The sequence below is a fragment of the Sphaerisporangium dianthi genome (assembly GCF_042654065.1).
In the GTDB taxonomy this organism is placed as follows: domain Bacteria; phylum Actinomycetota; class Actinomycetes; order Streptosporangiales; family Streptosporangiaceae; genus Sphaerisporangium; species Sphaerisporangium dianthi.
On sequence record NZ_JBHSFP010000015.1, the window covers coordinates 1 to 55,419 of the forward strand.

General features: G+C 72.4%; 52 protein-coding genes and 6 tRNA genes (1 of these 58 only partly in view). 23 read left to right on the forward strand and 35 right to left on the reverse strand.

The annotated features are described in order from the left end of the window. Nucleotides 1-391: 391 nt before the first annotated feature. The 4 genes from ACFO60_RS21350 to ACFO60_RS21365 all read left to right on the forward strand — a co-directional run bounded on the left by ACFO60_RS21350 (nt 392) and on the right by ACFO60_RS21365 (nt 2,665). Entirely contained in the window at nt 392-520 is a 129-nt protein-coding gene (locus ACFO60_RS21350) for a hypothetical protein (protein WP_380842698.1), read from the forward strand. 17 nt (nt 521-537) lie between these two features. Then, nucleotides 538-822: a hypothetical protein gene (locus ACFO60_RS21355; RefSeq protein ID WP_380842699.1), complete on the forward strand. Its 285-nt coding sequence runs from the start codon at nt 538-540 to the stop codon at nt 820-822. A gap of 282 nt (nt 823-1,104) precedes the next feature. Further along, nucleotides 1,105-1,638: an SRPBCC family protein gene (locus tag ACFO60_RS21360; RefSeq protein ID WP_380842701.1), complete on the forward strand. Its 534-nt coding sequence runs from the start codon at nt 1,105-1,107 to the stop codon at nt 1,636-1,638. A 118-nt stretch (nt 1,639-1,756) separates the two neighbouring features. Next, entirely contained in the window at nt 1,757-2,665 is a 909-nt protein-coding gene (locus ACFO60_RS21365; RefSeq protein ID WP_380842703.1) for a neutral zinc metallopeptidase, read from the forward strand. Here ACFO60_RS21365 and ACFO60_RS21370 read toward each other — a convergent pair. The 8 genes from ACFO60_RS21370 to ACFO60_RS21405 form a co-directional block, all read right to left on the reverse strand. Then, on the reverse strand, nt 2,658-4,286 hold the full coding sequence (locus ACFO60_RS21370) for a bis-aminopropyl spermidine synthase family protein (protein ID WP_380842705.1): 1,629 nt from the start codon (nt 4,284-4,286) through the stop codon (nt 2,658-2,660). The two genes, ACFO60_RS21365 and ACFO60_RS21370, sit on opposite strands and share 8 nt — an antisense overlap. A 47-nt stretch (nt 4,287-4,333) precedes the next feature. Then, complete coding sequence (locus ACFO60_RS21375) at nt 4,334-5,227, reverse strand: helix-turn-helix transcriptional regulator (protein ID WP_380842707.1); 894 nt, start codon at nt 5,225-5,227, stop codon at nt 4,334-4,336. A gap of 308 nt (nt 5,228-5,535) precedes the next feature. Then, the gene (locus ACFO60_RS21380; RefSeq protein WP_380842709.1) at nt 5,536-7,380 is read right to left on the reverse strand and encodes a S9 family peptidase; all 1,845 of its coding nucleotides are present in this window, start codon (nt 7,378-7,380) and stop codon (nt 5,536-5,538) included. A 12-nt stretch (nt 7,381-7,392) separates the two neighbouring features. Continuing rightward, nucleotides 7,393-8,847, reverse strand: coding sequence for an NAD(P)/FAD-dependent oxidoreductase (locus tag ACFO60_RS21385; protein WP_380842711.1), 1,455 nt, complete (start codon nt 8,845-8,847; stop codon nt 7,393-7,395). A gap of 61 nt (nt 8,848-8,908) precedes the next feature. Beyond that, a complete protein-coding gene (locus ACFO60_RS21390) occupies nt 8,909-9,187 on the reverse strand; it encodes a PqqD family protein (protein WP_380842713.1) in 279 nt (92 codons plus the stop codon). A 12-nt stretch (nt 9,188-9,199) separates the two neighbouring features. Next, nucleotides 9,200-10,660: a StsB family radical SAM/SPASM domain sactipeptide maturase gene (stsB, locus tag ACFO60_RS21395; protein ID WP_380842715.1), complete on the reverse strand. Its 1,461-nt coding sequence runs from the start codon at nt 10,658-10,660 to the stop codon at nt 9,200-9,202. A gap of 114 nt (nt 10,661-10,774) precedes the next feature. Then, nucleotides 10,775-11,044 (reverse strand): StsA-related sactipeptide RiPP, encoded by a 270-nt coding sequence (locus ACFO60_RS21400; protein WP_380842717.1) that lies wholly within the window; start codon nt 11,042-11,044, stop codon nt 10,775-10,777. A gap of 127 nt (nt 11,045-11,171) precedes the next feature. Further along, nucleotides 11,172-11,453 (reverse strand): LuxR C-terminal-related transcriptional regulator, encoded by a 282-nt coding sequence (locus ACFO60_RS21405; protein ID WP_380842719.1) that lies wholly within the window; start codon nt 11,451-11,453, stop codon nt 11,172-11,174. A 246-nt stretch (nt 11,454-11,699) separates the two neighbouring features. On the opposite strand from ACFO60_RS21405, the gene ACFO60_RS21410 reads away from it, so the two are divergent. The 5 genes from ACFO60_RS21410 to ACFO60_RS21430 all read left to right on the forward strand — a co-directional run bounded on the left by ACFO60_RS21410 (nt 11,700) and on the right by ACFO60_RS21430 (nt 16,475). Further along, nucleotides 11,700-11,972: a StsA-related sactipeptide RiPP gene (locus tag ACFO60_RS21410; RefSeq protein ID WP_380842721.1), complete on the forward strand. Its 273-nt coding sequence runs from the start codon at nt 11,700-11,702 to the stop codon at nt 11,970-11,972. A 262-nt stretch (nt 11,973-12,234) separates the two neighbouring features. Next, complete coding sequence (locus ACFO60_RS21415; protein ID WP_380842723.1) at nt 12,235-13,110, forward strand: ABC transporter ATP-binding protein; 876 nt, start codon at nt 12,235-12,237, stop codon at nt 13,108-13,110. Between the two features lies 1 nt (nt 13,111). Then, nucleotides 13,112-13,924, forward strand: a complete 813-nt coding sequence (locus tag ACFO60_RS21420) for an ABC transporter permease (protein WP_380842725.1) — start codon at nt 13,112-13,114, stop codon at nt 13,922-13,924. Nucleotides 13,925-13,977: 53 nt separating this feature from the next. Further along, nucleotides 13,978-15,153, forward strand: a complete 1,176-nt coding sequence (locus ACFO60_RS21425; protein ID WP_380842727.1) for a YcaO-like family protein — start codon at nt 13,978-13,980, stop codon at nt 15,151-15,153. Continuing rightward, entirely contained in the window at nt 15,153-16,475 is a 1,323-nt protein-coding gene (locus ACFO60_RS21430) for a TfuA-like protein (RefSeq protein WP_380842729.1), read from the forward strand. The genes ACFO60_RS21425 and ACFO60_RS21430 overlap by 1 nt, the downstream gene beginning before the upstream one ends. 129 nt (nt 16,476-16,604) lie before the next feature. Here the strand turns inward: ACFO60_RS21430 and ACFO60_RS21435 are convergent, their stop codons facing one another. From ACFO60_RS21435 to ACFO60_RS21480, 10 genes are all read right to left on the reverse strand, one after another. Then, nucleotides 16,605-17,834 carry a class II 3-deoxy-7-phosphoheptulonate synthase gene (locus ACFO60_RS21435; protein ID WP_380842731.1) on the reverse strand — a complete coding sequence of 410 codons (1,230 nt, stop codon included), beginning with the start codon at nt 17,832-17,834 and terminating at the stop codon, nt 16,605-16,607. A gap of 95 nt (nt 17,835-17,929) precedes the next feature. Continuing rightward, on the reverse strand, nt 17,930-18,274 hold the full coding sequence (locus tag ACFO60_RS21440; protein ID WP_380842733.1) for a hypothetical protein: 345 nt from the start codon (nt 18,272-18,274) through the stop codon (nt 17,930-17,932). A gap of 48 nt (nt 18,275-18,322) precedes the next feature. Next, a complete protein-coding gene (locus tag ACFO60_RS21445; protein ID WP_380842735.1) occupies nt 18,323-18,583 on the reverse strand; it encodes a hypothetical protein in 261 nt (86 codons plus the stop codon). Next, the gene (locus ACFO60_RS21450; protein WP_380842737.1) at nt 18,580-18,942 is read right to left on the reverse strand and encodes a 4-hydroxyphenylacetate 3-hydroxylase N-terminal domain-containing protein; all 363 of its coding nucleotides are present in this window, start codon (nt 18,940-18,942) and stop codon (nt 18,580-18,582) included. The genes ACFO60_RS21445 and ACFO60_RS21450 overlap by 4 nt, the downstream gene beginning before the upstream one ends. Before the next feature lie 189 nt (nt 18,943-19,131). Then, the gene (locus ACFO60_RS21455; protein WP_380842739.1) at nt 19,132-19,677 is read right to left on the reverse strand and encodes an FAD-dependent monooxygenase; all 546 of its coding nucleotides are present in this window, start codon (nt 19,675-19,677) and stop codon (nt 19,132-19,134) included. Nucleotides 19,678-19,886: 209 nt separating this feature from the next. Further along, on the reverse strand, nt 19,887-20,234 hold the full coding sequence (locus ACFO60_RS21460) for a Rossmann-fold NAD(P)-binding domain-containing protein (protein WP_380842741.1): 348 nt from the start codon (nt 20,232-20,234) through the stop codon (nt 19,887-19,889). 201 nt (nt 20,235-20,435) lie between these two features. Next, nucleotides 20,436-20,507, reverse strand: a tRNA-Val gene (locus ACFO60_RS21465). 23 nt (nt 20,508-20,530) lie between these two features. Next, nucleotides 20,531-20,601: transfer RNA gene (locus tag ACFO60_RS21470), tRNA-Cys, on the reverse strand. A 30-nt stretch (nt 20,602-20,631) separates the two neighbouring features. Beyond that, nucleotides 20,632-20,704: transfer RNA gene (locus ACFO60_RS21475), tRNA-Gly, on the reverse strand. A 68-nt stretch (nt 20,705-20,772) separates the two neighbouring features. Then, nucleotides 20,773-21,429, reverse strand: a complete 657-nt coding sequence (locus tag ACFO60_RS21480; protein WP_380842743.1) for an ACT domain-containing protein — start codon at nt 21,427-21,429, stop codon at nt 20,773-20,775. 132 nt (nt 21,430-21,561) lie between these two features. On the opposite strand from ACFO60_RS21480, the gene dusB reads away from it, so the two are divergent. Further along, the gene (gene dusB, locus ACFO60_RS21485) at nt 21,562-22,674 is read left to right on the forward strand and encodes a tRNA dihydrouridine synthase DusB (protein ID WP_380842745.1); all 1,113 of its coding nucleotides are present in this window, start codon (nt 21,562-21,564) and stop codon (nt 22,672-22,674) included. 50 nt (nt 22,675-22,724) lie between these two features. Here dusB and ACFO60_RS21490 read toward each other — a convergent pair whose 3' ends face one another. Beyond that, nucleotides 22,725-25,217, reverse strand: coding sequence for a DEAD/DEAH box helicase (locus ACFO60_RS21490; RefSeq protein ID WP_380843000.1), 2,493 nt, complete (start codon nt 25,215-25,217; stop codon nt 22,725-22,727). 133 nt (nt 25,218-25,350) lie between these two features. Between ACFO60_RS21490 and ACFO60_RS21495 the strand changes: the two genes are divergently transcribed. Further along, the gene (locus ACFO60_RS21495) at nt 25,351-26,058 is read left to right on the forward strand and encodes a hypothetical protein (protein WP_380842747.1); all 708 of its coding nucleotides are present in this window, start codon (nt 25,351-25,353) and stop codon (nt 26,056-26,058) included. Between the two features lie 44 nt (nt 26,059-26,102). Further along, nucleotides 26,103-26,810, forward strand: coding sequence for an HD domain-containing protein (locus ACFO60_RS21500; RefSeq protein ID WP_380842749.1), 708 nt, complete (start codon nt 26,103-26,105; stop codon nt 26,808-26,810). On the opposite strand, the gene ACFO60_RS21505 is transcribed toward ACFO60_RS21500, so the two are convergent. The 3 genes from ACFO60_RS21505 to ACFO60_RS21515 all read right to left on the reverse strand — a co-directional run bounded on the left by ACFO60_RS21505 (nt 26,767) and on the right by ACFO60_RS21515 (nt 28,516). Next, nucleotides 26,767-27,036: a DUF4031 domain-containing protein gene (locus ACFO60_RS21505; RefSeq protein WP_380842751.1), complete on the reverse strand. Its 270-nt coding sequence runs from the start codon at nt 27,034-27,036 to the stop codon at nt 26,767-26,769. The genes ACFO60_RS21500 and ACFO60_RS21505 overlap by 44 nt on opposite strands. Nucleotides 27,037-27,173: 137 nt before the next feature. Further along, nucleotides 27,174-27,896, reverse strand: a complete 723-nt coding sequence (locus ACFO60_RS21510) for a rhomboid family intramembrane serine protease (protein ID WP_380842753.1) — start codon at nt 27,894-27,896, stop codon at nt 27,174-27,176. Nucleotides 27,897-28,108: 212 nt separating this feature from the next. After that, nucleotides 28,109-28,516, reverse strand: coding sequence for a nitroreductase family deazaflavin-dependent oxidoreductase (locus ACFO60_RS21515; RefSeq protein WP_380842755.1), 408 nt, complete (start codon nt 28,514-28,516; stop codon nt 28,109-28,111). A 151-nt stretch (nt 28,517-28,667) separates the two neighbouring features. Here ACFO60_RS21515 and ACFO60_RS21520 point away from each other — a divergent pair, with 151 nt between their 5' ends. The 5 genes from ACFO60_RS21520 to ACFO60_RS21540 all read left to right on the forward strand — a co-directional run bounded on the left by ACFO60_RS21520 (nt 28,668) and on the right by ACFO60_RS21540 (nt 34,334). Continuing rightward, nucleotides 28,668-30,194 (forward strand): SDR family oxidoreductase, encoded by a 1,527-nt coding sequence (locus ACFO60_RS21520; protein WP_380842757.1) that lies wholly within the window; start codon nt 28,668-28,670, stop codon nt 30,192-30,194. Nucleotides 30,195-30,277: 83 nt separating this feature from the next. After that, a complete protein-coding gene (locus tag ACFO60_RS21525; RefSeq protein WP_380842759.1) occupies nt 30,278-31,663 on the forward strand; it encodes a GH12 family glycosyl hydrolase domain-containing protein in 1,386 nt (461 codons plus the stop codon). A 390-nt stretch (nt 31,664-32,053) separates the two neighbouring features. Beyond that, nucleotides 32,054-33,115 (forward strand): hypothetical protein, encoded by a 1,062-nt coding sequence (locus tag ACFO60_RS21530; RefSeq protein ID WP_380842761.1) that lies wholly within the window; start codon nt 32,054-32,056, stop codon nt 33,113-33,115. A gap of 180 nt (nt 33,116-33,295) precedes the next feature. Continuing rightward, on the forward strand, nt 33,296-34,009 hold the full coding sequence (locus ACFO60_RS21535) for a hypothetical protein (protein ID WP_380842765.1): 714 nt from the start codon (nt 33,296-33,298) through the stop codon (nt 34,007-34,009). A gap of 157 nt (nt 34,010-34,166) precedes the next feature. Then, nucleotides 34,167-34,334 (forward strand): hypothetical protein, encoded by a 168-nt coding sequence (locus ACFO60_RS21540; protein WP_380842767.1) that lies wholly within the window; start codon nt 34,167-34,169, stop codon nt 34,332-34,334. A 25-nt stretch (nt 34,335-34,359) separates the two neighbouring features. Here ACFO60_RS21540 and ACFO60_RS21545 read toward each other — a convergent pair whose 3' ends face one another. Next, complete coding sequence (locus tag ACFO60_RS21545; RefSeq protein WP_380842769.1) at nt 34,360-35,262, reverse strand: MurR/RpiR family transcriptional regulator; 903 nt, start codon at nt 35,260-35,262, stop codon at nt 34,360-34,362. 85 nt (nt 35,263-35,347) lie between these two features. Beyond that, nucleotides 35,348-36,844, reverse strand: a complete 1,497-nt coding sequence (locus ACFO60_RS21550; RefSeq protein WP_380842771.1) for a glycoside hydrolase family 3 protein — start codon at nt 36,842-36,844, stop codon at nt 35,348-35,350. 294 nt (nt 36,845-37,138) lie between these two features. Here ACFO60_RS21550 and ACFO60_RS21555 point away from each other — a divergent pair, with 294 nt between their 5' ends. Continuing rightward, nucleotides 37,139-38,854, forward strand: a complete 1,716-nt coding sequence (locus tag ACFO60_RS21555) for a glycoside hydrolase family 10-like protein (protein ID WP_380842773.1) — start codon at nt 37,139-37,141, stop codon at nt 38,852-38,854. Between the two features lie 61 nt (nt 38,855-38,915). On the opposite strand, the gene ACFO60_RS21560 is transcribed toward ACFO60_RS21555, so the two are convergent. Beyond that, on the reverse strand, nt 38,916-39,665 hold the full coding sequence (locus ACFO60_RS21560) for an MBL fold metallo-hydrolase (protein WP_380842775.1): 750 nt from the start codon (nt 39,663-39,665) through the stop codon (nt 38,916-38,918). A gap of 69 nt (nt 39,666-39,734) precedes the next feature. Continuing rightward, nucleotides 39,735-40,763, reverse strand: coding sequence for an N-acetylglucosamine kinase (locus ACFO60_RS21565; protein ID WP_380842777.1), 1,029 nt, complete (start codon nt 40,761-40,763; stop codon nt 39,735-39,737). A gap of 139 nt (nt 40,764-40,902) precedes the next feature. Between ACFO60_RS21565 and ACFO60_RS21570 the strand changes: the two genes are divergently transcribed. Next, on the forward strand, nt 40,903-41,538 hold the full coding sequence (locus tag ACFO60_RS21570) for a hypothetical protein (RefSeq protein ID WP_380842779.1): 636 nt from the start codon (nt 40,903-40,905) through the stop codon (nt 41,536-41,538). A gap of 85 nt (nt 41,539-41,623) precedes the next feature. Here ACFO60_RS21570 and ACFO60_RS21575 read toward each other — a convergent pair whose 3' ends face one another. Further along, on the reverse strand, nt 41,624-42,184 hold the full coding sequence (locus ACFO60_RS21575) for a hypothetical protein (RefSeq protein ID WP_380842781.1): 561 nt from the start codon (nt 42,182-42,184) through the stop codon (nt 41,624-41,626). Nucleotides 42,185-42,352: 168 nt separating this feature from the next. Here ACFO60_RS21575 and ACFO60_RS21580 point away from each other — a divergent pair, with 168 nt between their 5' ends. Both ACFO60_RS21580 and ACFO60_RS21585 read left to right on the forward strand, forming a co-directional pair. After that, the gene (locus ACFO60_RS21580) at nt 42,353-44,011 is read left to right on the forward strand and encodes an NAD(P)/FAD-dependent oxidoreductase (RefSeq protein WP_380842782.1); all 1,659 of its coding nucleotides are present in this window, start codon (nt 42,353-42,355) and stop codon (nt 44,009-44,011) included. Continuing rightward, entirely contained in the window at nt 44,008-45,471 is a 1,464-nt protein-coding gene (locus tag ACFO60_RS21585) for an ATP-binding protein (RefSeq protein WP_380842784.1), read from the forward strand. Before ACFO60_RS21580 ends, ACFO60_RS21585 begins: the two co-directional genes overlap by 4 nt. Before the next feature lie 228 nt (nt 45,472-45,699). On the opposite strand, the gene ACFO60_RS21590 is transcribed toward ACFO60_RS21585, so the two are convergent. The 8 genes from ACFO60_RS21590 to ACFO60_RS21625 all read right to left on the reverse strand — a co-directional run bounded on the left by ACFO60_RS21590 (nt 45,700) and on the right by ACFO60_RS21625 (nt 53,327). Further along, nucleotides 45,700-46,200 carry a hypothetical protein gene (locus tag ACFO60_RS21590; RefSeq protein WP_380842786.1) on the reverse strand — a complete coding sequence of 167 codons (501 nt, stop codon included), beginning with the start codon at nt 46,198-46,200 and terminating at the stop codon, nt 45,700-45,702. Nucleotides 46,201-46,231: 31 nt separating this feature from the next. Beyond that, a complete protein-coding gene (locus tag ACFO60_RS21595) occupies nt 46,232-46,927 on the reverse strand; it encodes a neutral zinc metallopeptidase (protein ID WP_380842788.1) in 696 nt (231 codons plus the stop codon). A 123-nt stretch (nt 46,928-47,050) separates the two neighbouring features. Beyond that, a complete protein-coding gene (locus ACFO60_RS21600) occupies nt 47,051-48,031 on the reverse strand; it encodes a threo-3-hydroxy-L-aspartate ammonia-lyase (RefSeq protein ID WP_380842790.1) in 981 nt (326 codons plus the stop codon). Between the two features lie 130 nt (nt 48,032-48,161). Beyond that, the gene (locus ACFO60_RS21605; RefSeq protein WP_380842792.1) at nt 48,162-52,487 is read right to left on the reverse strand and encodes a trypsin-like peptidase domain-containing protein; all 4,326 of its coding nucleotides are present in this window, start codon (nt 52,485-52,487) and stop codon (nt 48,162-48,164) included. Between the two features lie 9 nt (nt 52,488-52,496). Further along, nucleotides 52,497-52,832 (reverse strand): trypco2 family protein, encoded by a 336-nt coding sequence (locus ACFO60_RS21610; RefSeq protein WP_380842794.1) that lies wholly within the window; start codon nt 52,830-52,832, stop codon nt 52,497-52,499. A 225-nt stretch (nt 52,833-53,057) separates the two neighbouring features. Then, nucleotides 53,058-53,132 (reverse strand) — tRNA-Val (locus ACFO60_RS21615). Nucleotides 53,133-53,151: 19 nt separating this feature from the next. Continuing rightward, nucleotides 53,152-53,222, reverse strand: a tRNA-Cys gene (locus ACFO60_RS21620). A gap of 32 nt (nt 53,223-53,254) precedes the next feature. After that, a tRNA-Gly gene (locus ACFO60_RS21625) sits at nt 53,255-53,327 on the reverse strand. Between the two features lie 262 nt (nt 53,328-53,589). On the opposite strand from ACFO60_RS21625, the gene ACFO60_RS21630 reads away from it, so the two are divergent. Next, entirely contained in the window at nt 53,590-54,324 is a 735-nt protein-coding gene (locus tag ACFO60_RS21630; RefSeq protein ID WP_380842796.1) for an ArsR/SmtB family transcription factor, read from the forward strand. Nucleotides 54,325-54,328: 4 nt separating this feature from the next. Then, on the forward strand, nt 54,329-55,419 hold the 5' portion of the coding sequence (gene hutH / locus ACFO60_RS21635; protein WP_380842798.1) for a histidine ammonia-lyase. It continues 457 nt past the right edge of the window; only the first 1,091 of its 1,548 coding nucleotides appear in the window; the start codon lies at nt 54,329-54,331; the stop codon falls past the right edge of the window.

A 55,419-nucleotide genomic window follows, 5' to 3' on the forward strand; every position in this document is an offset into this window, starting at 1 on the left:
GTTGTACCGGTTCATCCGGGGTCAGCACGACACGGTGGTGGTGGGTCACCACATCTTCGCCGACAAGGCCGATCCCAAGAAGGTGGAGCAGGCATGGCAGGACTGGCTGGCCAAGCTCTTCGCCTGAGCCGGCCGGCCTCCGCGAGGCGCGTGCGCGACGACGACCGCGCGCACGGGGACGGCGGCACGTGACCGGGCCACGCCCGCCGCGACGCCGCCGTCCCGACGCCTCCCGGGACGGCGCCGCGGGGAGCCGTGGGCGACGGGCGGGGCGCCACGCCGATTACGGCCGCCTCGCCGGCCGCGCGCCGATTCGCCGGCCGCGGGCCGCTTGAATCCCCCGATCATTTGCACGCGGACGAAATGCGCGCCCTCGGAAATGGATAAGGAAATGCAAACACCGGCATTCCCGGCGAAACTCTCCATCGCGATCGTCACGGCCGTCCCCTCGGGTACCATCGGCGGTACCATCGGCATAGGCCGCTGCATCACGACGATCCCGGGCATCACCTGGGACTGAACGAGGGACGGGTGACGATGCTGGTCGAGCTGACGATGTACAGCACCGCCACGTCGCAGCCATCGGCCAATTCCCCCATCGACGGCATCCGGATATTGGCCCTGCTTCCCGACAAATGGCGTAAAGACCTTCGGCAGGCGAACGGCGAGATCGTCATCCGGGTCGACACCGCCGACGACACCACCAGCGACCAGATCCAGGCGACGGTCGCCGAGGTCCTGAGCGACCCGGCCATCAGCCACTGGGAGCTTCGCGCCTGCCACACCCTCGCGACCGGCCCTTCGGCCGATGACCCCTCCTGATCGAGCGGACGCCTGAGGCGGCTCCCTCATGATGCCGGGGCAGTTCCCTCATGATCGAGGACGCCGCCGTGGCTCCGACTCCCGGGTGTCAGGCGCTCGCACGTGCCCCGGCGGCCGGCGGCTTACGGGGAGGCGCATCGGGTGGCGTGGCCGGGCCGGTGCGGCGGGCCACCCCAGTGGCACCCCTGCTCACCCTTATTCGCCGGGTCCCCCTCGGCCTCGTGGCCCCTCGCGGCGGATAGTTGCGGGAGAGGGCCCATCGCGAAGGTGGGCGCCGGGCGGATGCCATGGGAACTTGCGGAGGTCGGCATGGAGGACTACGGCGTCACCGGTGCGCGGGTGGACCTGGAACTCACGGTGGACGCGCCGCCCGAGCATCTCTGGGAGAGGATCACGGAGGTCTCGCGCATCGGGGACTTCAGCCCCGAGTGCGAGCACGGGGCGTGGGTCGACCCCGACCACGCCGAGGTCCGCGAGGGCACCCGCTTCCAGGGGCGCAACCGCCGCCAGGACCGCGTCTGGACGGTGACCTGCGTGGTGACCGAGGTCGAGGCGCCGCGCTCGTTCGGGTGGCTCGTGCTCGACCCCGAGGGCGACCCCGAGCGCCCTTCGTCGCGCTGGCACTACGAGCTGGTGCCCGGCGACGAGCCCGGCCAGACGGTGGTACGGCACAGCTTCGTCCACGGTCCCGGCCGCAGCGGCCTGCGCGAGATGATCCAGAGCAACCCCCAGATCGCCTCGCTGATCATGGACGTCCGCCTCGCCGAGCTGCGCGATCACATGATCGAGACCCTGGACGCGATGGCCCGCGACTGACGGGACGGCCGGCCGGGCCCCGCTCCGGCGGGCCTCGCCCGTTACTCGGTCCGCTATTTCGCTATACCGGTTATGTTGACCGCCATTTCGTAATAAACGGTGCATACACTTTGCGATCATGCGCCGTCTCCTCCCGCTGCTGGTCGCATGCGCTTTCCTGACAGCCGACGCCGCTGAGGCGGCACTGCCCATCTGCTCGCCCGGACAGACGCCGGCTCCGCCCCTGGCGGCCGGGCGATCCGCCGCTCCGGCGGCGCCCTCGCCGCCGGCCACCGCCACGCCGGCCCCCTCGCGCCTCGCGCGGGCGGAGCGGGAGCCGAAGAGGATCCCGCCCCCGCAGGGCCGCGCGGCCGCGGTGAAGAACCCGTTGTACGCCCTCCGTAAGGCCCAGGCGAAATGCCGGGTCCCGGCGATCAAGGCGGGCGACTGGGCGTCCACCAAGAAGTACATGCGGGCCGTCGCCGCCTGCATGGACCGCGTCTGGACGCGCCAGTTCGCGCAGGCGAGGCTCTACTACACGCTGCCGCCGCGCCGGTTCGTCCGGCACCGGGTCCGCGACCGCGACTGCGGGATGATGCCGGCCAAGGGGGCGGCGGGCACCTATTGCGACGAGACCAGGATCTTCTATGTGATCGTCGAGCGGTACGAGATGCACCCGTCGTCCGCCGCGTACCTGGCCGAGGTGATCGCGCACGAGTACGGCCACCACGTGCAGAACATGGCCTACATCTCCGACTACGCGGGCGAGGCCTACGACGAGGCCCGCTCCGCCGCGAAGGAGGACCTGGTGAGCAGGCGCGTGGAGCTGCAGGCCGAGTGCCTCGCGGGCGTGTCGATCGGGGCCATGGGCCGGTCGATGCCCGCCTGGGCGCAGTTCCGGTACGGCTACCTCGGCACGCTCCCCGGACAGTGGGTCCGCGACCACGGCCGCCTGGGGACGCAGCTGCGATGGCTGGAGAAGGGCTACCGCTCCAGGCGCGCCGGCGCCTGCGACACCTGGTCACCGCCCCGCCGCGAGGTCACCTGAGCGAACCGGGGGCGGCGAGCGAGGCGCCCACCGCCACGCGGAGGTCGCGGAGGCGGTGGGCGGGCAGCTCCAGGACGGTGACCTCGCCGGCCCACGGGGCGACCTCGTCGATGACGGCCCTCGCCTGCTTCTTGGTCAGCTCGGGCCGCGCGCGGATCAGCCCTTCGCGCCAGGTGTTGGCGAGCTTGCCGTGCGCGTTGTCCAGGATCGCGCGCAGGAGGCGTCCCGCCTCGTCCTCGGGCGGGTCCAGCCGCTCGGCGGAAAGGACGTCTCCCTGCGCGGTCAGCCGGTAGACGGGAGAGAGCTGCTCGGCCGTCTGGGCGATGTCGCCCAGAGGCTCGGCCGTCGAGACCCGCACGTGGCCGGCGCGCGTCGCCAGCAGCAGGCGGGGGAGCGCGGCCTCAAGGCCCGCGGGCACCGCGATGGCGGCGCGGCGCGGCGCGGCGGCGTACGGCTTGGCGAGCCAGGTGGACAGGCGGGCCCGCGGCGTCCTGGGCGAGAGGTCCTTCGGCCAGTCGCCGACCAGGACCTCCGGTTCGAAGCCGTCGCCGGCGGCGGACGCACCGGCGGGCGCACCGGCGGGCGGGCGCGCCTCGACCGACTGCGGCCCCTTGGTGTAGATGCCGGTGACGTAGCGGTCGGCCCGGGCGGCGACGGCTGGCCGGGTCTTGGTGGTGGGACGGAGGATGTAGAGATCGGCGGCCGAGCCGATCGCCTCCGCGCCGAAGTAACGGTTGAAATCTGGATAGATGGCCTCGTAGCAGAGGTTCAGGTCGTGCAGGGAGTTCTGCACCTTGAGTGCCAGCATCGGGGTCCGCTCGCCCGCCCCGTAGGCGAGCAGCACCCGTCCCTGGTCGGGGTCGCGCAGCCCTTCGACCGCCCTGGCGACGAACAGCCCCACGCCCTCGGGGGTGTAGGGAGGATCGGTGATCGCGAGGTCGGCCCGGTCGCGGGCCGCGGGCGGCAGGCCGAGGCGCAGATCCGCCCACAGGGTGCGCACCGTGAAGCCCAGCCGCTCGGCCTGCTCGTCGATGTAGGCCAGGATGCGCTCGTCGACGTCCACCACCGTGACGTCGGTCTCGGGGTGGATCATCTTGACCGCCAGGGAGGTCAGGTCGTGGTCGCCCACGCAGAGCAGCCGCGCCTCCCGCAGCCAGAACCTCGTCCCGAGCAGCAGCGCTCTGCGCACCACGGTCTGCGGCGTGGCGGCCACGTGGTCCAGCACGTGCCGTCCGCGCGGCGCCCGCGCGATCAGCTTCTCCATCTGCTCGACCACATCGGAGTGGCGGGGGAGCAGGTGCCCCACGGGGTCGGCCGGCCCGGGAGCCGGCGCTTCCCCCAAGGAGGACGCGGGGCCGCCGTCCGTCCGGGCCGCGTCGTCGCCGAGCACGTCGCGGCAGAGCGCGATCTGCTCCGGCGCGAGCCGGAACCTCTCGCCCGACCGCTCAGGCGAGGCCTCCCGCAGGAGCGCCTCGATGCCGCGCCGGGAGGTGGCGGTGGCCCGGACCAGGTCGGCGAGCGTCCACCACTCACCGCCGCACAGCAGCCCGAGCGCCGTGCGGTACCGCCTGGCGTCCACCCCCGCGCCGGCGAGCAACCCGGCCACGCCTTCTCGCTCCACGCCAGGACTCTATCGGCCCCTGCGCCGCGGCCGGTCCGCCGGGCGGGCTACCTGGTCCCGCGCTTCTCGTGCTCGTGCGGGGTGGCGCCGGAGGTGGCCCAGCTGGAGAGCAGCCGCAGCTTCTCCTCGGAGGGGGAGCCGGCCGGGGCGGTGTAGACGGTGAGGTAGATGTCGTGGTCGGCCGGCGGGTGCAGGGTCTCGTAGTGCAGCGTCACCATGCCGACCGCGCTGTGGTGGAAGCGCTTGAGGCCGTAGGTGTGCTGGAAGACGGCGTAGTCGCTCCAGTAGCGGGCGAACAGCTCGGAGCGGGCGCGCAGCCCGTCGACCAGAGCCGCGAGGGCGGGGTCGCCGGCGTCGCGACCGGCGGTGAAGTGCAGGACGGACACCATCTGCCGGGCGATGTCCTCCCAGTCGACGTAGACCTCGCGCGCCCTGGGGTTGAGGAACATCCATCGCGCCAGGTTGCGCTCGGCCACGGGCATGGCGCTGAAGTCGTCGAACAGGATCCTGCTCATCCTGTTGCCGCCCAGCACTTCGAGGCGCGGGCCGTACAACATGGCCGGCATCGGGTCGAGCGTCTGGATCAGGGCGTGCAGCGCCGGCCTGGCCCGCACCAGCGGCGTGGGGACCGAACCGGGCGTCTGGCCGCCCGGGCGTTTCGGGGCGGCGGCCCTCACCAGGTCGAACAGGTGGCGCCGCTCGAGATCGTGCAGTTGGAGAGCGTCCGCCACCGCCGTGAGGACCTGATCGGAGACGTTGCGGGCCCGTCCCTGCTCCAGGCGGGTGTAGTAGTCGACGCTCACCCCGGCCAGGGACGCGAGCTCCTCCCGGCGCAGCCCGGCGACCCGGCGTCCGTCATGCCAGGGCAGGCCGACGTCAGCGGGTGTCAGGCGCGCGCGGCGCGACTGCAGGAAATGTCGCAGCTCGCTCTGTTCGGGCATGTCTTCAGTATCGGCCGGTACCGGCCGCCCGCCCGTTCAGGGCCTGCCGGAACCCTGGATCGAGCGGGATCCGGCAGCCCCTGTCGCCGGGAACGCGCCGTCTGCCGGAGGGAAGGACGCCACGGCCGCCCGCCCCGCCGACCGGTCCTTTCCTTCTCCTTTGGATCGGACGCGATACGCGCGCATCGTTATCCCCAAATCGGCCGCCAAGCGTCGGGGTTGAGGACATTTATCGTCATCGTTGGCGCGCCGTCGTCATCCGCCGGTCATCGGGGAGCCGCGCGGCGCGGCGCCGGGAAGCTCCGGCTCTACCCCAGATGCCGGCTCAGGAAGCGCTCGACGGCGGCGTAGTAGGACTCGCGGTTCTCCGGCCTGGCGAGGCCGTGACCCTCGTCCTCGAAGAGGAGATATTCGTACGGCAGGCCCTTGGCCTCCAGCGCGGCGACGATCTGCTCGGCCTCCTTGCGCGTCACGCGCACATCATTGGCCCCCTGGGCCACCAGGACCGGGATGACGATGTCGTCGACCCGCGAGAGCGGAGAACGCTCCCACAGCATCTCCCGCTCGGTCCGGGGATCGCCCACGTTGGCGTGCATGAAGGCCATCAGCGGCCGCAGGTAGGCGGGCCCTCCCTCGAGGAGCGTCAGCAGGTTCGACGGGCCGCAGAGGTCGACCGCGCACGCGAACACCTTGGGGGTGAAGGCCGCGCCCGCCAGCGCGGCGTACCCGCCGTAGGAGCACCCCATGATCGCGACCCGGGAGGCGTCGACGGCGCCGCCCGACACGAGATGGCCGACCGCGTCGAGCAGGTCGGTGTGCATCGCCCTTCCCCACTGCTTGGCGCCCAGGTTCTGGAAGTCCTTGCCGTACCCCACCGAGCCGCGGAAGTTGACCTGGACGCAGGCGTAGCCGCGGTTGGCCAGCCACTGGGCCTCCTCGTCGAAGCCCCAGGAGTCGCGCGCCCACGGCCCGCCGTGCACGTTCACCACGGCGGGAAGCCCCCGGCGGCCGGCGCCGGGCGGCCAGGTCACGTAGCCGTGCACCTCGACGCCGTCGCGGGCGGTGAACACGAAGGGCTCCATGCCGGCGAGCCGGTGGCGCGCGAGCTCCGGCTGGTGGTCGAACAGGAAGTGAAGGCCGCCGCCGGCCCGGTCGTAGAGGTAGAACCCGACCGGCCGGTCGGCCGCCACCACCGTGATCGTCCAGCGCCGGTCGGCGCGCTCCGACCGGTCGATGGAGATCTCGCCGTCGACGCCGAGTCGCGCGAGCTCGCCCTGGATCCGCGCGACCTGCGCGGCGTAGCCGTCGTCGAGGAAGACCCGCTCGTCGCGGTCCTTGCCGAGCACGACGGCCTGCGGCACGCGCGTCCCGGGGTCCATCTCGACCCGTTTGACGTCGTAGACCGGGTCCTCGGCGAGCAGCGTCCGCCGCCCGGTCGAGGCGTCGACCGCGAACAGGCGGGTGGCGTTCGCCCCGATCGACGACAGCAGGTAGAACGTCGCGCCGTCGCGGGAGAAGCCGGCGATGTGGGTGCCCATGGCGTCCTCGCGGGGCACGTCGAGCCACGGCGCCGCCTCGTCCGCGCCGAGGCCGGCCAGGTGGACGGCGCAACTCCCGTCGGGTCTCATCGCGGTCCCGCCGCGGATCCGCAGGTCGGTGTCGATCTCCCAGGTCATGTAGCCGGGGTTCGTGGCGACCTTGGTGAGCTCGCCGGTCGGAAGGTCCAGCCGGTACACGTCGTGCAGCTCGCGCCGGTCCTTGTTCAGCCCTATGAGCATGGTGTCCGGATGCCACCGGTTGTGCGCCAGGACCCGTGCCTGGACCCCGTCGAACGGCGTGACGCACCGCTCGCGCCCGGTGTCGAGATCGACCAGGTACAGCCGCCAGCTCTCGTCCCCGTCCTCGTCGCGCAGGTGGTACAGCGTGCGGTCGTCGTGGCAGAAGCCGAACGCCCGGATGCCGCGCCCGCGGTCGTGCGTCACGACCTTGGCCTCCTGCGGCGCGTCCACCGGGCCGACCCACACGTTCATCACGCCCTCGTCGGGCGCGAGGAAGCGCAGCCGGGTGCCGTCGGGGGAGATCCCCGGCGCCATGTACGCCGGGTTGCCGAACAGGACGGCACGGGGGATCAGCGGAACGGCTTCAGTGATCATGACGTTCTCCCACTACACGGGGCTCACGTGGTCGTCGAGTGCCGGCGGGCCGGCGGGCGCGGGGCATCCCGGATCCGCCGGCGCGGAGGCGAAGCGGGAGAGCCACCATCCGGCCAGTCCGGGGTACTGCGTGATCGCCTGCTCGGCGGTGAGCAGGGGGCGCGGCCTTCCGGGCCGCACGCGGGACGGCGAACAGGCGCCCGCGTCGGTGGTGGAGATCAACGTGTGGGCGCGGAAGAGCTCGGCGGCGAGGCCGGGGTCGCCCAGCGCCACCCGGGCCAGGTGGCTCCGGACCCGGCGCTCGAACGCGGTCGCCTCCGGCCGCCGGATCTTCGCGCCGTGCGCGTGCCCCGCGTCCTGCCCGGTCGCCATCCGCCAGGACATCTCCGCCTCGGCCGCCATGGCGGCCTGCAGCCCGGAGGAGACCGGCGGCTCGATCCCGCGCCGCGCCAGTTCCTGCTCAAGCCTGAGCGCGCTCAGCGCGGCGACCGACATCCCGTGCGAGTGGACGGGGTTCACCGCGACGGCCGCGTCGCCGATCGCGACGAACCCCTCGGGAAGGAGGGCGCGCTCGAAGAACCGCCTCCTGTTCGCGGTGTCGCGATACGGGCGGATGCGGCCGGCGGGCCTGGCCGCCGCCATGAGCCGCGCCACGATCGGGCTGCGCAGCGAGCACGCGAAGTCCTGGAAGCCGCGCTCGTCGGTGGGCGGCTCGCCGCCGCGCGTCCCGGTCAGCGTCACCACCCACCGGCCGTCCTCGATCGGGTACAGCGTCGCCCCGCGGTCGGGCCGCCCGGCCTCGGAGCGCGGATGCAGGATGATCGCCGGAATGCCCGCGGCGAGCCCGGCCGGCGCCTGGTAGAGCCGCGTGGCGTAGGCCAGGCCCGAGGCGACCGTGACCTCCTCGACGTGCGGAGCGCCGAGATCGGCCAGCCACCGTGCCGCCTTGGACCTGCGCCCCGTCGCGTCGACGACGAGGTCCGCCCGGATCGTCTCGGCCGGAGCGCCCTCGCGCCTGACCGAGACCCCGGTGACCCGGGCCGCGTCGCCCACCAGGCCGAGGGCCTGGGTGCCCTCCCTGACCGAGACGGCGCCGCCGCCGAGCGCCCGCCGCCGCACCACCTCGTCCAGGAGCCCCCGGCTGCACGAGATGAGGTAGGCCTCGGTGTCATGCCGCCGGTACCACCCCTCCGAGGTGAGGATCAGCGCGCCGCCGGGCAGGCCCCGCCGGTGGGCGCCGCGCGCGAACAGTTCCTCCAGGGTCCCGGGAAGCAACGTGCGCAGAGCCCTCGCCCCGCCGGTGACGAGCACGTGGGTGTGGTGCGACTGGGGCAGCCCCCGCCGGGTGCCGGGGCCGCGGGGGTAACGGTCGTTCTCGATCAGCACGACGTCGTCCGCGTGCCTCGCGAGCACGGCGGCCGCCAGCACTCCCGCGAAGCCGCCGCCGAGGACCACCACCGTGGTCATGGAAGCGCGGCCGGCGTCATCGGCCGGACAGGAGCGCGCGACGACGCCGCGCCCGGACGCCTCACGACAGGCGCTCTTCGATCATGCCGTCGTCGATCAGGGTGCCGATGAACTCGTGCACGTCCACCAGGATGCGTCTGAGGACCGCCGTGTTGTCGCCGGCGAACTCGCGTGACAGCTTCGAGGCGACCGGCTCGCGGTCGCCGTCGCTCGCGACGAGCATCCAGATCCTGGAGCCCGTCTCGTTCAGGGTACGGAAATCCCCGGTCTCGGTGTGGTACAGCGAGACGCCTTCCGCGGTCTCCTGCCACACCACGGCGTCACTGATCTGGAGCGACACGCTCCGCCTCCTTCACACCGGTGTTATGGAAAGCAGTTCGCCGACCTTGACGGCCCTGGGCGAGGCGGGCGCCTGGCCCTTCCAGTCGTCGAAGACCGGGTGGACGTCGTCGCTGGCGACCAGACGGGGGACCGACATCGCAAGGTCGTTCCTGGCGAGGTCCGCGCGGCTGACGCCGGCCTCCTGCCAGAACTGCGTGACGACGCCGTGCCGCAGGATCCTGCACAGATGGCGGCTGTTACGCCTCAGGTCCCCCGACTCGGCCATGTGGGCGGCGCGGCATCCCCCGCCACAGGACGACTTGATGTAGCACCTCTGGCAGTCGGCGTGGTACTCGCCGTCGAACACCGTGCTGTTCCGCATTCCGCCGAGGACCGGGCTGGCGAAGATCTCCGACAGCGGTTGCCGTCGTATGTTGCCCGCGAAGTGCTGCCGTCCTGTGACGAGTTTGCACGGGTATATGTCGCCCAGCGAGTTGATGTAGATCTCGTTCCCGCCCATCCCGCAGTTGCCCTTCACGGAGCACGGCGTCACGGCCCTGGGCCCGTCCGGCCTCAGCTTGCCGGCGACCGGCGAGGTCCAGGCGATCTGCTGGATCCGCAGGTGGTCCTCCCAGCCGAAGTCGTAGTCGTCGGTCTCTCCCCGGCCCAGCTTGTTGTGGTACATCAGCCGGATGTTCTCGACCTCGAGCCCTTCGAGGAAGGTCGCGAACGACTCCAGTTCCCCGACGTTGTCGGAGGTGACGATGTGGTTGATCCTCGGCACCACGCCGGCGTCGTTGAGCAGTCGCAGGGCGCGGTGGGTCCTTTCGAAGGACCCGGCGCCGCGGGTGCGGTCGTGCGCCTCGGCCGTGCCGCCGTCGACGCTCACCGTGACGGCGCCGAAGAGCTCGGCGAACCGTCTGGCCAGCGCGGGCGTCCTGATCATCGTGGCGTTGGTGATGATGTTCGACTGCAGGCCGCTGCCGTTGGCGTGCTCGACGATCCGGAACAGGTCTTTGCGCAGCATCGGCTCGCCGCCGGTGAAGACGATGAGCCGGGCGCCGAAGCCGGCGATCTGCGAGACCAGGTCGAGCGACTCGGCGGTGTCGAGCTCACCCGGCAGGCATTTCTCGGAGGAGGCGTAGCAGTAGGGGCAGCGCAGGTTGCAGCCGTCGGTGATGGCGTAGTACGCGATGCGGAGCGGTGGTTCCTTCGTCTTGATCTCCGGGCGGATCCCGTTGTAGTAGACGACCGAGTTGAGGATCAGCTTGGCGAGTGTCCGCTCGGTCTCGTTGGTCTCCTCGAGGTGCGCGGGCTCTCCGCTCGCCTGGGGACGGGCCAGGGCTCGCAGGACACCGAATTCACGCGAGTCGAGGACACACCGGCCGCCCACTTTCGGGTTGACCACCAGATAGTCCTCATCATGGATGAAGTAGGTCAAATCTTCCGGTACGTCGAACAACGAGCGGTTTCGGGTCAGCTTCCCGGGCATCCGGTCTCCCTTTTCGCGCCTCAGCCGTAGGTGCGGCCCCGAGCCCTTTTCCGGAGGCATCCCGATGGCTCCGGGAGCCGGGTCGCCGGGGGCCGCACCCATGGGCTGTTCGGACTAGTTCTGTCCCGACCCCGACCAGGCGCCGCACGCGCACAGCATCGCGGTCTCGAAGCCGTGCTGCGCGGCCTCCGGCTTGTTCCACTGCCCGCCGCTCAGGGAGTGCGCCAGCACCTCGGGCAGCATCGCGGGAATCCGGCTCTTCAGCGAAATGAGCAGATCGGTCTCCTCTTTCGTCAAGGTGGCGAACGCCCCCTCGACTTCTTCGGGGATCGGGCCGCCCAGAATTCCGGCCTCACGCAGCGCTTGCCTCGGATCGAAGGCCATGCCTCCACCTCTCTTCTGCTGGGATGCCTTGCTGGTCGAGTATGGGCTGGCGATACACGGATGGCACAACCCCACAAACGTGGGCATATCCCTCGTAAAGGGAGAATGCCACCTCGAATTCCATGAGCTAAGGCAGGATCGCCTTGCTTCTCGCGTCGAGTTCTCCGGCGTCGGAGGCGCATGGCGGCCAGATCCCGACGTGCAGGAGCTCATGGACATAGGAATACGCCACGAGCTGGCTGCGGTTGCTGCAGGAGAACCTTTCGAGCAGCTTGCTGATCCGCTCGGCCACGGTGTATCTGCTGAGGCGCATCTCGCGCGCGATTCTTGTCGTCGTGTACCCGCTGGCCAGCATGACGATCAGCAGCCTGTCGCGATCATTCGTCGGGCCATCGGAAACAAGGTTCATGAGAAGTCCCGGGTCGAATCGCCTGGCCGGAGCCGCCCCTGATGGAGCGCTTCTGCGTGCCGACGCTAGAAGAGCGCGCTTAACCATCGGTATGGCGTAACCATGCGGCCGGTTGATGCCCAGGTCCGGGCCGCCGGCATGAGGTGCCACACTCCGGCATGCCCACGTTTGTGGGGTTGTGCCGCCCACATCTCGCCAGGACATACTCGACCAGCGACGCGTTCCCGCCAAAAGAGAGGTGGAGGTATGGCCTTCGATCCGAGGCGAGCACTGCGCGAGGCCGGAATTGCGAGTGACCCCATCCCCGAGGAAGTCGAGAGGGCGCTCGCCTCCTTGACAAAAGAGGAGACCGATCTGCTCATTTCGCTCAAGAGCCGGATTCCCGCGATCGTGCCCGAGGTGCTGGCGCACTCCGTGGACGGCGGATGGAGCAAGCCGGAGGCCGCGCAGCACGGCTACGACGCCGCGATGCTGTGCGCGTGCGGCGCCTGGTCGGGGTCCGGATCCGATTCGAACTGACCCCGGGCGGCCCGCGGGCGGCTCCGCGGCCCCGGCCTCACGGGCGGCGGCGTGCCGGCCGGACCAGGCCCGGGGCCGCACCCGGGGCCGCCGGCGCGGGCGCGAAGGGGGGAACGGATGCCGGAGGAGCACCGGGCGATGAGCACGATCGCTGGACCGGATGGCCGCAGCGCAGGGCGAAGTGAAGGGTGGGGCTGTGTCGGGCGATGTAGTGACAGCCGATCGGCTGACCAAACGCTATCGGCGTAGCGACAGGCCGGCCGTGGACGGCGTCTCGTTCGAGATCGCGCGGGGGGAGACCATCGGGCTCCTCGGACCCAACGGCGCAGGGAAGACGACGCTGATCAAGATGATCTGCGGGGTCACCACCCCCACCTCCGGCGAGGTCAGGGTCTTCGACGCCGACCCGGTGCGTCAGCCGGTCGCCGCCAAGAGCGGCATCGGGGCGATGCACCAGACCGGCCCGTTCGACATGATGCTGCCGGCGCTCGACAACCTGCGGATCGCCGCGCGGTTCCGGGGGCTGAGCTGGCGCGAGGTGCGGCCGTGGGCGCTGGAGGTCGCGGCGTTCCTCGGTCTGGCCGACGCCCTGCCACAGCTGTGCTTCCAGCTCTCGGGCGGGCAGCGGCAGCGGTTGCAGCTGGTACGGGCCCTGATCACCATTCCGCGGCTGCTGATCCTCGACGAGCCCTCCGCGGGCCTGGACGTGGCCGGGCGGCACCAGGTCGAGCGATTCGTGACCTGGCTGCGTGAGGAGCATGGAGTGACCGTGCTGTGGACCAGCCACCACATCGAGGAACTGGAGCGCAACAGCCAGCGGGTCATGGTCATCGACCATGGCCGGGTGCTGCGCTTCGCCAAACCGCGCGAGCTCGTCGAGGAGTTCGGCAGCACCCATCTGCTGGTCACCGTGGAGGACGCCGAGGCGAGCCGGGTCGTCGCCGCCTGGGCGGAGGCGGCCGGGTTCACCGCCACGGCAGAGGACTTCGAGGTGCGCGTCCAGGGCGCGCGAGCGCGGGACGTGCTGCCGGAACTGTCCAGGCACTGCCAGGACTCCGGCGTCGCGATCTCCGGAGTCTCGACCGCCTCGGACTCGCTGGAGAAGGTCTTCCTCCGGATGACCGAGAGCGACGGGTGACATGGCCGCCAGACTGACGTTCACCAACGCCCCTCCCGCAGGGACCGCGACGGCGGCCGACCTGTTCGCCGTGCTGTACCGCGAGTACGCGCTGCTCGCCCGCAACCGGGTGAACCTCGTCCTCAGCCTGACGCCGATGCTGGTGTACCTGCTGCTGGTGAACACCTCGCTGAACAACCTCGTCGGGACCATCGACTACAAGGGCGCCGAGCTCCGGTTCGCGGTCTTCCTGCTCCCGACGGTGCTGGCGATGTCGGTCGTCAGCGCGGCGGGGACATCGGGCATGGCGCTGTTCCAGGAGGAACTGAGCGGGGTGTCGACGCAGCTGTGGTCCTACCCGATGCGCCGGTCACGGTTCCTGCTCGGCAAGATGCTGGCCGGGGTGTCGCTGGTGCTGGGGCAGAGCCTGCTCGCCCTCGGGGTGGCGGTGCTCATCTTCGAGTTCCCCTTCGACCCGCAAGGCTGGCTCGGCCTGCTGGCGGCGCTCACGCTCGCCTCCGTGGCCTTCAACGGGCTGTACCTGGCGGCGGCGATCACGATCACCGACTTCCAGACCTTCATGGTGCTGACGAACGTGTCGCTTCTCGTCCTCGTCTTCAGCGCCCCGTCGCTCTACACGGTCGCCGACATGCCCGTGGTGCTGCAGTGGGTGTCGGTGGTCAACCCGCTGACGTACGCGATCAACGGGATGCGGGACGCCGCGATCTTCGGCTTCGCCGGCGCGTGGCCGAACCTGCTCGTGCTGGCCGTCGTCGCGGCCGTCACCTACGGCGTGGCCGGCCGCGCCCTGCTCAACCGAGCCCGCAACATGTGACCGCGCGACGAACGCGGCCGTCGCCGAGTCGGCCGCCAACGTGGATGGGTGCCATGACGATACAGACCGATGAGTCCTCCCTTTCGTGGGTCCTCTCGCACTCTGACGAGTCCAAGGTCCGGTTGCCGGGCACCGACCGGGCGCAGGACCCGGCGGCGACGCTGGCGATGGCCCTGCGCGCGGCGCCGAAGGTCGGGATCACCAGGATCGCCGACATCACGCGCCTCGACACCATCGGAATCCCGACGTTCCAGGCGATCCGCCCGACCGCCACGACGCTCGCCGTGTCCCAGGGCAAAGGGATCACTCCTCAGCTCGCGAAGCTGTCGGCGACGATGGAGGCGATCGAGCTCTGGCACGCGGAGCAACCCATGCCGCCGGTCATGACGGCGGCCCCCCGCGATCTCGGCGGGCGGCTGGACTACGACGTCCGCGAGCTCGCGCCATCGGTGCCGAGCGTGCTGCACGACGGGCTGCCGCTGGACTGGGTCGCGGCCAGGTCACTGGTCGACGGCGCCGAGACGCTCGTCCCCCGCGATGTGGTGGCGCTCTCGCTCGTGCGCAGGGCCGGGTGGAACCCGCCGGTGTTCTTCGAGTCGACCAACGGCCTGGCCAGCGGGAACACGCTGGTGGAGAGCATCTTGCACGCGCTGTACGAGGTGGTCGAGAGGGACGCCATGACAGCGGCGTACACCGGCGGCGGCGAGATGGGCGTCCGCGTCGACCCGCGGACGATGGGATCGCCGGTGGCCGACGAGCTGTGCGAGATGATGGAGCGCGCCGGGATCTCGCAGGAGGTCAGGCTGGTGCCCTCGCCCACCGGGCTGCCCTGCTTCCTCTCGCGGATCACCTGCGAGGACTATCCTCCGGCGTTCTACGGCTTCGGCTGCCACCTCAGCTCCGAGATCTCGCTCACCCGCGCCGTCACCGAGGCCGCGCAGGCCAGGCTGGCCTACATCTCCGGCGCGCGAGACGACCTGCGGTCGGACTTCAACGACGACCACGGCGCCAAGCGTCCCACGCGGCCCGCGCCGGCGGCGGCCGGCGAGACGATCCCGCGGCTCCCGGCTCACGAGAGCCTGGCCGGCGACCTCGCGGACGTGATCGAGCGGGTCACGGCCGCGTTCTCCCACGCACCGCTCGTGGTCGACCTGACCCGCGACGACATCGGGGTTCCCGTGGTGAAAGTGGTGGCGCCGGGAAGCCGCATCTGCCTGGAGGTGCTGTAGTGAGCCCGCAGAAGGTGGTCGTCTACGCCGGCCCGACGGTCTCGCCAGAAGAGGTCCGCGGCGTGGTCCCGGAGGCGCGGGTGCGGCCGCCCGTCGCCCGGGGCGACCTCCTCGCCGAGGACTGGCGTCCCGGCGACACCGCCGTCATCATCGACGGCTACTACCGCGACCGGCTGTCGGTGGGGCACAAGGAGATCCTCTGGCTCCTCGGCGGAGGCGTGGAGGTCATCGGCGCGGCGAGCATGGGCGCGCTGCGTGCGGCGGAGCTGAGCCCCTACGGCATGAGAGGCGTCGGCTCGGTCTTCCAGATGTACGCGACCGGCGAGGTCGACGGGGACGACGAGGTCGCGGTGCTGCACGGGCCCGCCGCCATGGGGTACCCCACCAGCACCGTGGCGATGGTCAACATCCGTCACGGCTGCCGGGAGGCGGCGAAGGCCGGCCTCGTTCCGGCGGCGACCGGCGAGCGCATCGTCGAGGCGGCGAAGGCGAGGCCCTTCACCCACCGGACATGGGACGAGATGGACGAGGCGCTCGGCCCCGGCGTCCGCGAGGCACTCCGCACGCTGGAACGGATGATCGGCGCGGGCGAGTGGGACCTCAAGCGGCTGGACGCCATGTCGGCGCTGAGGGCCGTGGACGATCGCGGGGCCGCGACGCCCGCGCCGCGGCCGGACGGCGCGGCCCTGACGGGGATCACCCACAACGAGGCGCTGAGATGGCGGTCGAGGCGGGAGTACGCGCCGGGCAGGTGGATGTCGGATCTCGACGTGCTGAACGCGGCGCGCCTGTTCGGCCACGACTACCCTTCGGTGCACGAGCAGGTCCTGACCGGCCTGTTGCGGGGCTTCGCCGAGGCGCGAGGCCTCGCGCCGCAGGCGTACGTGCACGCCGCGCTCGGGGTCGATGACCGCTCCGCCCTTCCGCACGCCCTGCGGTCGTGGCTCACCGAGACTGAGCTGGTCACCCTGCCGGTCGCGGAGCAGTTCCGGTCGGTCATGGTGCGCGTGTGGCCGGTCTGGCAGTCGGCCGACTGGCGGCCGATCGTCCTCGCGCGCCTCCGGGACACCGACCGGTGGCAGGAATGGTCCGACATCGTCGCCCGCGCCGACGAGACCGCAGAACGGACCCGCCACCGGCTGGTCGTCCCGCCGCCGGAGCTCTGCGGGAAACTCTTCCTGCGCCACTGGCAGCGGCGCGGCTCCTCGCCGGTCGTCGAGATGGCCCGGCGCGGGTTCTTCAGCGTGGAGGAACTCGGCCGCACCGTGAGAAGGTACTTCGCCCTGGACGTCCAGCGCGGACGTGACCTGAGGAGGAACTGACCGGGCGGGCGCGAGGGGACCGTCATCGCCGCGACCACGCGGGACCGGCCGGCCAGAGCCGGCGGTGCGCCCGCGCGCCCTGCCCCGCGGAGCCGGAGCCGGGGCCGGCCACCGCGTCCGGCCCCGGCCTCACAGCATCGTGCCGGCCTGGAAGGCGAGGTCGAGAGACTGGCTGCGGTTCAGCCGCGGGTCGCAGGCCGACTCGTATCGCTCGGCCAGGTCCTCAAGGAGGATCTCGGACCCGCCGCCGATGCACTCGGTGACGTCCTCCCCGGTGAGTTCGACGTGGATGCCTCCCGGGTGGGAGCCCAGTGACCGGTGGACCTCGAAGAGACCCTCGACCTCGGCCATGATGTCGGAGAACAGGCGGGTCTTGTGCCCGCTGGGCGCGGTGAAGGTGTTGCCGTGCATGGGATCGCACACCCAGACCACCTTGGCGCCCTCGGCCTGGGCGGCGCGCACGAGCGGCGGGAGCGTGTCGCGGATCAGGCGCGCGCCCATCCGGACGATGAAGGTCAGCCGGCCCGGGCGTCGCTGCGGGTCGAGCTTGCCGATGTAGGCGCGAACGTCCTCGGCGGTGGTGTCCGGGCCCAGCTTGACGCCGACCGGGTTGTCGATGCCGGCGAAGTAGGCGATGTGCGCGCCCCCGGGGTCCCTGGTGCGTTCGCCGACCCACAACATGTGCGCGCTGCTGGCGTAGAACCGCCCGCCCCTCGCGTCCAGCCGGGTCAGCGCCGCCTCGTAGTCCAGAAGCAGCCCTTCGTGGCTTGAGAAGAACTCCGCCGAGCGCAGCCGCTGGGGATCGACGCCGCACGCCCGCATGAAGGCGAGCGCATTGTCGATCTCGTCGGCCGGCTCCTCGTAGCGGGCGCCGGCCGGGGAGCGGGCGAAGAAGTCGCGGTTCCAGGCGTGGAGCTGGTCCAGGCTGGCGTAACCGCCGCCGGTGAAGGCGCGGACGAGGTTCAAGATGATGCCGGACGCCTGGTAGGTCCGCCACAGGCGCCGCGGGTCGGGCGTACGGGCCTCGGCGTCGAAGGCCAGGCGGTTCACCGCGTCGCCCCGGTAGGACGGCAGGGTGCGCCCGTCCACCGTCTCGGTGCCGCTGGAGCGGGGCTTGGCGAACTGGCCGGCCATCCGGCCGATCTTGACCACGGGCATGGATCCGGCGTAGGTCAGCACGACGGCCATCTGCAGCAACGTCTCGAGCTTGTTGCGGATGCCCTCGGCGGAGATGCCGGCGAAGGTCTCGGCGCTGTCGCCGCCCTGGAGCACGAACGCCTCCCCGGCGGCGACCGCGGCCAGCCGCTCGCGCAGCCGGTCGCACTCTTTCGGCCGGCCAGGCCCCGGCCATTCCTGCATGGAAACGAGGGGATCCGATGTCGCATACCCCGTCGCCGAACGGGTGGGGAAACACGACGGTCGCCGTCAGGGTCGACCCGCGCCCCCTGCCGTCGTCACTCGACGACCCGGTGGCGCTCGTCGCCGGGCTGCGCGACCGCCTGGGTGAGCGGGAGGTGTTCCTGCTGGAGGATCCGCACTCTCCGGAACCCGGCTCCGCCAGGGCGGTGGCCGGGTTCGGGCGTCTCGCCGAGATCACGGTGGCGGGGAGCAGGGTGAGCGTCGACGCCGCCGGGCCCCTGCGGGAGGCGCTGCTCGCGTGCTGCGCCCGGGCCGGACTGGCCGACGTACGGCGGCCTGGCGGATCCCGCCCAGGTGTGGAGGCTGCTGCGCCGCGTCCAGGAGTTGTTCGACGTGCGGACCGAGGTTCCCCAGACGCGTTTCGCCTTCGGGTTCCTCACCTCCCTCGGCTACGACGCCGCCTGGTTCATGGAATCCCTGCCGCCCCGTCAGGGCGAGCCCGCCACCCCCGACATCACCGTCACGCTGTTCCAGCACGTCGTGTGGTTCGGCGCGGACGGCGCGCCACCCACGCTGCTCTCGGCCACCGGGCCAGATCTGCCGCGGATCCCGGCGCTCGACCTGGTCACGTCGGCGGCGTCGGCCGGCAGGCCCCAGGTGGCCGGGCCGCCGCCCGAGGCGCCGGCCCCGATCACGGTGCACGACTCGGTGAGCAGGGACGTGTTCCTGGACTGGGCGCGGCACGTCACCGTGCGCCGAGAAGTCCTCGAAGCAGTGGCCGCCGCTTCGCGCGGCGGGCCGCCTGCCCGTCTGGACCGCGCGGGCGGAAGCCGGCGATGCCGGAGGCCATGTAGTCGGGCGAGCGGCCGAGGAACCCGAAGCTGGCCTCGGACCAGACCTTGTAGGCCTGACGCCGGGCCACCAGGTCCTCGTGGCTGCGGGGAAGGTGGTAGGCGCGGTGGATCCTCGTGCCGTCGGCGCCCTGCACGGTCAGGGTGTCCACGCGGGCGGGATCGTGGGTGAGGTCGTACAGATCCGCGATGGACCTGGCCGTGTTGCGGAAGGCCGGGTGCGTGGTGACGTCTTTGACGAGCCCCCGTCGAGCCACACCTGACGTCCGTCCCTGAGGGATTCCAGATACTCCTGGCCGGTACGCGTCATTCTGATATCTCCTGTGTCTTCGGTGCTTGGCATGTCTCGGACTCGTGGCCGGGAGGCCGGCGAGGCAAGGCAGAACGGATCACCGGGTCACCGGCTCGTCGGCGAGCCGGTGAGAGTGGGGCGGCCGGTCGCCCCGCTACCCACGGACGGCCGATTCGGCCCGCATCAGCCGTGCCCTGCGCACGTCGTAGGGGGAGCGGGTGTTGACGCCGCCGACGTCGAACTCGGCCAGCGCGGCGTACCCGGCGGAGATAGCGCGCAGCACGCGCTCGGGTACGACGTCTTCGACGTCGGCGAACCCGTTCGGTGCCCGGGCGGCGACCATGTCGATGACGATCTCCGGGCCCTTGCTCCGGCTGGCGAGCTGGACCCTGGAGGTGACCGGGCGCCTGTGCCGCTCGTACTCCGCCAGGCCGGTCAGGGGATCGGGGGCGGTGGCGAGGCAGTAGGCCAGTGCCCTGCCGTCGATGACGGCCTGCGTGGTGGCGTTGGAGCCCATCGGCTGCATGGCGTGCGCGGCGTCGCCGAGCAGGGTGACCGGTCCCCGCGTCCACCTGGGCAGCGGCTCACGGTCCAGCATCGGGTACTCCACGCAGGAGTCCGCCCCGGCGAACAGGTCGGTGAGCAGGACGCCGCCCACCCGCCAGCCCTCGAACCAGCGCGCGAACCTCTCCGCGGGCACGGGCCGTACCAGTCGCCGCGGCCGGCGCCGGTGTCCACCTGCCGCGAAGCGGCCCAGTTCAGCAGCACCCTGCCATCGGCGCGAGGAGCGGAGACGGCGTAGAGCACGACCTTGCGCATCCCGTCTCCGGCAATGATCATGCTGTTTCCGGGGCCGATGGGATCGGCCCACGTCATCCCACGCCAGACCGTCATCCCGTTCCAAGCCGGTTAGCCGCTCTCGTCGTACATGGCCCGGCGCACGGTCGACCTGATGCCGTCGGCGCCCACCAGGATGTCCGCCCGCACCGACGCCGGGACCCCGTCTCGCACCATGTCCAGGCGCAGGCCGGAGCCCGGAGTCTCGGCGAACCCGGTCACCCGCGATCCGGGCCGCAGGCATCGCCCGCCCAGCCTGGCGCGCACCGCTTCGACGAGCAGCATCTGCAGCGCGCCCCGGTGGATCGACAACTGCGGCCAGTCGTATCCCGCGGCGCGACTGCGTGACTCGCGCAGGATCAGGTCCCCGCGGTGGTTGTGGTAGCGCAGCTCGGTCATCGGCACCGCGGCGGCGGCCATCTGGCGGTACAGGCCCAGCGCCGCCGCGCCGGGCCCTCGCCGAAGCGTGCGGGGACAGGCCGGCGCGACGTCAGCGCCGGTGCCGGCATCAACCCGGAGGAACCGGAATCGGCCAGAGAAGGCAGAAGGCCGCCAAGGCCCCCGAACGGGGACTTTGGCGGCCTTCTGACCATGTCGGCCCATGTGTGCCATGGGTATGAGTGGGCGATACTGGGATTGAACCAGTGGCCTCTACCGTGTCAAGGTAGCGCTCTCCCACTGAGCTAATCGCCCGAGCCTGCCGATCTGTCACGCAGAGGTGGAGACGGGATTTGAACCCGTGTACGCGGCTTTGCAGGCCGCTGCCTCGCCTCTCGGCCACTCCACCGGGCGAGGCCTCTGCGTGGAGACCTCTCCGAGCGGACGACGGGATTCGAACCCGCGACCCTCACCTTGGCAAGGTGATGCTCTACCAGCTGAGCCACGTCCGCGTGCGCCGCCGGGGGATCGACTCCCTCGGTGACGAGAAGGAACTCTAGCGGGTTTTCCTCGCCTGTGCCTAACCGGCGGCCGATCCGCGGAAGGTGCGCGCCACGCTGCGCTCGACGGCGGGCAGGGTGAGGAAGATCTCCAGGATGCGGGTGAGCCGGTGCACCTCGATGCGGTGGAAGGGCGGGCCCTCGGACCTGGCCAGCAGGAACGTCAGCGCGAGCGGAGGCAGCGGAGCCGCGATGATGTGCAGGCCGGAGGGCAGGGTGTGCGCCTCCGGGCGCGGCGGCGTGATCGAGGGGAACGGCACCTCCTCAGGGGCCCGCCAGCTCGAGTGGACGACGCCGCGGGGGACCTTGTCGGTGCCGGCGGCGGCCCAGTCGGCGCTGAACAGCACGGGCATGGAGTCGATCATCGTGGCCAGGGCGCGGTCGCCGGCCGTGGTGATGTACTTGAGGATCTCCAGCTCGGGGTAGGTGCCCGGCGCCTCGCGGGTGGTCCAGACCCCCTCCACGGTCACGTCGGCGGCGCTCTCGAGACTCTGGATCAGCGTCTCGCGCGGCGCCGAGTCGGGCCAGTACACCGTGAGGTCGTCCACCGCCCGGCCCTCACCCCGTTCGAGCACCAGGATCTGCGTGATGTCGGCGCCGGCGACCCCGAGGACACGCGTGACCTGACCGAGGGACCCCGGCCGGTCGGGCAGCGAGATACGCACTCTCAGGAGCATCAAGCGCCTCCGATGTCACGTGGGGCGGCACCCCGCTCCAATCTAGCCGCCCGCGCTCCTTCCGGTCCAAACGGCATGGGCTCCACCAGGCGCGTCGCGCCGCCCGCCGGAGCGTGCGGTAGAAATGAGCAGGTGAAGATAGGAGCGATCGAGGTCTGGCCTCCCGTGGTCCTCGCGCCGATGGCGGGCGTCACCAACGCGCCGTTCCGGGCGCTCTGCCGCGAGCAGGGCGGCGGCCTGTACGTCTCCGAGATGATCACGACGAGGGCGCTGGTCGAGCGCAACGCCAAGACCCTGGCGATGATCCGTTTCGAGCCGGGCGAGAAGCCGAGGAGCCTCCAGCTGTACGGCGTCGACCCCGCGGTGGTGGGCGCGGCGGTCACGATGGTGGCGGCCGAGGGCCTGGCCGACCACGTGGACCTCAACTTCGGCTGCCCGGTGCCCAAGGTCACCAGGCGCGGCGGCGGCTCGGCCCTGCCCTACAAGCGCGACCTGCTGCGGCGCATCCTGCGCGCGGCGGTGGCTGCGGCGGGGACGCTCCCGGTCACCGTCAAGATGCGCAAGGGCATCGACGACGACCACCTGACCTACCTCGACGCCGGCCGCATCGCCGCCGAGGAGGGGGTGAGCGCCGTCGCCCTGCACGCCCGCACGGCGGTGCAGCACTACGGCGGCACCGCCGACTGGGACGCGATCGCCCGGCTGAAGGAGGCCGTCCCCGAGATCCCCGTGCTCGGCAACGGCGACATCTGGACCGCCGACGACGCCGTGCGGATGATGCGGCACACCGGCTGCGACGGCGTGGTCGTCGGCCGCGGCTGCCTGGGCAGGCCCTGGCTCTTCCGCGACCTGGACAACGCCTTCCACGGCCGTCCCGAGCGCGCGCGGCCGTCCTTGGGGGAGGTCGCCGAGACGATGCGCCGCCACGCCGAGCTGCTCGTCGAGTGCTTCGGCAGCGAGACCCACGGCGTCCTGGACTTCCGCAAGCACGTCGGCTGGTACCTCAAGGGGTTCACCGTCGGCGCCGGGCCGCGCCGCGACCTGGCCACGTCGAGCTCGCTTGCGGAGCTGCGCGAGCGCCTGGCCGTCCTCCCGGCCGGCCAGCCCTGGCCAGGGGAGGCCGCCGACGGGCCGCGCGGCAAGTCCACCGCCCGCGAGCGGGTGCACCTGCCCGACGGCTGGCTGGACGACCCCGGCGACGCCGCGGTCCCCGAGGACGCCGAGTCCGCGACCTCCGGCGGTTAGCCGCGACCTCCGGCGGTCGGCCGCGACCTCCGGCGGTCGGCGCCCGGGGGTCACATGCGGTCGAGGGCGGTGACGTGGACGACGGCGCGGCCCTCCTCGTCGGAGGCGGCCAGGTCGACCTGGGCGCTGATGCCCCAGTCGTGGTCGCCCGCCGGGTCGTGGAGCACCTGCCGCACCCGCCACAGCTCCTTCTCCTCCTCGATGAGCAGCAGCGCCGGCCCGCGGGCGTCCGGCCCGGTGCCGATCTCGTCGTGCTCCTCGAAGTAGTCGTCGAGCGCGGACTCCCAGTCGATGTCGGCCAGCTCGTGCAGCTCTTCGTACCGCTCCAGCGCCGACAGCTCCACCATGCGGAACATGGCGTTGCGCACCAGCACGCGGAAGGCGCGCCGGTTGGCGGTGACCGGCCTGGTGTTCTCCTCCAGGCCGGGCCGCTCGAGCTCCTCCGTCGGGTTCTGCAGCTGCTCCCACTCGTCCAGCAGGCTGGAGTCGACCTGGCGGACCAGCTCGCCGAGCCATTCGATGAGATCTTGCAGGTCCTCGGTCTTCATGTGGTCGGGGACGGTGCGGCTGAGCGTGCGGTAGGCGTCGGCCAGGTAGCGGAGCACGGTGCCCTCGGAGCGGGCCAGCTCGTAGAACCCGACGTACTCGGCGAAGGTCATCGCCCGCTCGTACATGTCGCGCACGACCGACTTGGGGCTGACGGCGTAGTCGCCCACCCACGGGTGCCCGCGCCGGTAGGTCTCGTAGGCGCCGAACAGCAGGTCCTGCAGCGGCATCGGGTAGGTGACCTCGGTGAGAAGCTCCATGCGCTCCTCGTACTCGACGCCGTCGGCCTTCATCTGCGCGACGGCCTCGCCGCGGGCCTTGTTGAGCTGGGCGTGCAGGATCTGCCGCGGGTCGTCCAGCGTGGACTCCACGATGGACACGATGTCCAGCGGGTAGACGGGCGACTCGGCGTCGAGCAGCTCGAAGGCGGCCAGCGCGAACGTCGCCAGGGCCTGGTTGAGCGCGAAGTCCTCCTGGAGGTCCACGGTCAGCCGCGCCATGCGGCCGTGCTCGTCGGGCTCGCTCAGCTTCTCGACGACCCCGCCGGCCAGCAGCGAGCGGTAGATCGCGATGGCGTGGCTGATGTGCCGCCGCTGGGCCTTGCGGTCCTCGTGGTTGTCGGTCAGCAGGTGCTTCATCGCCGCGAAGCAGTCGCCGGGGCGGTTGATGACGGCGAGCAGCATGGCGTTGCTGACCTTGAACCGCGAGGCCAGCGGCTCGGGCTCGGCCTTCTGCAGGCGTTCGAAGGTCTCCTCGCTCCAGCCGACGAACCCGTCGGGGGCCTTCTTGCGGACGACCCTGCGCCGCTTCTTGGGGTCGTCGCCGGCCTTGGCCAGCGCCTTCTCGTTCTCGACGACGTGGTCCGGCGCCTGGCACACGACGTAGCCGAGGGTGTCGAAGCCGGCGCGCCCCGCCCGCCCGGCGATCTGGTGGAACTCGCGGGCGCGCAGCAGGCGCACGCGGTTGCCGTCGTACTTGCTGAGCGCCGTGAACAGCACCGTGCGGATCGGGACGTTCACCCCGACGCCGAGCGTGTCGGTGCCGCAGATGACCTTCAGCAGCCCCGCCTGGGCCAGCCGCTCGACCAGCCGGCGGTACTTGGGCAGCATGCCGGCGTGGTGGACGCCGATGCCGTGGCGCACCAGCCGCGACAGCGCCCGGCCGAACTTGGTCGTGAAGCGGAAGTTGCCGATGAGCGCGGCGATGGCGTCCTTCTCGGCCTTGGAGGACATGTTGACGCTCATCAGCGCCTGCGCCCGCTCCATGGCCGCCGCCTGGGTGAAGTGCACCACGTACACCGGCGCCGAGTGCGTGGACAGCAGCTCCTCCAGCGTCTCGTGCAGCGGCGTGGTGCGGTAGCTGTAGTACAGCGGCACCGGCCGGGTCGCCGAGCGCACCACCGAGGTCTCGCGGCCCGTGCGCCGGGTCAGGTCGCCCTCGAAGCGGCTGACGTCGCCGAGCGTCGCCGACATCAGGACGAACTGCACCTGCGGCAGCTCCAGCAGCGGCACCTGCCACGCCCAGCCGCGGTCGGACTCGGCGTAGAAGTGGAACTCGTCCATGACGACCTGGGCGATGTCGGCCCGAGCGCCGTCGCGCAACGCGATGTTGGCGAGGATCTCGGCCGTGCAGCAGATGATCGGCGCGGAGGGGTTCACGGCGGCGTCGCCGGTCATCATGCCGACGTTGTCGGTGCCGAAGATCGCGCACAGGTCGAAGAACTTCTCCGACACCAGGGCCTTGATCGGCGCGGTGTAGAAGGTGCGCTCGCCCGCGGCCAGGGCGGCGAAGTGCGCGCCCGCCGCCACCAGGCTCTTGCCCGAGCCGGTCGGCGTGGCCAGGATCACGTTGTTGCCGTACAGGATCTCGATCAGCGCCTCCTCCTGCGCCGGGTACAGCGTCAGCCCGCGCTGGGTGTTCCAGTCGACGAACGCCTCGAAGAGGGCGTCGGGGCCGGTGTCCTTGGGGAGGTGCTCGAGGAGGCTCACACTGTCAATACTGCCGAAAGCCACGCCATGGTCGGTCCATGAACCGCCGCCGGACCTCCGCACACGGGCGCCGGTCAACCCGCGCGCACCGTCCCGCGTCTCCTGCGGGGGCCCGAGGGGCCCTGGGGGAGAGGGAGTGGAGATGCGTGGATCGAAGGCCGCCGCCCTGGCGGTGGCGGGGGTGCTGGCGTCGTCCGCCGGCGCCGCGGGGACGGGCACGGCGTACGCGAGCGCGGCGTCGCCGGCGGGTGTGACGGCCGGTGTGACGGCGGGCGCCGCGTCACCGGAAGGCGCGGGCGCGGCGACGGCCACGGCGGCGCGGGCGCCGGGGAAGGTCGCGAACAGGCTGTTTCGCGCGTGGCTGCGCGGCGACAGGAAAGCGGCGGCCGCCGTCGCCACCCCCGCCGCGGTCAAGACGCTGTTCGCCTACGTCTACCGCGCGCCGGACGAGTTCGCCGGCTGCGCCGGCGGCGCGTGCCGGTTCGTCCACACCAGCGTGCGCGTGCCGGGCGGCCTCAACGGCATCCTGATGATCGTCTCGGGGAACACCGTCACCAAGGTCTACGAGTCGCGCCACCTCACCACCGGGGACAAGGCCGCCAAGCACCTGTTCGCGGCGTGGAAGGCCGGCGACCGCCACCGCGGCCTGGAGATCGCCACGGCGGGCGTGGTGAAGAAGCTGTTCCGCACCAGGTTCGGCGGCGTCGGCTACTTCTACCAGGGATGCACCCCCGAGGGCGGCGGCAAGGTGTGCGCGTACTCCTACGAGGGCGGGGCCATGCTGATGCACGTCCGCGGCGGCAGGACCCGCGGCTACGAGGTCCGGTCCCTGTCCTACATCGCCGACTGAGCCCCGGCGCGCCGGAGGGAGAGGCCACCCGGCACGATAAGGGCATGGATGATCTCGCGGCGGCTCGGAGCGGTCCTGACGGCGATCCAGCGCGTGCCAGAGGCTCCCGTGGTCTGGCGGAGGCGTGGGCGGGCGTCGCCGGTGACTCGGCGGCGGCCCGCGCCGTCGGCGCCGAGCTGATCGCGCGCTGGTCGGAGCCGCACCGGCGCTACCACACGCTCGGCCATCTGCGCGCGGTGCTCGACGCCGTCGAGCCCCTCGCCGGCTTCGCGGCCGACCCGGTGGCCGTGCGGCTGGCCGCGTGGTTCCACGACGCGGTGTACGACGGGCGGCCCGGCCGGGACGAGGAGCGCAGCGCGCAGCTCGCCCGGTCCCGGGTCGCCCGTCTCGCCGGCCCGGCGGCGTCGGCGGCCGAGGTGGCGCGCCTGGTGCGGGTGACCGCCGGGCACGACCCGGCGCCGGGCGACCGGAACGGAGAGGTGCTGTGCGACGCGGACCTCGCCGTGCTCGCCGCCCCCGGCTACGACGCCTACGCCCGCGCGGTGCGCGAGGAGTACCGCCATGTGCCGGACGAGGCGTTCAGGGCGGGCCGGGCGCGGGTGCTGGAAGGCCTGCTCGCCATGCCGGCGCTGTATCGCACCCCGCCCGCACGGGAACTGTGGGAGCGCGCGGCCCGGAGCAACCTGCGGGCCGAACTGGCCGGCCTGCTCACGAGCCGGCGCGGCGCCGGCGGCGGAGCCCGGCCGCGATGAGGCGTCTCACCAGGGTCTGGGAGGACACCGCCTCGGCGCCCAGGCCGACGGCCCGGTCGTACACGGTCTCGGGCACGTCGTAGTGATCGCGGTCGAACGCCCGCGGCGGCACGCCGAGCCGGGAGGCGAACGCGTGCAACTCCTCCAGCGAGGCGTCGCTGACCAGGTGGGACCACAGCAGGCCCCGCGGCCCCGGCCAGTTCGGCGGATCGATGAGCACCGTCACACAGGGGACGATATCGGCCCTCGCAGGCACGGCCGGCGCCGCCTCGGGACGGCCGGCGCCGCCGGGAGTGTTCGGGACGGCCCGGTGTGACCGGGAGTCCTTGGACGGCCCGCGTCGCCGGGAGTGCCGAGGCGTGGTCACAGGCCCAGGTCGTCGAGTTCCTTCATCAGGGCGGCGCGGGAGGGGTCGGTGGAGGTGGGCCGGTGCTGCCCGTGCGGCGTGGCCGCCCCCAGCGGACGGGCGGTGGCGCCGCTCACGGGGGGCGCCGTCGCGGCGCGCGGACGCCGCTCGCGGAACAGCCAGCCGCCGAGGATGCCACCGGCGAAGCCGAACAGGTGCCCCTGCCAGCTGAACTCGTCGGTCGGCAGCAGTCCGGTGAACTGGTAGGCGAAGCAGAGGGCCATGACGAGGCCGACCACGATGTCGATGCGGTGCCGGTCGAAGATGCCCCGGACCAGGATGTAGCCGAAGTACCCGAAGACCACGCCGCTCGCGCCCGCCGTGACGCTGTTCGGCCCGGCGACGAACCAGACGCCGAGCCCGCTCGCCGCCGCGATCAGCGCGGTCACCCCGAGGAACCTGACCACTCCCCGGTAGGCGGCGAGGAAGCCGAAGACGAACAGCGGCCCGGAGTTGCCCTCGATGTGCTCCCAGCTCCAGTGCAGGAAGGGCGCTGTGACGATGTCGGGCAGCCGTGCCGGATCGCGGGCGACGATGCCGAACGACCGGCTCAGGGTGTAGGCGGTGACCGAATTGAGGATCTGGAGGACCCAGATCAGCGCCAGGAACCCGACCATGACCCAGAACGCCTTCCGCGCCTCGGCGATCATGATCTCGGCCGTCTGCTTCTCGCCGCCCACCGTGCCTCCCTGGTCACGCGCCCGCGCGGGACCGTCGCGACCGGATGGCCGCCGGGCCGGATCACCGTCCGGGCCGTCCCCCGTGGTTCCGCCCGCACATCTTCGCAAACGCCGTGCCGCCATGGCCACCGCCCGCCGCACATGTGCGGCGGGCGGCGACGGAGCAGGGGAAGGGGGCCGGCGTGCCCGGGGGGCGTGGCGGCGGCCCGATGTCAGCCGCTCGCGCGCTCCAGGACCACGATCGGGATCTCGCGGTCGGTCTTGGTCTGGTACTCGTCGTACTGCGGCCAGGTCGCCGTCATGAGCCGCCACAGCTCGGGCTTCTCCTCCGGCGTCGCCGTACGGGCCCTCGCCCGGAACCGGTCGCCCATGACCTGAACCTCGACCTCCGGGTGCGCCTGCAGGTTCTGGTACCAGTCCGGCGACTTCGGGGCGCCGCCGTACGAGGCGACGATGATGTAGTCGTCGCCGTGCCGCTGGTAGATCAGCGGATTGACGCGCTCGGCGCCGCTGGTGCGGCCCGTGGTGGTGAGGAGCAGCACGGTCGTGCCGTTCCACTCGTGCCCCTCTTTGCCGTCGGTGGCACGGTAACGCTCGACGTGCTCTTTGCCGTAAAGCATATGAATTGCCCCCTAAATCGCTGGACGTCCGATGCCTACCCCGAATCGCCGGGATGATCCGCCGGTCGGGTGAGATCACCGTGGTACAAGACGGGACGCCCGAGGGGCAACCGGAGCCGGTCGCGGGCACGAATAGCAAGGGGGTGGTGAGATGACCCGATGCCTCGTGACGGGCGCGACCGGCTACATCGGCGGCCGGCTGGTGCCCGAGCTGCTGGACGCCGGGCACTCCGTGCGGTGCATGGCCAGGGCGGCCGGACGCCTGCGCGGCCAGACCTGGCGCGACCGGGTGGAGGTCGCCGAGGCGGACGCCGCCGATCCGGTGGCGACGCGTGCCGCGCTGGAGGGCGTGGAGGTCGCCTACTACCTGATCCACACCATGGCCGCCGGCCGGGACTTCGCCGAGCGCGACCGCGTGGCGGCGGGCACGTTCGCGGCGGCGGCCAAGGACGCGGGGGTGCGCCGCATCGTGTACCTGGGCGGTCTGGCCCCCGCCGAGCGGCCCTCGCCGCACATGCGCTCACGCGCCGAGGTGGAGACCGTCATGCTCGCGTCCGGGGTGCCCACGGTGGCGTTCCGGGCGTCGGTGATCATCGGCTCGGGTTCGGTGTCCTTCGAGATGCTGCGCCACCTGACCGAGCGGCTGCCGATCATGACCACGCCCCGCTGGGTGCGCACCCGCACGCAGCCCATCGCGATCAGGGACGTGCTGCGCTACCTGGTGCGGGCGCTGGACATGCCGGAGGGGATCAACCGGGCGTTCGACATCGGCGGGCCGGACGTCCTGACCTACGCCCAGATGATGCAGGGCTACGCGGCCGCGGCCGGGCTGCCTCCGCGGCTGGTCATCCCGGTGCCGTTCCTCACGCCGAACCTGTCCAGCCACTGGGTGGGGCTGGTAACCCCCGTCCCCGCGGGCGTGGCGCGGCCGCTGGTGGAGTCGCTGCGCAACGAGGCGGTCTGCCGTGAGCACGACATCGCCCGGTACATCCCCGACCCGCCGCAGGGGCCGACCTCCTTCGCGCGGGCCGTGCGGCTCGCCCTGCTGCGCATCAAGGAGGCCGACGTGGCGACGCGCTGGTCCTCGGCGTCGACGCCCGGCGCGCCCAGCGACCCGCTGCCGACCGACCCCGACTGGGCGGGCGGCAGCCTGTACGTGGACGAGCGCACCAGCATGGTGGACGCGCCCCCGGAGGCGCTGTGGCGGGTCATCGAGGGCATCGGGGGCGGCCACGGGTGGTACTCGCTGCCGTTCGCCTGGTGGATCAGGGGCCTGGCCGACCGCGCGGTCGGCGGCGTGGGCCTGCGCCGGGGCAGGCGCGACCCGGCGCGGCTCCGGGTCGGCGACGCGCTGGACTTCTGGCGGGTGGAGGAGATCGAGCGGGGCCGCCTGCTGCGGCTGCGCGCCGAGATGCGGCTGCCGGGCCTGGCCTGGCTGGAACTGTGCTGCCGTGTGGAACAGGGCAGGACCGTGTACGGCCAGCGGGCCATTTTCCATCCGCGCGGGCTGCTGGGCCATCTGTACTGGTGGGCGGCGTACCCGTTCCACGGGCTGATCTTCGGCCGCATGCCCGCCAACGTGGCGCGCGCGGCCGCCGCGATCTCCGGCGCTGTAAGTTTCACCGGGGAACCGGATGTCGTGCCTGCTCAGGTGGTGAAACACGAGCGTTCCTCCTGACAGGTCCTGTCGCGGGCGGTGGGCCCGGCCTAGGGTCGCGAGCAGTTGGGAGCGCTCCCATTGGCCCACCCCCCGGAGGCAAGATGAAACGCCGAGCACTGAGAGCCCTCACGGCCGTCCTCGCCGCCGTGGGCTCCATCCTCATGACGGCGGTGATCGCCGGCCCGGCCCGCGCGGACGTCACGATCTGCGAGAAGTACGGCGCCACCACCATTTCCGGCGGCAGGTACGTCGTGATCAACAACAACTGGGGCGACGACACGCGCCAGTGCATCAACGTCACCTCGAGCGGGTTCACCATCACCGAGGGCAACCACAACAAGCCGCAGAACGGCGCCCCCGGCTCCTATCCCGCGGTCTACGCCGGCTGCCACTACGCCAACTGCAGCTCGGGCAGCAGCCTGCCCATGCGGGTCAGCGACAGCAGGTTCGCGAGCATCCAGACCAGCGTCAGCATGACCTACCCGTCCAGCGCCGGCGTCTACGACGCGGCCTACGACGTCTGGTTCGACCCGACGGCACGCACCGACGGGCAGAACACCGGGGCGGAGCTGATGGTGTGGCTCAACCACACCGGGCAGGTCCAGCCGGTCGGCAACCGGGTGGGGACGGTCAACCTGGCGGGCGGCACGTGGGACGTCTGGTTCGGCAACATCGGCTGGAACGTCGTGTCGTACGTGCGCACCTCGCCGACCAGCTCGATCAGCTTCAACGTGAGCACGTTCTACAGCGACATGGTCAGCCGCGGCTACGCGCAGAACTCGTGGTACATCACCAGCGTGCAGGCCGGCTTCGAGCCCTGGGTCGGCGGCACCGGCCTGGCCGTGAACAACTTCTCCTACAGCGTCGGCGGGGGCGGCGGCGGCGACACGAGCCCGCCGAGCGCGCCGTCCAACCTGCGGGCCTCGAACGTCACCTCCAGCGGTGTGAGCCTGGCCTGGAACGCCTCCAGCGACAACGTCGGCGTCACCGGGTACGACGTCTACCGCGGCTCCACTCTCGTCGGCACCGCGAGCGGCACGTCCTACAACGTCACCGGGCTGTCGGCCTCGACGGCGTACTCCTTCTCGGTGCGGGCGCGCGACGCCGCGGGCAACACCTCCCAGGCCTCCAACACCGTCTCGGTGACCACCTCCTCCGGTGGTGGCAACAACGGCGGCTCCTGCCGGGTCACCTACTCCAAGAGCGAGTGGGCCGGCGGATTCACCGCCAACGTCACCGTCGGCAGCGCGAACGCCGTCAATGGCTGGACGGTCGCCTTCACCTTCCCGGGCGACCAGAGGATCACCAACGCCTGGAACGCCACCGTCTCCCAGAGCGGCTCGTCCGTGACCGCCAGGAACGTGGACCATAACGGGTCGATCCCGGCGAACGGCACCACCTCGTTCGGGTTCCAGGGCACCTGGTCGTCCAGCAACGCCTCGCCGACCGGCTTCACCCTCAACGGGACCGCCTGCACGGTGGGCTGATCGGGAGTCCGCGGGGAGGGGGTGATCCCGCCTCCCCGCGGAGACGATCCCGCGTCCCGCGGTGGCGATCCGCCCGCCCGCGGCGGCGGGAGAAGGGCCGGGTACGGCGCGCCCCGTACCCGGCCCTTCCGCGTCCGCGCGCCGTGGCCCGCGTTCCGGGCCGATGCCACGTGCGCACCCCGCTCCGCCTCCCCCGTCATGCCGGGGACGCCCGCCGCGGAGAGGGACGGGGAGCCCTCGGCCATGCCAGGTCTTTGCGGGGATGCGTCATTACGTAGACGGATATATCGCTCCTGCGGGAGACTGTCGTGATTGATCATTGGCCGAGCGGGAGCGGCCGGCGTGGCCGCGACGGTCCCGTTCCCGACGCGTTCAGCGGAAGGGCATCGCATGAGCCCGAGCCTCATGACCGGGACGGACCCAGGAGCGTTCCGGCTGCGGCGCGACACCCGCGACCTCCCGCAGAGGGTCGCCGAGCTGGCGGGCGCGCTGCCGGCGCGCAAGCTGGCGACCGTGCTCGCCGACGCCAACCGCACCGCCGTCCGCAAGGGCGCGACGACGGCGTTCGGCTCGATGTCCCCCAAGCCGGCCGACTGGTACTGCTTCGACAGTGGGGACGACGACACGCCCGACTGGTATCCGCAGGGGATCGCCGGCAGCTCCGAGGCGGGCCGCGGCGACCCCCAGGTGTTCGCGGTGACCTGGTACTGGAAGCCGGACGGCACGACGACCGAGCGCGGCGTCCGGGTCTCCTTCCTCAGCACCGCCACCCGCAAGTACCGGCACGTCCTGCTCGTCGAGCCCGTCAAGGGCGCCGACTACAAGGTGATCAACATCCACGCCGGCGGCATCGCCTGGTACGGCGACCTGCTCTACGTCGTCGACACCAACCGCGGGATCCGTGTCTTCGACACCCGGCACATCTACGAGGTGCGGGGTGACGACGACAAGGTCGGCCTGCGCGGCGGCGGGTACCACGCCTTCGGGTACCGGTACGTGATGCCGCAGGTCGACGCGTGGAGCGGCAGCGGCTCGGCCCGGTTCTCCTTCGCCGCCGTCGACCGGACCCTGAACCCGCACATGCTCGTCTCGGGCGAGTACGTGGACCCCGCGGACGAGCCGGGGAAGGCCGGGCGGGTGGCGCGATGGCATCTCGACGCCGGCGGCGGGCTCGCGGCCGGGGCGGACGGGCTGGCTCCCGCCGCGCACGCCTTCACGCTGCCGGCGGCCAAGATCCAGGGCGCGCTGTCGCGCAAGGGACGCTGGTACCTCAGCCAGGCCGCCTCGTCGGTCAAGAACGGCTCGCTCCTGGTCGTCGCCGACGGGCAGCCGCCGCAGGTCCGCAGGTTCCCGATCGGCCCCGAGGACCTCACCTGCTGGAACGAGAAGAACCAGCTCTGGAGCCTCACCGAGTTCCGCGGCCGGAGGGTCCTGTTCGCCGTCCCCTTCTGACCGAAGGTGACGCGGGGCCTCCCGCCGCGGCCGGCTTGACGGCCTTGCAGGCCGCTTGCCCGGACGGCGTCAAGCGGCGGTCAATGGACCTGCAGGTGACCGGCCCTATCTCTTGAGTGTGCAGAAAGCCCTGGACGAAACGGACCAGGGATGGCAAGCCATCACACTCAGGAGACAACGATGAAGCGAACCCTCCTCGGACTCGCCGTGGCCGCCGTGGCGGGCCTCTCCGTCACCGTCCCCGCGACGTCCGCCTCCGCCGCCTCCGGCGACTTCGGCCCCGACACCTGCCGCGAGGGCTTCGTCTGGCGCGAGGCCCGTCCCTCCGACCACGTCTGCGTCACCGGCGCGACCCGCACCCAGACGCGCTCGGACAACGCGGCCGCCGCCGGGCGCTGGACCTCCGGCGCCTTCGGGGCCCACACCTGCGTCACCGGCTACGTCTGGCGGGAGGCCTTCAGCGGCGACGACGTGTGCGTCACCCCGGCGGTGCGCCGGCAGGCCGCCCTCGACAATGGGCAGGCCGCCGACCGCAAGGTCGCCGCCCGCCTGTGGATCAACCGGTACACCGTCCCGCCGCGCGACAACGGCGACGGCACCTCGACGTCGACCTCCGTGGACGACATCCCGCGGATCAAGCTCAGCGGCGACCACTACAACTTCGGCCAGGTGCGCCTCTACCTGCGCTACAACACCGGCCGCACGTTCTGGACCGGCACCGTCGCCGCCACCGCGCACGGCGGCTTCGCGGGCGGCAGCTTCGGCAAGAAGACCGGCGCCTTCGACTGCTCGCGCGCAGGCAAGGCCCCCAACGGCTACGCCCAGGCCTACGACGTGCTGTCGGGCCGCTGGTCGGCCCGCGTCCCCGTCACGATCGGCTGCGCCGTCCTGTGACCCGGCCGCTCGGTCACCGGTCCCCGGCCCCGCACGGGGGCCGGGCGGGGCGTTCTCCGGTGCGTCCCGCAGCCGACCCTGAGGGCCGACCCTGACTCGTCCCTGAACTCGCGCCGCGGGCCCTGCGCGGCCCGGTGCGGGGATCTAGCCTGAGGTCATGGCTCGAATCCTTCTCCTCATAGCCGCCGTGATCGTCGGCTTCATGCTGCTCGGCACCGTCATCGGCTTCATCGCCGGCATCCTCAAGTGGGCGCTCATCATCGGCGTCGTCGTCCTCGCGTACATGGCCTTCTCCCGCATCCTCCGCTCCCGCCACTCGGAGTGAGGTGACCGCGGGGACGCGCCGCGGGTCACGGCCGGCGGGGGCGGTGGCGCGACTCTGAGAGGTACTGGCCGACGGCGTCGCGGGTGGTGCGCAGGGCCTCGTTGGAGACCTCGGACGTGCGCTGCGCGACGCCGACGAACACGTAGTCGACGATCAGCAGCTGGCTGATCCTGCTGGCGAGCGCGCCGGGCCGGAAGGCGGTCTCGCGGCCCGCGGAGATCAGCACGTGGTCGCAGACCTCCGCCAGCGACGAGCGCGGGTTGTTGGTGATCGCCACGGTGGTCGCCCCCGCCTTGCGGGCCAGGCGCACCGGTTCGAGGACGTCGGGCGTCTCGCCCGTGCAGCTCACCCCGACCGCGACGTCGCCTGCCTTGAGCAGCACCGCGCTGGTCAGCGCGAGATGCGCGTCGGTGAAGGCGTGGGAGGACAGGCCGATGCGCAGGAGCTTCTGCGCCATGTCGGCGGCGACCAGCCCCGAGGCGGCCACACCGTAGACGTCGACCCGGCGTGCGCCGATGATGGCGTCGACCACCTCGCCGAGCCGCTCGGGGGACAGCTGCGCGGCGGTGTCCTCGATGGCCTCGCGCTCGGCCCTGGCGACCTTGGCGATCACGTCGGACAGCGGGTCGTCGGGGGCGAGGTCGCCCGGCACGAGCCGGTCGGGGCCGTGACGGGTGGCGGCGGCCGCGGCCAGCGCCAGCCTGAGCTGGGCGTACCCGGAGAATCCCAGAACGCGGGCGGTGCGCACGATGGTCGCCTCGCTGGTCGAGGAGGCCGCGCTGAGCTCGGTGATCGTGCTTCGGGCGACGGTCGCGGGGTCGTCCAGGATGAGCCGCGCGATGATCTGCGCGGACGGTGTCAGCGAGGGGAGCACGGCCCGCACCCGGGCGACCAGGTTCTCGGGGGTCGAGCGTTGCGGGTCGATCATGCGGTTCCTTTTCTGTTACCGACACATTACTCAATCCTGGTCATGACGACCCCCTCGTCGAGGTCATTTTGTGTCGTTCCAGAACTCAGCGGCCGGTGAGCCACTCCGCGGCGGCCAGCGCCGACACGCGGGAGTTGCCGTTGGTCGCCAGATGGACGGCCCCCGCCGGCCGGCCGGGCAGACCCGTCTCGATCACGATGGCGTCCGGCCTGCGCCCGAGGATCTCCGCGAGGCCGCGCCGCATCCATTCGTGCCGGTGGGCGTCATGCGTGACCACCACCAGCGGCGCCTCGCCCGGTTCGCGCAGGACGGGCGGCGCGTCCCGGCCGGGGGTGAGGACGGCGCGCTCGGTGCCGGGCAGCAGCCGGGCCAGCGCCTCGCCGGGCCCGTACGGCAGGGCGCCGCCGATCGCCTGGTGGGGCCGGGCGGTCATCTCGACGACCTGCGGCGGCCGTTCGAGCACCGGCCGGCGCGGCGCGATCCCGCCGGCGGCGGTGACGCGCAGCGCCCGCCGGGCGGTGTCCAAACCGAGCCGCGAGACGCCGTGACGCGGGTCCCGCTCGATCGTGTCCGCCTCGGTGCTCTTCGCGGTCTCGTGCCAGGCCGCGAGGTCGCGCACCCGGCCGGCCGCCTCGGCCAGCCGGGCCTCGGCCAGGGCGCCCTCGTGGACGGCGCGGACGATGCCCTCGCGCAGCGCTGTGACGCTCTCGCCGCCGGAGGTGGAGGCGCCCACGCAGATCGCGTCGGCGCCCGCGGCCAGCGCGCGCACGGCGATCTCGGGCGGGGGCAGGAGCGCGGCGACGGCCTTCATCTCGATCGCGTCGGTCACCACCATCCCGGAGAAACCCAGCTCCTCGCGCAGCAGGCCGGTGAGGACGCGGTGGCTGAGGGTGGCGGGCAGCTCGGGGTCCAGGGAGGGGACCATGAGGTGCCCGCACATGACCGCGCGCGCCCCGGCGGCGATCGCGGCGCGGAAGGGCGGCAGGTCCCGGCGTTCCAGCAGGTCGCGGGAGGCGTGCACGGTGGGCAGCGCGAGGTGGGAGTCGGTCACGGTGTCGCCGTGCCCGGGGAAGTGCTTGGCGCAGGCCGCCACGCCCGTGCTCTGCAGGCCGGTGATCCAGGCCGCCGAGTGGCGGGCGACGAGCCCGGCGTCGGCGCCGAAGGAGCGTATGCCGATGACGGGATTGTCGGGGGTGGCGTTGACGTCCACGTCGGGCGCGTAGTCCAGGGTGACGCCGGCCGCGGCCAGCAGCAGGCCGATCTCCCGGCCGGTCGCCTCGGTCACGCCGGGGTCGTCCAGGAGGCCGAGGGCGGCGTTGCCGGGCCACGAGCTGCCGGTCGTGGCCTCAAGGCGCGTCACCGTCCCGCCTTCCTCGTCCACGGCGACGACCACCCGCGGATCCTCCTCGCGCAGCCGCCGGATCAGCCCGGCGGTGTCTTCGGAGATGTTGCGGGCGAACAGCACGACGCCGCCGAGGCCGCCGGCGATCTGCCTGAGCAGCCAGCCGGGCGGGGTGGTTCCGTCGAACCCCGGCTGGAGCACCGTGGCGGCCAGGCGGTCGAGATCGGGACTGTGCGGCATGCGGGGCTTCCGGTGGTTGTGACCAGTTTCGCCACGGATGTGGCAATGTGCGACTTTCCGCATATCTTCTAGGAAGATTTCCTTCATTGGCTCCCGGTTAGGTCACGGCCTGATGACAACTTTCTTCAGATCCATTGATCCATTGGAAGTTATCTGCCATCTTCGCGCCTGGGGCCGCGGCGGGCGGGCATGTCATGGCCGTCCGCGCGGCCTCGCCACCGGAGCGCTCCAGGGGCCCCCGCCCGCATGCCCGGCGCCGGAGGAAGCGACGCCGTCACGCCGTCTGGAGGCCGCATGAACAGCCGTCCCGTGACCCGCAGGGCCGTACTCGGCGGCCTCGCCGCGGCGGCGTTGAGCCCCGTCGCGCTCGGAGCGGCGCGGGCCGGGGCGCCGGCCTCGCGCATCGGCGCCGTCCCGCTCACGGGCCCGCGGGACGCCTCGCCCGGCGGCGGCGAGCCGCACGGCCACTCCGAGCGCCAGATGCGCGGGATGTGGATCGCCTCCGTGACCAACATCAACTGGCCCTCACGCGCCGGACTGCCCGCCGAGCGGCAGAAGGCCGAGTTCGCGTCCTGGCTCGACTACGCACGTTCGCACCGGCTCAACGCGGTGTTCGCGCAGGTGCGGCCGGCGGCCGACGCGTTCTGGCCCTCCACCTACGAGCCGTGGTCGCAGTACCTCACCGGCGTCCAGGGCCGCGACCCCGGCTACGACCCGCTCGGCTTCATGGTCGAGGCCGCCCACGAGCGCGGGCTCGCCTTCCACGCGTGGTTCAACCCCTACCGCCTGTCGATGCAGGCCGACCTCGGCCGGCTCGTCCCCGACCACCCGGCACGCCAGAACCCCGCCTGGCCCGTCGCGTACGCGGGCAAGCTGTACTACAACCCCGGGCTCCCCGAGGTCCGGGCGTTCGTCCAGGACGCCATCATGGACGCGGTCGAGCGGTACGACATCGACGGCGTCCACTTCGACGACTACTTCTACCCCTACCCGGTCGAAGGCCAGGAGTTCGACGACGCCGAGGCCTTCGCCGACCACGGGGCCGGATTCCCCGACAAGGCGGCCTGGCGGCGCCACAACGTCAACCTGCTGATCAAGGAGATGAGCGAGCGCGTACGCGCCGCCAAGCCCGAAGCGCAGTGGGGCGTCAGCCCCTTCGGAGTCTGGCGCAACGCCGCGAGCGACCCGCTCGGCTCGGCCACCTCCGCCTCCCAGTCCTACGACCAGCAGTACGCCGACACCCGCCTGTGGGTGAAGCGGGGCTGGCTCGACTACATCGCGCCGCAGCTCTACTGGAACATCGGCCTGCCCGCGGCCGACTACGCGGTGCTCGCCCCGTGGTGGTCGCAGGTGGTCGCCGGCACCCGCACCCAGCTCTGGATCGGGCAGGCCGCCTACAAGGCGGGCGTCGCCGGGCAGCCCGCCGCCTGGCAGGACCCGGCGGAACTGTCGCGCCACCTGACCCTCGGCCGGGACCATCCCGAGATCGGCGGGGACATCTACTACAACGCGGGGGACCTGCGCGCCGACCGGCTCGGATCCACCACCCGGCTGCTGGAGGACCACTACACCCGGCCCGCGCTGCCGCCGGTCCTGCCCCGCCTGGCCTCCGGCGCCCCGCCGCGGAGCCCCGCCCTCACCAGTGCCCGCGCCGGCGCCGAGGGCGTCACCCTGTCCTTCCACGCCACCGGCCGCGCCGAGCCCCGGCTGTACGCGGTCTACCGGTTCGACGAGGAGCGCCCGTCGCCCGCCGGCACGCCGGCCCCCGATCCCGCCGGCGGGCGGACGCCGGCGCCGGCGTCGAGCCCGTCCGCCTCAGGAGCGGACGCGGCCGGCCGCGACGACGGCGACCCGGAGACGCCGGCGGCGCACCTGGTCGCGGTGGTGCCCGGCGGGCGCGGGGCGGAGTTCACCGACCCCGGCGGACGGCGGGGCTCGCGCTACCGCGTCACCGCCCTCGACCGCGCCAACCGTCAGAGCCTCCCCAGCCCCTGCCTCCGCGCCCGCTAGCAGCCGGCGCGGTCGGGCTCGCCGTCGCCGCAGGACTTCCGCTCCGGCCCCTCACGGCGTACTAGGCGATGTCGAGGGTCGATCCGGGACGGGCCACCGCGATCTCGCCGGAGTAGGACCGCCTGGCCGCGTCCTCGACGGCGTCCGGATCGGATCCAGGCAGCAGGTGGGTGAGCACCAGGCGCCGGACGGCGGCCTTGGCGGCGTTCTGTCCCGCCTGCCGCGCGCTGGACATGTAGGGGGCGGCGTCGGCGGGCACGTGCTCCGCGTAGCTCGCCTCGGCCAGGAAGACATCGGCGTCCCGCGCCAGATGCGCCAGATCAGGGCTCGGCCCGGTGTCACCGGTGTAGGCGAGGACGCGCCCGCCCGCCTCCAGTCGCAGGCCCGCGTTGGGCACGTAGTGCGGGAGCGCCCAGGTGCCGACCAGGAAGGGGCCGACCTCGAGACGCCCGCCGGGCGTGAAGTCGTGCAGCCGGTAGGCGTCCGCGAGCGCTCTGCCCTGGTCGAGCGCCAGCACGGGATCCACCGCGCCGGGCGGCGTGAAGATCGCGAGCGCGGACGCGGGCGGGGGCGCGTCCCTGAACGTCCGCGCTCGCAGCAACGGGTTCAGGTCGGCGCAGTGGTCCGGATGACCGTGGCTGACCAGCACCGCGTCGACGTCGTCCGCTCCGGTGTGCTCCAGCAGGCGCGGCAGCGTGGCGTACCCCGGATCCACCAGCAGCCGGAAGCCGTCGTGCTCCACGAGGTAGCCGCTGCACGCCTGCCCCGCCGCGGGCCAGGCGCCGCAGCCGCCCAGCACGGTGATTCGCATGCCACACCCTTTCGGTTTCCGATGGAGTTCAGTGCCGCGTCCGGCCATTCGGCGAGGACGGCGGCGGCGTCAAGTGGCGAGGAGGCGGCGGTGAGCGGCCTCGGCCTCGGGCGCCGGGACGCCGTGCCCGCCGGGGAGGGCGGCGCGCAACGCGAGCGCGGCCGCGCCGGCGGCCCCGTCGCGCGCCAGGACGACCGGACGGCCGGCCAGGGACCGCAGGAACCGTTCGGCGACCAGCGTCGGACGGGTCAGCAGAGACCCGGCCAGCACGACGGGCAGGCTCGTGTCGTCCCCGCGCACCGCCGCCAGGGTGCTCGTGAGGTGACGGGCGGCGTCGTCGACGATGGACAGCGCCACCTGGTCGCCTTCGCGGGCCGCCGCCTCCACGACCGGGCTCAGCCTGCCGAGCCGCGCGGGCTCCCCGTCGTACACCGCGGCGATGATCGCCTGGGCGAGCGCCTCGCCCTGCGGGCCGCCGCCGGGCGGGGCCCCGGCGCGGCCCGGGCCGGGAGCCGGATCTTGGAGGGTGGGGACGACGAGGCCGGTGAGCGCGGTGGGGCGGCCGCGGCCGTCGATCGCGGCCAGGGCCGCCTGCACGGCGCGGCGGCCGATCCACACCCCCGACCCCTGGTCGCCGAGGAGCCACCCGTAGCCGTCGCACCGGCGGACCATCGCGCGGTCCTCGACGCGGGCCGCCACCGCCCCGGTGCCGGCGATGACGACGCTGCCGCTCGGCTCGGGGGTCGCTCCGGCGAAGGCCACCAGGATGTCCGGGACGATGACGGGGCGCCCGGGCAGGCCGGCCGAGCGCCAGGCGTCCGCCGTGATCGCGTGCGCCTGCCTGCGGCCCGCCTCGCTGGCGCCGGCGAGCCCGAACACCCCGCCGGCGACGTCGCCGGGACCGAACCGCGGGCCGATCTGGGACAGCGCCTCGGACAGGGCGCGGGCGAGGTTGCCGCCCGGGTCGCGCGCCGAGCGCGGGTTGGCCCCTCCGGCGAGGCCCCGGGCGAGGATCTCGCCGCCGAACGTGGCGATCAGGCAGCGCGTGCTCGTCCCGCCGCCGTCGACGCCCACCACCAGCGGCTCCGCCGATCGCATACGTCCCCCAGATGACGATCTCCCAGGCAGTATAGGCTCCGCGTCCCATCGCGAGGCGGCGCGCGCGTCCAGAGGCGAAGATCAGCGGCCCGGATGTGGCAGGCTGCGTAGCTCCGGCAGGTGGCGACGGGGGAGCACGATGGGGCGAGAGCCTGTGGTGAGCGCGGGGGGACAGGCGAGCGGAGAGGCCGCCGCCTCCGAGCGCGTCGCACGCTGGGTCACCGAGATCTTCGCTCCGCAGGTGCTCGTCATCGCGTTGCCGCCGGTGGTCGGGCTGGCGTCCGAGGGCCCGGCGGGGTTCTGGTGGGGCCTTGTCGCCTCGCTGCTGTGCGGGGGCGTCCCGGCGCTGGTGATCGCGCTCGGCGTCCGCGCCGGAAGGCTCGACTCCCGTCACATCGTGGACCGCTCGCGCCGCACCGTGCCGCTGCTCGTGGCGGTCGGCGCGGTGCTGGCGGCGCTGGTGCTGCTGGCCGGCCTCGGCGCCCCGCGCCTGCTGGTGGCCACGGTGAGCGCGATGCTCGCGGGCCTGGCGGTGACGGTGCCGGTGACCATGCGCTGGAAGATCTCCTTCCACGCCGCCGTCTCGGCGGGCACCGTGCTCGTGATCGCCCGCGTCCTGCCCGCGGCGCCCACGCTCGCCGCCGGGGCGGCGGTCGTGGCGCTGGTCTGCTGGGCGCGCGTCCGGCTGGCCCACCACACCATCGCTCAGGTGGCCGCCGGGGCGTTCGCCGGGGCGGCCTCGTCCGCGGCCGTCCTCACCCTGTTCGGCATCTGAGGCGTCCGGCAGCTGAGGCCGGCTCCGGGCGGGCGCCTGATCAGCTCGTGTCCCTGGAGCTTCCCGCGGAGCGGAGACCCGCGGGTCAGGGGAAGGAGGGGGAGACGCGTTGCCACTGCGGGTCCCGGTACAGCACCACGGACGGGCCGCGCAGCATCTCGTCGGGCGCGGACAGCATGACCAGCTCGCCGGCGGCCTCCATCGTGCGCAGCAGGTCGCGTACCCGGGGGCCGACGGGCAGACGGCCGCGCGGCAGGCCGAGTGCCAGCCGCGCCTGGTCGGCCACCTCCGAGAGCCGGAACGGGCCGGAGAAGCCGTCGATGAGCCCGCGCACCAGCTCCAGCGTGATCACCTGCTCCGCTTCGCCGTGCGCGACCTCCCAGACGAGCTGGACGTTGCGGCGCCCGGTGGCGGCGCAGGCGGCGCAGCGGCGGACGAAGCCGGGAACGATCTCTTCGTCGGCCGAGCCCAGGCAGGCCGTGCACTGTCCGGTCTCCGAGGCGTGCAGTTCGGCGGCCGTCCGGTTGGGAAGAGGGACGCCGCATTCGCACCGGAACGCGCGGAAGGCGTGACCCTCGACCAGGGCGAGGTCATCGGCGTTCTCGGGAATCTCGTCCCATCGGGTGGTGATCGTATGCGTCGTCATCGCCCGTGACTCTACCCATGCCGTCGCACGTCCGCCGCCGGACGGGGAGGTTGCCGGGCCCTGGCGCCCGGAACGGCCGTGACCCCTGGTGCGGGTGCGTTTCGGTGGCACGCCGCAAGCAGGCCCGGGTGGAGGCGGCCCCTCTGCGGACATGCTTTTATTGAGTTCATGTCAAACCCGGCGATTCTGACCGTCGACGACGATCCTTCCGTCTCCCGGTCGGTGGCCCGAGACGTCCGCCGCCGTTACGGCGACCGTTACCGTGTCGTGCGCGCCGACTCTGGACAGGCCGCCCTTGAGGCGTTGCGCGAGATCAAGCTGCGCGGGGAGCAGGTGGCGGTCATGCTCGCGGACTACCGCATGCCCCAGATGAACGGCATCCAGTTCCTGGAGGCCGCGATGGACATCTTCCCGCGCGCCCGCCGCGTCCTGCTCACCGCCTACGCCGACACCGACGCGGCCATCGACGCGATCAACATCGTCGACCTGGACCACTACCTGCTCAAGCCGTGGAACCCGCCGGAGGAGAAGCTCTACCCGGTGGTGGACGAACTCCTGGACGCCTGGCTCGCCGCGCCCGACGAGACGATCACCGAGACCCGCGTCGTCGGGCACCGGTGGTCGGCGCCGTCGTTCGCGGTCCGCGACTTCCTCGCCCGCAACCTGGTGCCGTACCGCTGGCTGCCGGCCGACGAGGCCGAGGGCTGCCGGCTGCTGTCGGCGGCCGCCCTGACCCACGACGACGTGCCGCTGGTGGTCACTCCGGACGGCACCTCGCTGGTCAAGCCCACCGAGGCCGATCTCGCCGCGCACGTCGGGCTCACCACCACGCCGACCGAGGACTTCTACGATCTGGTCGTCGTCGGCGCCGGCCCTGCGGGCCTCGGCGCGGCGGTGTACGGCGCCTCCGAGGGGCTGCGCACCGTGCTGCTCGAGCAGCGCGCGACCGGCGGGCAGGCCGGTCAGAGCAGCCGCATCGAGAACTACCTCGGCTTCCCCGACGGGGTGTCGGGCGCCCAGCTCACCGACCGCGCCCGGCGGCAGGCGCAGCGCTTCGGCGCCGAGATCCTGACCACCCGCGAGGTCGTCGGCCTGGAGTCCGGCGGGTCGGCCCGGCTGCTGCGCTTCGGCGACGGCAGCGTCATCGCCGCCCACACGGTGGTGCTGGCCACCGGCGTCTCCTACCGCCTGCTGGACGCGCCGGGCCTCGCCGAGCTGACCGGGCGGGGCGTCTTCTACGGCTCGGCCTCCACCGAGGCCCCGAGCTGCTCCGGGCAGGAGATCTACATCGTCGGGGGCGCCAACTCCGCCGGCCAGGCCGCCGTGCACTTCTCCCGGTACGCCAAACGGGTGCACATGCTGATCCGCGGCGGCGACCTGCGGCGGTCGATGTCGCAGTACCTCATCGGCCAGATCGAGGACATCGACAACATCGAGGTCCACCCGCACAGCCAGGTGATCGGCGGCGAGGGCGCCGAGCACCTGGAGCGGCTGACCGTCTGCGACCCGCGCTCAGGGCAGGCCCGGACGGTCGACACCTCGTGGCTGTTCGTCTTCATCGGCGCCGAGCCGCGCACCGACTGGCTGGGCAAGGCCGTCGTCCGTGACGATCGGGGCTTCGTGGTCACCGGAACCGACCTGCTGGCCGACGGCCGCAGGCCGCCCGGCTGGACGCTGCCCCGCGACCCCTACCACCTGGAGACCAGCATGCCGGGCGTCTTCGCCGCGGGCGACGTGCGCGCCGACTCGGTCAAGCGCGTCGCCTCCGCCGTCGGCGAGGGCGCCATGGCGGTGTCGTTGATCCACCGCTACCTGGAGACCCCATGAGCGAACCGGCCGCGGACCTCGGATGCGGCGACAATGGCGCGGAGCGCCTGACCGCCGAGGAACTGCGCACCCTCTTCCTGTTCGAGTCGCTGACCGACGACCAGCTCGCCCTGTACGTCGCGAACGGCCGCGTGGAGCGCTACCCCGCCGCCGCCCGGGTGTACGAGGAAGGCCGGCCGGCGACCTGCTTCTACGTCCTGCTCAGCGGCACGATCGCGCTGTCGCGCCGCATCCAGGGGGACGAGGTCGAGCTCAACCGCACCGAGCAGCGCGGCGTCTACGCGGGCGCCACGCAGGCGTATCTGGGCGAGCGCGCCGACCAGCAGTACCCGCACAGCATGCTCGCGGTGAGCGACGTCGAGCTGTTCTCCCTGCCCGCCCAGGTGCTCGCCACGTCGCTGCGCGAGTGGTTCCCGATGGCGACGCACCTTCTGGAGGGCATGTTCCTGGGCCTGCGCGCCAGCCAGACGATCGTCGGCGAGCGTGAGCGGCTGCTGGCGCTCGGCTCGCTGTCGGCGGGGCTGACCCATGAGCTGAACAACCCGGCCGCGGCCGCCGTCCGGGCGACCGCCGTGCTACGCGAGCGGGTCGCCCACATGCGCCACAAGCTCGCCATGATCGCTGACGGACGGCTGGACGCCAGCGGCCTGCACGGGCTGGTCGAGCTGCAGGAGGAGGCCGTCAAGCGCGCCATGAACGCGCCGCCGCTGTCGGCGATGGCCACCGCGGACGCCGAGGACGAGCTGAGCGACTGGCTCGACGAGCACGACATCGCCGGCGGCTGGGAGCTGGCCTCGACCCTGGTCGCCGCCGGCATCGACGCGCAGTGGCTCGAGCGCATCGCCGGCGCCGTCGGCGGGGAGAACCTGGAAGCGGCCGTGCGGTGGCTCACCTACACGGTCGAGACCGAGCAGCTGATGTGCGAGATCGCCGAGGCGGTGACCCGCATGTCCACGCTGGTCGCCGCGGCCAAGCAGTACTCCCAGCTCGACCGGGCCCCCTACCAGACCGTCGACGTGCACGACCTGCTCGGGGCGACGCTGACCATGATGCAGGCCAAGATCCCCGAAGGGGTCCGCATCGTCAAGGAGTACGACCGCACGGCCCCCTCGATCCCCGCCTACGCCGCCGAGCTCAACCAGGTGTGGACGAACCTCATCGACAACGCCTTCTCGGCGATGCGGGCGGAGGGCGGGACGCTCACGGTGCGCACCGGGCATGACGCCGAACGCGTCTTCGTAGAGATCGCCGACACCGGGCCCGGCATCCCCGCCGCGATCAGGCCGCGCATCTTCGAGCCGTTCTTCACCACCAAGCCGGTCGGCGAGGGCACCGGTCTCGGCCTGGACATCTCCTACCGCATCATCGTCAACAAGCACCATGGGGACATCCGGGTGGAGTCCGAGCCCGGCGACACCCGCTTCCGCGTCCTGCTGCCGATCAACCCGGCCGAGTCCTGAGCCGCTCGGCGCCCGGCCGACCCCGCCTGAGCCATCCCGGCCTGGCCTGCGGCCCGCTGAGCCCACGCGGGCCCACCCGACCGGCGAGGACCGGCAGAGCCCGCCGCGGCGTCCTCCGCCGCGCCGGGCCCTCGCCGAGCGGATCGCCGCCTCCGGGGCGGAGGCGGCGGCCGCCACGCCGGCGTCGCGTCCTCCGCCCTCGGGCGCGGACGTCCGCGCCCTGCCGGGTCAGCAGTTTCCGGCTCTGAAGTGCCAGACGCGCAGCATCGCGCGGGGAACCTTGCCGAGGCATCCGCCGGTGTCGCCCAGGTACTTCCAGGCGCCGCCGCCCCGCTTGCGCCAGACGTGCGGGCCGTCCTGGTAGGAGACCGGATCGCCCTTGATCCCGATGGAGCCGACCGCCCAGTAGACGTCCTTGGCGGACGTCGCCCCGGTGATCTTCCCGTAGTAGACGGACGTGGGGCCGTCGACCTTGCCGTGATGGGACGGCCGCAGGCTCCGCCGGTAGGCGGCGGCGAGTGCGGCCCGGGTCTTGCCCGAGAGCTTGAGGTTGACGGCCCTGCCCGCCGCCCCGGCGCCCGTCGCGGCGAAGCCCGCCGGCGCGGCGGCGGACGTCACGGCGGCGGGCGTCGCGGCGAGGGCCGGCGCCGCGGGGCTCGCCGTCGAGATGATGGCGGCCCCCGCCGCCAGGCCGACCGCGGTCGCGAAGGATCTCCTCAGCGGTGTCATCCGTCTCCGTTCGTTCCGTTCGTTCCGCTTGCTACATGGACAGGCAGGAGCGGACGCCGTAGGCGGCGCCACGGTCGAACGCGGCGATCCGCTGGCGCGCGCTGCCGTGATCGCCCGGCTTGGTCCACCGGGTCTCGTCCGCCATCGCCCGGAGCGCGTCGGCGATCTCCTCCACGTCGCCCTCCTCGAAGCGCAGCGTCCCGTCCGCGGCGGCCCCGTACAGCGCCGCGCCCGCCAGGCAGTCGGCCTGCAACTCGGCGGCCCGAGAGACGAACAGGACGCTCAGATGCGCCTGCACGGCGTGTCCCCACTCGTGGGCGATGACGTCGTACACCCATGCGTCCCCCGAGCGGTATCCGCGCCTCATGAGGTCGGTGTCCCAGGCGATGTAGCGCCCGTTGTGGCAGTAGAAGGCGTTGTCGTAGGACAGCCGCTTGTTCCCGCAGTAGGGGGCGGACCTTCCGCTCCGCGAGTAGCCGCCGAAAATGTTCGGCGTGTAATAGCGGCCGGTGAAGTACTGCGACCAATGGGCCGCCCAGAAGCGGTCCACGACGTACAGCGCCGTGTTGATATCCGACTTCATGCCGTCCATTTCGCGGCTGTGCGCCAGGACGTCCCGCGACCCGGCCTTTCCCGTGGCGGACGCGTGTGCCGTGCCGCCGCCGGCGAACATCGTCGCGGTGGAAAGGACGGCGAGCGCCGTCCATGCCGATAGTCGTCTTCGCATTCCGTGGATTCCCCTCCCCGGACATCGGACCCCCAAATGAGGGTAAATGCGCCGTCCGGGCGAGGGAACGCTGACAGTGGTGTCAATTTCCCGCGTCCGGAAAGGTCAGGGGACGCGGCCTCCTCAGGCCGGGGCCGCGCCGGCGCAGAGCTCGGCGAAGCGGCGGGCGTCGACGTTGCCGCCGGAGACGATCACGCCGATGCGCCGGGGGACGTGCTCCAGCCGGCCGGCCAGCAGCGCGGCCAGCGCGGAGGCGCCGCTCGGCTCAATGACGATCTTCAGCCGCTCGAACGCCAGCCGCATCGCCGCGCGGATGTCGTCGTCGGAGACCAGCGCGATCTCGTCGACCAGCCGCCTGTTGACGGAGAAGGTCAGCTCGCCGGGAATGTCCGCGGCCTGGCCGTCGGCGATCGTGCGCGGGACGGGGATGGACACCCGCTCGCCCGCGCTCAGCGACCGCTTGGTGTCGTCCCCCGCCTCCGGTTCGACGCCGACCACGCGGATCGTCTTCCGCAGGCCCTTGGCCGCCGTGGCGCTGCCGGCGATCAGCCCGCCCCCGCCGACCGGCACGACCAGCGCGTCGAGTTCGCCGACCTCTTCGATGAGCTCCAGCGCGGCCGTGCCCTGGCCGGCGATCACATGCGGATGCTCGTACGGGGGGATCAGTGCCAGGCCGCGCTCGGCGGCGAGCGCTTCGCCGATCGCCACCCGGTCGCCGGTGTAGCGGTCATAGGTGATGACCTCCGCGCCGTATCCGGCGGCGGCGTCCATCTTGGACCGGGGCGTGTCCTCCGGCATGAGGATCACCGCCTGGCCGCCCAGCTCACGGGCGGAGAGGGCGACGGCCTGGGCGTGGTTCCCCGAGGAGTACGCGGCGATGCCCTTGGCCAGTTGCGCGGGCGACAGCCGCGAGACGGCGTTGTACGCGCCGCGGAACTTGAACGCGCCGACGCGCTGGAAGTTCTCGCACTTGAGGAACACCTCCGCGCCGACCAGGGCGTCCAGGGTCCGCGAGCGCAGCACGGGCGTGCGGTGCGCGACGCCTTTGAGCCGGGCCGCGGCGTCGTGGACGTCGTCCAGCGTGACCGGAAGCGCGTTCGTCATGCTCGATCCTCCAGGAAGGTCGCGTTGTGCGCAGGGGGTCACCATCGTCGCAGAGCACTTCTCGCGGGTGACGATCGGCCGGACGGCGGTGGCGCGGGAGACCCGGCGGCGGGGGCCGGACCAGCGGTCTCTAGCGTTTCGCGGCAGGCGTCGCTCCCAGAGGGGGGCCCGCGCCGGCGCGCAGGAGGACCTCGTCCAGGGCCACGGGACCGGACCGGCTGTCGAGCGCGCACGCGGCGGCCAGCGCGGCAGGAGAGAAGTGCTCGGTGAGCGCCTGGGCCAGCCATCTGCGCGCCAATAGCGGATTGCCACATGCCGAGGCGGCGGCCAGGCCCGCCAGGATCTCGGGTTGCGTATCGGGGTGCGCGATCTGCGCGACACGCTTGGCGAGATTCCAGAGCCCCGCCTGCGCGAACGTGGCCGCCTCCGCCACCCGGGACCGGACGAACGGCTCCCCCGGCGCGAACAGGGGGCGGCGGAAGTCTTCGGTCGACGCCTCGGCGAGGAGCCGGGCGGTCTCCTCGTCGCCGGCGGACACCGCCGCCTCGATCAGCGTGTATGACAGGCCGCCGCTGGACTCACGCTCACGATCCAGGAGTTCGGCCGCCGCGTCACGCGCGCGGTCGGCCCGGCCGATCGCGTAAGCGAGGGAGGCGATCTGGACCGCACTGACCCGCCGGGACTCTGTGTCGCTCCAGGATCGCATCTCGGACATCGCACGAGAGAGGAAGCCGTCGGCCCCCGCCCGCCTGCCGGCGTCGGCCATGACCTGAGCAAGGGTGAGGAACACGGTGATCCTGGTCCCCTTCCCCTTCACCCGCCGGCAGCCCCGGCGAGCCCTGCCGAGCGCCCGTTCGAACGCCGGGCCGTCGTTCAAGGCCAGCGCCGCCTTCGCGACATGGCCGTGGGCGATGGCGCGCGAGAAGGGCTCGGACAGGTGCAGCGCCAGATGGGCGGCCTCGTCGAGCCGTGGCCGCAGGTCCGCTTCGCGACGGTCACCGGACGCCGCGACGATCAGAGAGGTGAGCGCGGCGAGGCGGCCGGACCTTCCCTCGATCCAGGACAGGAACTCCCAGGCGAGGTCGAGGGATCCGAGCCGCGCCGAAGTGGCGACGACATGACAGAGCAGGTCGTCGGTCCCGGGCCAGAGTGGATTTCCCGGGTAGGCCTCCAGCAGTTCCACGATCGTGTCGTGGTCTCCGAGCCGGACGGCCGGTTCGACGGCGGACCATACGACCGCGGAGGTCTCCCAGGAAGCCCGCAGCTGAGCGACCAGGGCCAGCGCCCGCGGCCAGAAGACCGTCGGGGCCAGGAACCTGGCGAGATTCAGGACGGCGCTCCTGTCGAAGTGGCGCAGGCCGTCCAGGAGAGAGAGCGCCCACCGCACATCTCCGGCCTGTCCGGCTCCGAGCGCGACCGCGGAGAGCAGCGGGCCGCGTACCTCCGGTTCCAGGTGGCCTGTACGCCGCCCGACCTCGCTCTGGACGCGTTCACGTCCATGACACAGGGCGGCGGTCGTGATCGCGGCCACCGGCCGGTGGTCGGAGCTCCAGTCCCTGGACGTTCGCGTCATCCGGGTCCGGCGGACATACGCGTCGGCGGCGGTGAGCACGCGCCGCGATCCGGATCCGGGCGCCTTCTTCGCGGCGGCGAGCGCGACGCCGGCCACCTGGTCCTCGTAGGAGAATATGGGGCCGGCCGAAGCGATCGCCTCGATGAGCCGCGCGGCTCCTTCCATGTCCTCCGCCGCGACGCACAGATACGCCTGCTCTATCAGGAAGTCGTCATGTTCGTTGACGTGCAGGATGCTCGTCGGCTCCGCCGGCGACGCGGCGGCCCGGCGGAGGATCTCATCGACGTCCACCGCCATGGGGACGTCCGGCGGGTGGACGACGATGGCTCGCGCGAAGGCGTGACGGGCCACGTCCATACCGGCCAGGGTGGCGGCCTCGGCGGCGCGCCTCAACGCGGCCTGCCCGCGACCGGCGGGAACGGAGTCGTCGAGCGACTCGTGCAGGCGCCGCAGAAGCGCGCGGGCCCGGTCGGTCTCCCCGGCGGTCATGGTGGCGGCGAGAGCGGCATGCGACAACGCCGCGAAACAGGAGGGGTCGATCAGTGCGACCTGGTCGGCGTGTTCCCACATGAGTGCGGCCAGTGACCGGGCGATCGCGAAACGGTGCAGGCGCACGGCCAGAGCCACCATGCGCGCGAGCAGCCCCGCCGACTCGACGTGTCCGGCCCGGTTTCCCCGCGGCCGGACATCGGGGTCCTCCCGCGCCGGCCCATCCGGCCGACCGGCGACGGTGAGGAGGAACCGCACATTCTCGGCTTCGTCGATGCTCCTCTGGTACACGTCCCAGTCGATGCCCGCCAGCCTCTCACGGGCCAGTTCGAGCATCGGCCGGCAACGGGCGGCGCGCCCTGCGGCGAGAGCGGCCTCGGCGACGGCGATCGGCGCCTCGACGCCCCTCACGCGCTCACACAGGTGGGCCAGATGTTCGGCACGGGCCCATGCTCCCGCGTGCGCGTGGGCGATCACGAGATCGAGGGGTACGTCCCGCTCTCCCCGGCGGATCACGTCCACCATGGAGGCGGCCCGTATGGCCTGCCGCAGGTCCTCGGCGCCGGGGCCGAGGAGCAGTCCGAGCCCTTTCCGAAGGTCCTCCATCGCCCGCAGGTCCGACCCGGTGACCAGGCGGAGCAGGGCAAGGCGCTCCGGCGAGGTGAGCAGTGCCACCAGGCGGTCCCTGTCGCCCGCGCGGATCAGCGTCCGTGCGTACTCGTCGGCCAGGCAGCGCGGGGTGTCGTCCGGCCAGCCGGCCGCCTGGTACCGGTCGCCCCAGGTCCGGATGGCCGTCAGGTGCCGATCCAGCATGTGGTGATCCACACCCAGCTCCGTCCCCTCGCGGAGCGCTTCATGGGAGAACGCGTAGCGTCCGCCGTCGTCGATGTCCGCGTGCAGCAGCACACGTCCGGACACCGCGCGGTCGAACACCCGCTGGACGCCGCCCCTGTCCACGTCGAAGCCCTGTTCCCGCAGGAGGCCGGAGCCCTCGGGCGCCGACAGGGGGCCGGCTACGGTGAGGAGCCCCAGCACGAGCCGGGGCAGTCCGTCCTCCGCCGTCAGCAGCCCGGACAGTTCCGCGGCGGCACGGTCGCGGGCCATCCTGGCGTGTTCGCTCGGTTCGAGCTCCACCGCCGTCGCTCCCGCGAGCAAAGGATGATCGGGGGAGACGCGGGCGCCGATCCGGGGATTCGGGCGGCTGAACAGGATCACCCGGGCGGTGTCCGGCACGAACCAGGGCAGGCGCGGGCCGATGGGCCCCGAGGAATCCTCGTCGAGCTCGTCCAGGCCGTCGAGCAGCAGGACCAGGGTGCGATCGTCCGACCGTGACATCTCGGCGGCCCGCCGCCACAGGCCGTCGAAAGCGCCCTTGGGATCGGCGGGGGGCCGTTCGTGCGCGATGGCCGCCAGCTGATCCGTCACGGCCGTCCACAGCTCATGCTCCTGCTGCCCTTCCGGGCGGGACGCGAAGAAGGAGACCACGTCGATCCCCGGTCCGGGATCGGCGGCGAAGGAGGCGGCGAGGCTCGTCTTGCCGGACCAGGGAATCCCGCCGCACAGCAGATAGGGCCCCGGGAAGCGCCGCAGCATCTCCCTTTCCCGCTCCCGGCCGGAAAGCCGCGGGCATCGCGCGGCGATGGCCTCCACCCGGTCGCGGTACCCGGCCCGTCTGCGCGCGGGGGGAAGGTCGAACGAATCGCCCCCCAGCAGCCGGCGCAGGCGGCGGGCGCTGTCGGCCGGTTCGTCGCAGCCGGGGATGGAGACGCGGATGTCGCCGGTGGCGACCCCGAGCTGCTCTGCCAGGAGCATCCGCCGCGAGGAATCCATCCGGACCACGACGCCCACGAATGATCCCTCGACGAAGACGCCCGCGCCGGAGATGCCGATCCACCCGTTCATGTCCTCGAACTGCCGGTTGTCCAGCGGGATCTCCAGCAGCCCGCGCTTGGCGCCGGCGGTGGAGACGGTGCTCTCCACCACCACGCGCTCCCGGAAGCCGCCCCTGCCCGAGGGATGACCACGCCTGGCGTGCCGGGGAAAGCCGATGATCTCGCACCGCGGCCGCGCTGGATGCGCCGGCGTCACCTTGGCCAGAGGCACAGGGACGAACGCCGGAGGTCGTGAATCCTGCCCGAGTTCGAGCAGTGCCAGGTCACCATACGGAGCCCGGCTCGACCACACCGGCCGCGCCGGATGGACCCGCCCGTCGCCGGTTCCCCCGAAGCGCACGTCCACCGATTCCGCCGAACGAGCGCCGCGGGCCACCGCATGGCGGGCGGTGAGCACATGGCGATCGCCGACGCGATGACCGGAAGCCTGGGACCGGTCACCGCCGGGCCACGAGACGAGGAGCTCGACGACCGCGTCGAAACGCGGCCCGGGGGCCGCCACGGCGGCGGCCTACTCGTCGAACTCGTCGACGGGATCCGAGACGTTGATCTCGCGGAGAGGCGTGAGCGTCAGCGTCATCTGCTGGTAGGTGCCGCTGCCGGCCTTCGCGGCCGCCTCGGCCTCCACCACCCAGAACTTCAGGCCCGTGCGCCCCTCCACGTCGCGGGTGCTGGTCACGGACAGCTGAAGCTCGATCGACCCGACCGTGAAAAGGGGAGGGCCGTTCCGGCCGCTGTTCCGCTCGGCCGCCGTGAGCTGCTCTTTGAGGCTCTGGATCCACTCGGTCAGATCGACGCGCTCGACCATGACGAACTCCACCTCTGTCTCGTTGACGGGACAGCCCATGATCCCTCCGCGTCACGTCCGCCTCCAGGAAATGACCGGAATTCGTCAAATGCCGCCGTGCGCCGGACCGCGTACTCCTCATGGGCCGCCCGCGCGACCGGGGGGTGGGCCCGCGGGACTGCGAGGCCGCGAGACCGGGGCGGGTGGGCGCCGATGATCCGCGCGTGCTCCCGGCCGATCGGAAAACGAAAGACCCCCAGGCCGCCGGCCTGGGGGTCTTTCATGTGGTGGGCGATACTGGGATTGAACCAGTGGCCTCTACCGTGTCAAGGTAGCGCTCTCCCACTGAGCTAATCGCCCGTGTCTTCCGTTGAAGCAGAGGTGGAGACGGGATTTGAACCCGTGTACGCGGCTTTGCAGGCCGCTGCCTCGCCTCTCGGCCACTCCACCAGGCGAGGCCTCGTCGCGGCAAGGCCTCTCCGAGCGGACGACGGGATTCGAACCCGCGACCCTCACCTTGGCAAGGTGATGCTCTACCAGCTGAGCCACGTCCGCGTGATCGGCCGGTGAACACCCGGCCTCACGCAGAGAACTCTAGCGAACCGAAGGCCAACTCCCCAAACCGAAGCGCGCCGATCCGCCCGGCGCATCGGGTGATCCGGGCCACGCGCCCGGCGGTCCGTCGCGGCGTCCGGTCCGGGGCGCGGGCGCCGTGGGGGCGCGGCAGGGGAGGCCCTGGGCGGGCGCGGCGGGGGAGGCGCTGGGGCGGGTCATGCTTCGACGCTGGTGGAAGCGTCGCTGGACTACGGTCGAGGACATGGTTGCCGAGTACGTCGCGTGCGACGCCGACATCGCGGCGGTCGCCTCGCTGATCGCCGACCCCACCCGGGCCGCCGTGCTGACCTCCCTGCTGGACGGCCGGGCGCTGGCGGCCGGTGAGCTGGCCCGGCTGGCCGGGGTGAGCCCGGCCACGGCGAGCGCCCACCTGGCCCGCCTGCTGGCCGGCGGGCTGGTCACCGTGGTCAGCCAGGGCCGCCACCGCTACTACCGGCTGTCAGGCCCGGAGGTGGCCGAGGTGCTGGAGGTGCTCGCGCGGGTGAGCCCCCGCCCGCCGGTCCGGTCGCTGCGGCAGTCCCGGCAGGCCCGCCTGCTGGGGGAGGCGCGCACCTGTTACGACCACCTGGCGGGCAGGGCCGGTGTGGAGCTGCTGGCGGCCATGGTCGATGCCGGGCACCTGGCCGGCCGGGACTCCTATGAGATCACCGCGCCGGGCGAGGCGGCGCTGGCCGAGCTCGGCGTCGATCTCGCGGCCGCGCGTGCCGCCCGCCGCAGGTTCGCGCCCGCGTGCGTCGACTGGACCGAGCGCCGTCCGCACCTGGGAGGCGCGCTCGGCGCGGCGATCACCGGGGCGCTGATCGAGCGCGACTGGTATCGGCGGGGGCCGGTACCGCGCCTGCTGGAGGTGACGGAGCTGGGCAGGAAAGGGCTGGCCGCGATGTTGTCCTGTAAGGGGCTAACATCCAATACGCCAGTTACCCGAGCGAGAGAGTGACACCATGCGCGACAACGAGGTCGTGGAGATCGGCCCGGATCCGCTGAGCTTCGCCGACGTCGTCGCGGTCGCCCGCGACGGCGCCGCCGTCCACCTCACCGACGAGGCCCTCACGGCCATGGCCAGGGCCCGGGCGCGCGTCGAGGAGCTCGCCGAGAGCCCCGTCCCGGCCTACGGTGTCTCGACCGGGTTCGGCGCGCTGGCCACCCGTCACATCGACCCCGCGCTGCGCGCGAGGCTCCAGCGCTCGCTCGTCCGCTCGCACGCCGCCGGGTCGGGCCCCGAGGTGGAGGCCGAGGTCGTCCGGGCGATGATGCTGCTGCGCCTGCACACCCTGGCCACCGGGCACACCGGGGTGCGGCCGTCCACCGCCCAGGCCCTGGCCGGCATGCTCAGCGCGGGCATCACCCCCGTGGTGCACGAGTACGGCAGCCTCGGCTGCTCCGGCGATCTGGCCCCGCTGTCCCACGTCGCCCTCGCCCTGATGGGAGAAGGGCCGGTCCGCGACCGCGACGGCGAGCAGCGGACCGCGGCCGAGGCGCTGAAGCGGGCCGGCATCGAGCCTGTCGAGCTCGCCGCCAAGGAGGGCCTCGCCCTGATCAACGGCACCGACGGCATGCTCGGCATGCTCGTGCTGGCGCTGCACGACCTCACCCGGCTGCTCAAGACCGCCGACATCGGCGCCGCCATGAGCGTGGAGGCCCTGCTCGGCACCGACCGGGTGTTCGCCCCCGAACTGCAGGCGCTGCGCCCCCACCCCGGGCAGGCCGCCTCCGCCGCCAACCTGCGCGCCCTGCTGCGCGATTCGGCGATCATGGCCTCGCACCGCGACGACTCCTGCACCCGGGTCCAGGACGCCTACTCGCTGCGCTGCGCCCCGCAGGTCGCCGGCGCCGCCAGGGACACCATGGCGCACGCCGCCACCGTGGCGGGCCGTGAGCTGGCCTCGGCGGTGGACAATCCCGTGGTGCTCGCCGACGGCCGCGTGGAGTCCAACGGCAACTTCCACGGCGCCCCCGTCGGGTACGTGCTCGACTTCCTGGCGATCGCCGTCGCCGACGTCGCCTCGATGGCCGAGCGGCGGACCGACCGCAT

Coding starts and splice junctions, on each gene's coding strand:
- ACFO60_RS21610 (WP_380842794.1), bottom strand. CDS start 52,832: ATGGGCTGTCCCGTCAACGAGACAGAGGTGGAGTTCGTCATGGTCGAG.
- ACFO60_RS21550 (WP_380842771.1), bottom strand. CDS start 36,844: ATGCCGCACAGTCCCGATCTCGACCGCCTGGCCGCCACGGTGCTCCAG.
- ACFO60_RS21530 (WP_380842761.1), top strand. CDS start 32,054: ATGAGCCCGAGCCTCATGACCGGGACGGACCCAGGAGCGTTCCGGCTG.
- ACFO60_RS21575 (WP_380842781.1), bottom strand. CDS start 42,184: ATGACGACGCATACGATCACCACCCGATGGGACGAGATTCCCGAGAAC.
- ACFO60_RS21375 (WP_380842707.1), bottom strand. CDS start 5,227: ATGCCCGAACAGAGCGAGCTGCGACATTTCCTGCAGTCGCGCCGCGCG.
- ACFO60_RS21590 (WP_380842786.1), bottom strand. CDS start 46,200: ATGACACCGCTGAGGAGATCCTTCGCGACCGCGGTCGGCCTGGCGGCG.
- ACFO60_RS21565 (WP_380842777.1), bottom strand. CDS start 40,763: ATGCGATCGGCGGAGCCGCTGGTGGTGGGCGTCGACGGCGGCGGGACG.
- ACFO60_RS21460 (WP_380842741.1), bottom strand. CDS start 20,234: ATGGCCGCCGCCGCGGTGCCGATGACCGAGCTGCGCTACCACAACCAC.
- ACFO60_RS21515 (WP_380842755.1), bottom strand. CDS start 28,516: ATGCTTTACGGCAAAGAGCACGTCGAGCGTTACCGTGCCACCGACGGC.
- ACFO60_RS21410 (WP_380842721.1), top strand. CDS start 11,700: ATGGCCTTCGATCCGAGGCGAGCACTGCGCGAGGCCGGAATTGCGAGT.
- stsB (WP_380842715.1), bottom strand. CDS start 10,660: ATGCCCGGGAAGCTGACCCGAAACCGCTCGTTGTTCGACGTACCGGAA.
- ACFO60_RS21425 (WP_380842727.1), top strand. CDS start 13,978: ATGACGATACAGACCGATGAGTCCTCCCTTTCGTGGGTCCTCTCGCAC.
- ACFO60_RS21365 (WP_380842703.1), top strand. CDS start 1,757: ATGCGCCGTCTCCTCCCGCTGCTGGTCGCATGCGCTTTCCTGACAGCC.
- ACFO60_RS21580 (WP_380842782.1), top strand. CDS start 42,353: ATGTCAAACCCGGCGATTCTGACCGTCGACGACGATCCTTCCGTCTCC.
- ACFO60_RS21385 (WP_380842711.1), bottom strand. CDS start 8,847: ATGACCACGGTGGTGGTCCTCGGCGGCGGCTTCGCGGGAGTGCTGGCG.
- ACFO60_RS21570 (WP_380842779.1), top strand. CDS start 40,903: ATGGGGCGAGAGCCTGTGGTGAGCGCGGGGGGACAGGCGAGCGGAGAG.
- ACFO60_RS21595 (WP_380842788.1), bottom strand. CDS start 46,927: ATGCGAAGACGACTATCGGCATGGACGGCGCTCGCCGTCCTTTCCACC.
- ACFO60_RS21355 (WP_380842699.1), top strand. CDS start 538: ATGCTGGTCGAGCTGACGATGTACAGCACCGCCACGTCGCAGCCATCG.
- ACFO60_RS21435 (WP_380842731.1), bottom strand. CDS start 17,834: ATGCAGGAATGGCCGGGGCCTGGCCGGCCGAAAGAGTGCGACCGGCTG.
- ACFO60_RS21585 (WP_380842784.1), top strand. CDS start 44,008: ATGAGCGAACCGGCCGCGGACCTCGGATGCGGCGACAATGGCGCGGAG.
- ACFO60_RS21525 (WP_380842759.1), top strand. CDS start 30,278: ATGAAACGCCGAGCACTGAGAGCCCTCACGGCCGTCCTCGCCGCCGTG.
- ACFO60_RS21520 (WP_380842757.1), top strand. CDS start 28,668: ATGACCCGATGCCTCGTGACGGGCGCGACCGGCTACATCGGCGGCCGG.
- ACFO60_RS21600 (WP_380842790.1), bottom strand. CDS start 48,031: ATGACGAACGCGCTTCCGGTCACGCTGGACGACGTCCACGACGCCGCG.
- ACFO60_RS21630 (WP_380842796.1), top strand. CDS start 53,590: ATGGTTGCCGAGTACGTCGCGTGCGACGCCGACATCGCGGCGGTCGCC.
- ACFO60_RS21420 (WP_380842725.1), top strand. CDS start 13,112: ATGGCCGCCAGACTGACGTTCACCAACGCCCCTCCCGCAGGGACCGCG.
- ACFO60_RS21500 (WP_380842749.1), top strand. CDS start 26,103: ATGGATGATCTCGCGGCGGCTCGGAGCGGTCCTGACGGCGATCCAGCG.
- ACFO60_RS21540 (WP_380842767.1), top strand. CDS start 34,167: ATGGCTCGAATCCTTCTCCTCATAGCCGCCGTGATCGTCGGCTTCATG.
- ACFO60_RS21495 (WP_380842747.1), top strand. CDS start 25,351: ATGCGTGGATCGAAGGCCGCCGCCCTGGCGGTGGCGGGGGTGCTGGCG.
- ACFO60_RS21555 (WP_380842773.1), top strand. CDS start 37,139: ATGAACAGCCGTCCCGTGACCCGCAGGGCCGTACTCGGCGGCCTCGCC.
- ACFO60_RS21480 (WP_380842743.1), bottom strand. CDS start 21,429: ATGCTCCTGAGAGTGCGTATCTCGCTGCCCGACCGGCCGGGGTCCCTC.
- ACFO60_RS21380 (WP_380842709.1), bottom strand. CDS start 7,380: ATGATCACTGAAGCCGTTCCGCTGATCCCCCGTGCCGTCCTGTTCGGC.
- ACFO60_RS21360 (WP_380842701.1), top strand. CDS start 1,105: ATGCCATGGGAACTTGCGGAGGTCGGCATGGAGGACTACGGCGTCACC.
- ACFO60_RS21535 (WP_380842765.1), top strand. CDS start 33,296: ATGAAGCGAACCCTCCTCGGACTCGCCGTGGCCGCCGTGGCGGGCCTC.
- ACFO60_RS21405 (WP_380842719.1), bottom strand. CDS start 11,453: ATGAACCTTGTTTCCGATGGCCCGACGAATGATCGCGACAGGCTGCTG.
- ACFO60_RS21560 (WP_380842775.1), bottom strand. CDS start 39,665: ATGCGAATCACCGTGCTGGGCGGCTGCGGCGCCTGGCCCGCGGCGGGG.
- ACFO60_RS21545 (WP_380842769.1), bottom strand. CDS start 35,262: ATGATCGACCCGCAACGCTCGACCCCCGAGAACCTGGTCGCCCGGGTG.
- ACFO60_RS21400 (WP_380842717.1), bottom strand. CDS start 11,044: ATGGCCTTCGATCCGAGGCAAGCGCTGCGTGAGGCCGGAATTCTGGGC.
- ACFO60_RS21350 (WP_380842698.1), top strand. CDS start 392: ATGCAAACACCGGCATTCCCGGCGAAACTCTCCATCGCGATCGTCACG.